The sequence below is a fragment of the Streptomyces sp. NBC_01498 genome (assembly GCF_036327775.1).
GTDB lineage: Bacteria > Actinomycetota > Actinomycetes > Streptomycetales > Streptomycetaceae > Streptomyces.
Genome location: NZ_CP109598.1, coordinates 4,540,242 through 4,595,000, shown reverse-complemented (window position 1 = coordinate 4,595,000; position 54,759 = coordinate 4,540,242). Strand labels below are relative to the sequence as shown.

General features: G+C 71.4%; 44 protein-coding genes (2 of these 44 running past the window's edge). 19 read left to right on the top strand and 25 right to left on the bottom strand.

The features are described from left to right. Positions 1-527, top strand: partial view of an RDD family protein gene (locus OG875_RS19705; protein ID WP_330175536.1) — the 3' portion only. Its footprint begins 451 nt before the window's first position; 527 of the gene's 978 nt are visible here — the last part of the coding sequence; the start codon falls outside the window, past its left edge; the stop codon is at positions 525-527. A 6-nt stretch (positions 528-533) separates the two neighbouring features. Here the strand turns inward: OG875_RS19705 and OG875_RS19700 are convergent, their stop codons facing one another. From OG875_RS19700 to OG875_RS19660, 9 genes are all read right to left on the bottom strand, one after another. Further along, entirely contained in the window at positions 534-1,148 is a 615-nt protein-coding gene (locus OG875_RS19700; RefSeq protein WP_330175535.1) for a hypothetical protein, read from the bottom strand. A 184-nt stretch (positions 1,149-1,332) separates the two neighbouring features. Further along, complete coding sequence (ahcY, locus tag OG875_RS19695; RefSeq protein ID WP_330175534.1) at positions 1,333-2,790, bottom strand: adenosylhomocysteinase; 1,458 nt, start codon at positions 2,788-2,790, stop codon at positions 1,333-1,335. A 342-nt stretch (positions 2,791-3,132) separates the two neighbouring features. Then, a complete protein-coding gene (locus tag OG875_RS19690) occupies positions 3,133-4,164 on the bottom strand; it encodes a cation diffusion facilitator family transporter (protein WP_330175533.1) in 1,032 nt (343 codons plus the stop codon). A gap of 98 nt (positions 4,165-4,262) precedes the next feature. Further along, positions 4,263-5,432 (bottom strand): mannose-6-phosphate isomerase, class I, encoded by a 1,170-nt coding sequence (manA, locus tag OG875_RS19685; RefSeq protein ID WP_330175532.1) that lies wholly within the window; start codon positions 5,430-5,432, stop codon positions 4,263-4,265. A gap of 280 nt (positions 5,433-5,712) precedes the next feature. After that, positions 5,713-6,849: an SIS domain-containing protein gene (locus OG875_RS19680; protein WP_330175531.1), complete on the bottom strand. Its 1,137-nt coding sequence runs from the start codon at positions 6,847-6,849 to the stop codon at positions 5,713-5,715. Positions 6,850-6,961: 112 nt separating this feature from the next. Then, positions 6,962-7,144, bottom strand: a complete 183-nt coding sequence (locus OG875_RS19675) for a Trm112 family protein (protein WP_330175530.1) — start codon at positions 7,142-7,144, stop codon at positions 6,962-6,964. A 1,066-nt stretch (positions 7,145-8,210) separates the two neighbouring features. Beyond that, positions 8,211-9,584: a phosphomannomutase/phosphoglucomutase gene (locus OG875_RS19670; protein ID WP_330175529.1), complete on the bottom strand. Its 1,374-nt coding sequence runs from the start codon at positions 9,582-9,584 to the stop codon at positions 8,211-8,213. 119 nt (positions 9,585-9,703) lie between these two features. After that, positions 9,704-11,320 (bottom strand): L-lactate permease, encoded by a 1,617-nt coding sequence (locus OG875_RS19665; RefSeq protein ID WP_330175528.1) that lies wholly within the window; start codon positions 11,318-11,320, stop codon positions 9,704-9,706. 273 nt (positions 11,321-11,593) lie between these two features. After that, positions 11,594-12,031 (bottom strand): DUF3499 domain-containing protein, encoded by a 438-nt coding sequence (locus tag OG875_RS19660; protein WP_330175527.1) that lies wholly within the window; start codon positions 12,029-12,031, stop codon positions 11,594-11,596. A 268-nt stretch (positions 12,032-12,299) separates the two neighbouring features. On the opposite strand from OG875_RS19660, the gene OG875_RS19655 reads away from it, so the two are divergent. Next, complete coding sequence (locus OG875_RS19655; protein ID WP_330177820.1) at positions 12,300-12,728, top strand: metallopeptidase family protein; 429 nt, start codon at positions 12,300-12,302, stop codon at positions 12,726-12,728. 100 nt (positions 12,729-12,828) lie between these two features. On the opposite strand, the gene OG875_RS19650 is transcribed toward OG875_RS19655, so the two are convergent. From OG875_RS19650 to OG875_RS19640, 3 genes are all read right to left on the bottom strand, one after another. Further along, positions 12,829-14,493, bottom strand: a complete 1,665-nt coding sequence (locus tag OG875_RS19650; protein ID WP_330175526.1) for a DUF5719 family protein — start codon at positions 14,491-14,493, stop codon at positions 12,829-12,831. Continuing rightward, positions 14,490-18,275, bottom strand: coding sequence for a glycosyltransferase family 2 protein (locus OG875_RS19645; RefSeq protein WP_330175525.1), 3,786 nt, complete (start codon positions 18,273-18,275; stop codon positions 14,490-14,492). The genes OG875_RS19650 and OG875_RS19645 overlap by 4 nt, the downstream gene beginning before the upstream one ends. A gap of 289 nt (positions 18,276-18,564) precedes the next feature. Then, positions 18,565-18,828 (bottom strand): WhiB family transcriptional regulator, encoded by a 264-nt coding sequence (locus OG875_RS19640; protein WP_023541320.1) that lies wholly within the window; start codon positions 18,826-18,828, stop codon positions 18,565-18,567. 726 nt (positions 18,829-19,554) lie between these two features. Between OG875_RS19640 and OG875_RS19635 the strand changes: the two genes are divergently transcribed. The 3 genes from OG875_RS19635 to OG875_RS19625 are packed head-to-tail and all read left to right on the top strand — an operon-like array spanning position 19,555 to position 22,374. After that, positions 19,555-20,055, top strand: a complete 501-nt coding sequence (locus OG875_RS19635) for a cysteine dioxygenase (protein WP_330175524.1) — start codon at positions 19,555-19,557, stop codon at positions 20,053-20,055. A gap of 13 nt (positions 20,056-20,068) precedes the next feature. Further along, on the top strand, positions 20,069-21,037 hold the full coding sequence (gene cofD, locus OG875_RS19630; RefSeq protein ID WP_330175523.1) for a 2-phospho-L-lactate transferase: 969 nt from the start codon (positions 20,069-20,071) through the stop codon (positions 21,035-21,037). Next, positions 21,034-22,374 (top strand): coenzyme F420-0:L-glutamate ligase, encoded by a 1,341-nt coding sequence (locus OG875_RS19625; RefSeq protein ID WP_330175522.1) that lies wholly within the window; start codon positions 21,034-21,036, stop codon positions 22,372-22,374. The genes cofD and OG875_RS19625 overlap by 4 nt, the downstream gene beginning before the upstream one ends. 37 nt (positions 22,375-22,411) lie before the next feature. Here OG875_RS19625 and OG875_RS19620 read toward each other — a convergent pair whose 3' ends face one another. The 3 genes from OG875_RS19620 to OG875_RS19610 all read right to left on the bottom strand — a co-directional run bounded on the left by OG875_RS19620 (position 22,412) and on the right by OG875_RS19610 (position 26,394). Further along, complete coding sequence (locus OG875_RS19620) at positions 22,412-23,407, bottom strand: DNA-3-methyladenine glycosylase family protein (RefSeq protein WP_330175521.1); 996 nt, start codon at positions 23,405-23,407, stop codon at positions 22,412-22,414. 472 nt (positions 23,408-23,879) lie between these two features. After that, positions 23,880-24,962: an NDP-sugar synthase gene (locus OG875_RS19615; RefSeq protein ID WP_330175520.1), complete on the bottom strand. Its 1,083-nt coding sequence runs from the start codon at positions 24,960-24,962 to the stop codon at positions 23,880-23,882. A 70-nt stretch (positions 24,963-25,032) separates the two neighbouring features. Then, a complete protein-coding gene (locus tag OG875_RS19610) occupies positions 25,033-26,394 on the bottom strand; it encodes a peptidoglycan recognition protein family protein (protein WP_330175519.1) in 1,362 nt (453 codons plus the stop codon). 137 nt (positions 26,395-26,531) lie between these two features. Here OG875_RS19610 and OG875_RS19605 point away from each other — a divergent pair, with 137 nt between their 5' ends. The 4 genes from OG875_RS19605 (at position 26,532) to OG875_RS19590 (ending at position 33,138) form a co-directional block, all read left to right on the top strand. Beyond that, the gene (locus OG875_RS19605; RefSeq protein ID WP_330175518.1) at positions 26,532-27,308 is read left to right on the top strand and encodes a TIGR03089 family protein; all 777 of its coding nucleotides are present in this window, start codon (positions 26,532-26,534) and stop codon (positions 27,306-27,308) included. A gap of 218 nt (positions 27,309-27,526) precedes the next feature. After that, the gene (locus tag OG875_RS19600; protein WP_443079144.1) at positions 27,527-29,113 is read left to right on the top strand and encodes an LCP family glycopolymer transferase; all 1,587 of its coding nucleotides are present in this window, start codon (positions 27,527-27,529) and stop codon (positions 29,111-29,113) included. Positions 29,114-29,336: 223 nt separating this feature from the next. Continuing rightward, positions 29,337-31,214 (top strand): LCP family protein, encoded by a 1,878-nt coding sequence (locus OG875_RS19595; protein WP_330175516.1) that lies wholly within the window; start codon positions 29,337-29,339, stop codon positions 31,212-31,214. Between the two features lie 79 nt (positions 31,215-31,293). Next, positions 31,294-33,138: an LCP family protein gene (locus tag OG875_RS19590; RefSeq protein ID WP_330175515.1), complete on the top strand. Its 1,845-nt coding sequence runs from the start codon at positions 31,294-31,296 to the stop codon at positions 33,136-33,138. A 349-nt stretch (positions 33,139-33,487) separates the two neighbouring features. Here OG875_RS19590 and OG875_RS19585 read toward each other — a convergent pair whose 3' ends face one another. Then, on the bottom strand, positions 33,488-34,525 hold the full coding sequence (locus tag OG875_RS19585) for a glycosyltransferase family 2 protein (protein ID WP_330175514.1): 1,038 nt from the start codon (positions 34,523-34,525) through the stop codon (positions 33,488-33,490). Positions 34,526-34,843: 318 nt separating this feature from the next. On the opposite strand from OG875_RS19585, the gene OG875_RS19580 reads away from it, so the two are divergent. Next, on the top strand, positions 34,844-36,379 hold the full coding sequence (locus tag OG875_RS19580; RefSeq protein WP_443079143.1) for an LCP family protein: 1,536 nt from the start codon (positions 34,844-34,846) through the stop codon (positions 36,377-36,379). Between the two features lie 148 nt (positions 36,380-36,527). Here the strand turns inward: OG875_RS19580 and OG875_RS19575 are convergent, their stop codons facing one another. Continuing rightward, entirely contained in the window at positions 36,528-37,076 is a 549-nt protein-coding gene (locus OG875_RS19575; protein WP_330175513.1) for an acyl-CoA thioesterase, read from the bottom strand. A gap of 119 nt (positions 37,077-37,195) precedes the next feature. On the opposite strand from OG875_RS19575, the gene OG875_RS19570 reads away from it, so the two are divergent. The 5 genes from OG875_RS19570 (at position 37,196) to OG875_RS19545 (ending at position 42,168) form a co-directional block, all read left to right on the top strand. Beyond that, positions 37,196-38,488 carry an LCP family protein gene (locus OG875_RS19570; protein ID WP_330175512.1) on the top strand — a complete coding sequence of 431 codons (1,293 nt, stop codon included), beginning with the start codon at positions 37,196-37,198 and terminating at the stop codon, positions 38,486-38,488. 792 nt (positions 38,489-39,280) lie between these two features. Further along, positions 39,281-39,949 carry a YdcF family protein gene (locus OG875_RS19565; protein WP_330175511.1) on the top strand — a complete coding sequence of 223 codons (669 nt, stop codon included), beginning with the start codon at positions 39,281-39,283 and terminating at the stop codon, positions 39,947-39,949. A gap of 95 nt (positions 39,950-40,044) precedes the next feature. Further along, complete coding sequence (locus OG875_RS19560; RefSeq protein WP_330177818.1) at positions 40,045-40,491, top strand: WbqC family protein; 447 nt, start codon at positions 40,045-40,047, stop codon at positions 40,489-40,491. Continuing rightward, positions 40,470-40,568 (top strand): hypothetical protein, encoded by a 99-nt coding sequence (locus OG875_RS19555; protein WP_330177817.1) that lies wholly within the window; start codon positions 40,470-40,472, stop codon positions 40,566-40,568. The genes OG875_RS19560 and OG875_RS19555 overlap by 22 nt, the downstream gene beginning before the upstream one ends. Positions 40,569-41,250: 682 nt before the next feature. Continuing rightward, positions 41,251-42,168: an ALF repeat-containing protein gene (locus tag OG875_RS19545; protein ID WP_330175510.1), complete on the top strand. Its 918-nt coding sequence runs from the start codon at positions 41,251-41,253 to the stop codon at positions 42,166-42,168. 135 nt (positions 42,169-42,303) lie between these two features. On the opposite strand, the gene OG875_RS19540 is transcribed toward OG875_RS19545, so the two are convergent. After that, entirely contained in the window at positions 42,304-43,476 is a 1,173-nt protein-coding gene (locus OG875_RS19540; protein ID WP_330175509.1) for an acyl-CoA dehydrogenase family protein, read from the bottom strand. A gap of 231 nt (positions 43,477-43,707) precedes the next feature. Between OG875_RS19540 and OG875_RS19535 the strand changes: the two genes are divergently transcribed. Next, positions 43,708-45,054 (top strand): UDP-glucose dehydrogenase family protein, encoded by a 1,347-nt coding sequence (locus OG875_RS19535; RefSeq protein ID WP_330175508.1) that lies wholly within the window; start codon positions 43,708-43,710, stop codon positions 45,052-45,054. A 116-nt stretch (positions 45,055-45,170) separates the two neighbouring features. Here OG875_RS19535 and OG875_RS19530 read toward each other — a convergent pair whose 3' ends face one another. Genes OG875_RS19530 through OG875_RS19520 form a run of 3 tightly spaced genes read right to left on the bottom strand, consistent with a single transcriptional unit; the run spans position 45,171 to position 48,030 of the window. After that, complete coding sequence (locus tag OG875_RS19530; RefSeq protein WP_330175507.1) at positions 45,171-46,361, bottom strand: dipeptidase; 1,191 nt, start codon at positions 46,359-46,361, stop codon at positions 45,171-45,173. Between the two features lie 8 nt (positions 46,362-46,369). Further along, a complete protein-coding gene (purE, locus tag OG875_RS19525; protein WP_330175506.1) occupies positions 46,370-46,894 on the bottom strand; it encodes a 5-(carboxyamino)imidazole ribonucleotide mutase in 525 nt (174 codons plus the stop codon). Continuing rightward, positions 46,891-48,030 carry a 5-(carboxyamino)imidazole ribonucleotide synthase gene (locus tag OG875_RS19520; RefSeq protein WP_330175505.1) on the bottom strand — a complete coding sequence of 380 codons (1,140 nt, stop codon included), beginning with the start codon at positions 48,028-48,030 and terminating at the stop codon, positions 46,891-46,893. The genes purE and OG875_RS19520 overlap by 4 nt, the downstream gene beginning before the upstream one ends. 248 nt (positions 48,031-48,278) lie before the next feature. Between OG875_RS19520 and OG875_RS19515 the strand changes: the two genes are divergently transcribed. Then, entirely contained in the window at positions 48,279-48,773 is a 495-nt protein-coding gene (locus OG875_RS19515; RefSeq protein ID WP_330175504.1) for a GtrA family protein, read from the top strand. On the opposite strand, the gene OG875_RS19510 is transcribed toward OG875_RS19515, so the two are convergent. Continuing rightward, positions 48,766-50,031 (bottom strand): ATP-binding protein, encoded by a 1,266-nt coding sequence (locus tag OG875_RS19510; protein ID WP_330175503.1) that lies wholly within the window; start codon positions 50,029-50,031, stop codon positions 48,766-48,768. The two genes, OG875_RS19515 and OG875_RS19510, sit on opposite strands and share 8 nt — an antisense overlap. A gap of 90 nt (positions 50,032-50,121) precedes the next feature. After that, positions 50,122-50,799, bottom strand: a complete 678-nt coding sequence (locus OG875_RS19505) for a response regulator transcription factor (RefSeq protein ID WP_330175502.1) — start codon at positions 50,797-50,799, stop codon at positions 50,122-50,124. 232 nt (positions 50,800-51,031) lie between these two features. On the opposite strand from OG875_RS19505, the gene OG875_RS19500 reads away from it, so the two are divergent. After that, positions 51,032-52,588 carry a peptide MFS transporter gene (locus OG875_RS19500; protein WP_330175501.1) on the top strand — a complete coding sequence of 519 codons (1,557 nt, stop codon included), beginning with the start codon at positions 51,032-51,034 and terminating at the stop codon, positions 52,586-52,588. A gap of 77 nt (positions 52,589-52,665) precedes the next feature. Here the strand turns inward: OG875_RS19500 and OG875_RS19495 are convergent, their stop codons facing one another. Together OG875_RS19495 and OG875_RS19490 are read right to left on the bottom strand one after the other, a co-directional pair. Beyond that, positions 52,666-53,157: an ATP-binding protein gene (locus OG875_RS19495; RefSeq protein ID WP_330175500.1), complete on the bottom strand. Its 492-nt coding sequence runs from the start codon at positions 53,155-53,157 to the stop codon at positions 52,666-52,668. Between the two features lie 191 nt (positions 53,158-53,348). After that, positions 53,349-53,717, bottom strand: a complete 369-nt coding sequence (locus OG875_RS19490) for an STAS domain-containing protein (RefSeq protein WP_330175499.1) — start codon at positions 53,715-53,717, stop codon at positions 53,349-53,351. 390 nt (positions 53,718-54,107) lie between these two features. Between OG875_RS19490 and OG875_RS19485 the strand changes: the two genes are divergently transcribed. Further along, positions 54,108-54,759 carry the 5' portion of an RNA polymerase sigma factor SigF gene (locus tag OG875_RS19485; RefSeq protein WP_330175498.1) on the top strand. Its footprint extends 308 nt past the window's final position, so the window shows 652 of its 960 coding nt (coding positions 1-652); its start codon is at positions 54,108-54,110; its stop codon lies beyond the right edge, outside the window.

Below are 54,759 nucleotides of genomic sequence, written 5' to 3'. Positions count from 1 at the left end.
GGGTGCCGGCCGATCGGGCGCAGGTCGTACCGCCTCCGCCGCCGTGGCTCGTCGGCCGCTTCTCCCAACTGGATTTCTCTTCGGTGCCCGACGAACTCTGGCTGGCCGTACGTCAGTACCTGACGCGGATGAGTCAACTCGACGCCAACGTCGGCTCGTCGATGGCGCAGCGCCTGGCCGACGATCTGGCCGCTCGTACGGGAGTGCCGCTGCCTCCGGACGTGCCACCGATGGCGTTTCTGGCGGCTGTGGTGAGCGAACGGCAGTCGCGGGACGCCCGGCGGGCCTTCGGCGCCGTACCGACCCCCGGAGGCACTCCTCCGGCCCGTGTCGGTGGGCCGTCGGCGCCGTCACCGCGAGTGGGCCGGCCAGAGAGGTCGGGGCCGCCGGTCGCACGGCCTGACGACATCGGGCCCGGCACCACGGGGACGGCGAAGTCTGCTTCCGCGCCGGCCGGTTCACCGGCCCCGGCGCCAGGCCCAGGTCGCGGTTCGGACTCCGGTTCGGGGTTCGCGCCGCCCGCCTAGGGAGCGTCAGGGCAGCGCCGACGGCGGGGTTTCGAGATCTTCGAGCTCGATGCCAGGCGCTGCCACGACCACGTCGCCGCTGATGTGAACAGTGTGCCGTTCGCCGGTGTCCAGGGCGCTGACCTGGTACTCGTCCACGTTCAGGGGGCCATTGTCAGTGGCATGCGCTTCACTTCTCACCAGTGCCCAGGACTGGTCGAGTGTGCGGGGGGCGAGGACAGGGTGCGTGAAGGCGACGAGACGGACTCGGGTCGGGGGTGAAGCGGCGGTGAGACGCAGCAGACGCGTGAGGGCGACAAGGAAGGCGGGGGACATACCGGTGAAGGCATGGGCGGGGGCGTTGCCTTCGATCGCCTCGGCGCCGGAGGGATCGGTGCGGACCCAGGTGACGCCGTCGAGGGCGGCGGCACGCACCCGCCAGCTCGCGGCGTGCAGTTCGAGCCGGATGGGGCGGCCGAGTTCGTCGAGAGTGAGGTCGACGGAGCCGGCGTGGTCTCCCGAGGGAGCGGTGGTCTGGGAGACGTATCGCCAGCCCGAGGGCCCCGGCGCGCAGTGGAAGTGTTCTTCGCCGAGGGGGGTGCGGTCGTGCGGGTCGTGGAGTGAGTAGCGGCCGCGGGGCATGTGCGTGATTCCTTCGGTGTCCTCGGGGCGGTGCGTGAGAACGCACGGGATGTTGCCCGCGTACACACGGGCCACCTGGGCCGGTAGCCGGTCGGGCCAGGAGCCGGAAAGCGGGGCAGGCCCCCCAACACGGGGGTGTGGGGGGCCTGTCCGTACCGCTGGTGTCAACGGTGCCGCTGAGTCATCAGTAGCGGTAGTGGTCCGGCTTGTACGGGCCTTCCACCGTCACGCCGATGTACGCGGCCTGCTCGGGGCGCAGTGTCGTGAGCTTCACGCCGAGCGCGTCGAGGTGGAGGCGGGCGACCTTCTCGTCCAGGTGCTTGGGCAGCACGTAGACGTTGGTCGGGTACTCCTCCGGCTTGGTGAAGAGCTCGATCTGGGCCAGCGTCTGGTCCGCGAACGAGTTGGACATCACGAAGGAGGGGTGCCCGGTCGCGTTGCCGAGGTTGAGCAGACGGCCCTCGGACAGCACGATCAGCACCTTGCCGTCGGGGAACGTCCAGGTGTGCACCTGCGGCTTGACCTCGTCCTTGACGATGCCGGGAGTCTTCGCGAGGCCGGCCATGTCGATCTCGTTGTCGAAGTGGCCGATGTTCCCGACGATCGCCTGGTGCTTCATCTTGGCCATGTCCGCGGCCATGATGATGTCCTTGTTGCCGGTCGTGGTGACGAAGATGTCGGCGATGCCGACCACGTCGTCCAGCGTCGAGACCTGGTAGCCGTCCATGGCCGCCTGGAGCGCGCAGATCGGGTCGATCTCCGTGATGATCACGCGGGCGCCCTGGCCGCGCAGCGACTCCGCGCAGCCCTTGCCCACGTCGCCGTAGCCGAAGACCACGGCGACCTTGCCGCCGATCAGGACGTCGGTGGCGCGGTTGATGCCGTCGATCAGGGAGTGGCGGCAGCCGTACTTGTTGTCGAACTTCGACTTGGTCACGGCGTCGTTGACGTTGATCGCCGGGAAGAGAAGGGTGCTGTCACGGTGCATCTCGTAGAGACGGTGGACACCGGTCGTGGTCTCCTCCGTGACGCCGCGGATCTCGGACGCCAGGAGCGTCCACTTCTGCGGGTTCTCGGTGAGGGTGCGGTTGAGGAGACGAAGGATGTAGCCGTACTCCTCGCTGTCCGCCGTGGCCGGGTCGGGGGCCGCGCCGGCCTTCTCGAACTCGACGCCCTTGTGGACGAGCAGCGTGGCGTCGCCACCGTCGTCCAGGATCATGTTGGGGCCGCCGGTGGACGAGTTGGGCCAGGTCAGGGCCTGCTCCGTGCACCACCAGTACTCTTCGAGCGTCTCGCCCTTCCAGGCGAAGACCGGGACACCCTGCGGGTTCTCGGGGGTGCCGTTCGGGCCGACGGCGATGGCGGCGGCCGCGTGGTCCTGGGTGGAGAAGATGTTGCAGGACGCCCAGCGGACGTCGGCGCCGAGCGCGACCAGCGTCTCGATGAGGACGGCCGTCTGCACGGTCATGTGCAGGGAGCCGGTGACGCGGGCGCCGGCGAGGGGCTGTGCCTCGGCGTATTCCCTGCGGATCGACATCAGGCCGGGCATCTCGTGCTCGGCGAGGGTGATCTCCTTGCGGCCGAACTCGGCAAGCGAGAGATCGGCGACCTTGAAGTCCTGCCGGTTGGCGACAGTCGTCATATCGAGCTGCTCCTCGTGAAGGGGTCGAGGGTGGGTACGGCTGACAGTGCGGCGGCGGGCATAGGAATGCCCGGACGTACGCAACGCAGTCCGTCGGAGGCCCTCTCTCCCTCGGCCGGTCCGCGCCGCAGACCGCCCGACCGCCATCAGCAGCGACGTCTGGCTCTGCTGACGAATCTACACCGATCGGCCCAGCGGCCCCACAGTGCACCGGAGGACGGACCCCTTGAGCGGCTGATTCGAGACGGAGACCAATTCGGACCTTCAGGACTTCGCGGCCCGTCCGTACGGAGGCCCCGACGCGGGGTGCGCCGGGGCCTCCGTACGGATACGAGCAGACGGTCAGTGGTCGTTGTCCGCCTGGGAGGTCGGCTCGGCGCCCGGCTCGGGTGTCGCCTCCGATGTCGGCTCGGAGTCCGTCGCGCCCGGCGACTTGGCCGGGTTGGTGCCCGCCGCCGCTGCCGCTTCGCTGTAGATGTCCGGCTCCAGGTAGATCACCCGGGCGATCGGGACCGCCTCGCGGATCCGGGTCTCGGCGGCGTTGATCGCGTGCGCGACCTCTGCCGCCGTGTCGTCGTGCCGGACCGCGATCTTGGCGGCGACCAGCAGTTCCTCGGGGCCGAGGTGGAGGGTGCGCATGTGGATGATGCCGGTGACGACGTCGCCGTCGACCATCGCGTCCTTGATCTTCGTCACGTCCTCCAGCCCGGCGGACTCGCCGAGCAGGAGGGACTTGGTCTCGGCCGCCAGGACCATCGCGATCACGATCAGCAGGATGCCGATGCAGAGGGTGCCGATGCCGTCCCACACTCCGTCGCCCGTGGCGAGGGCCAGACTCACGCCGACGAGCGCGAGGATCAGGCCCACCAGCGCGCCGAGGTCCTCCAGCAGGACGACCGGGAGTTCGGGAGCCTTGGAGTGCCGGATGAACTCCTTCCACGAACGCTTGCCCCGGGTGGCGTTGGACTCCTTGATGGCCGTACGGAACGAGAAGGTCTCGGCGATGATCGCGAAGACGAGGACGCCGACCGGCCAGTACCAGGCTTCGATCTCGTGCGGGTGCTTGATCTTCTCGTAGCCCTCGTAGATGGCGAACATGCCGCCGACCGAGAAGAGCACGATGGAGACGAGGAACGCGTAGATGTAACGCTCGCGGCCGTATCCGAAGGGATGCTCCGGGGTCGCCTCCCGCTTGGCCTTCTTGCCGCCCAGGAGCAGCAGCCCCTGATTGCCGGAGTCGGCGAGGGAGTGCACGCTCTCCGCGAGCATCGAGGACGAACCACTGAAGAGGAACGCCACGAACTTGGCTACTGCGATCGCTAGGTTGGCGGCGAGCGCCGCCACGATCGCCTTGGTTCCGCCTGACGCGCTCATGGGTGCGGTGGTTCCCTTCCTCGGTCTGCGGCCCTGGAACCGCGGTACGGCGGGTCATTGTTGCAGCCGCCGGGACGGGCCGTAAGCGGAGCGCGGGTTCAGGCGACGACGGTGGCGCGGTAGATCGTTCCCGAACCGGTCAGTTCGGTCTTTTCGCCCGCGGGGACGAAGACGGAACCCCCCGGCGCGAGGTCGATGTCGTTGGCGCGTGGTGTGCCCTCGGTGCAGAGCAGGATCTGGGGTGTGCCGACGGTGAGTTCGCGAGGCGTCGCACCGGGCGCGAGGACGTACCGGGAGAGGCGGAACTCGTCGATCGGGGTGTCGTACAGCTCCTCACCGGACGACGACGCCTCGGGGCGCAGCACGGCGGGGTCGGTGGCTTCGAAGCGCACGATGCGGAGCAGTTCCGGCACGTCGACGTGTTTGGGGGTGAGGCCGCAGCGGAGGACGTTGTCCGAGTTGGCCATGATCTCGACGCCGAGGCCGTTCAGATACGCGTGCGGGACGCCCGCGCCGAGGAAGAGAGCTTCTCCGGGCTGGAGTTGTACGTGGTTGAGCAGCATGGCCGCGATGACGCCCGGGTCGCCCGGGTAGTGCCGGGCAATCGATACATATGGCGAGTACTCGCCACCGAGGCGTGCTGCGGCTTCGGCGGAGGAATGAACCGTGTGGGACATCTCGTCGGGGTCGGCGGTCAGCACGGCGGTGAGGACTTCGCGCAGCGCGGCCTCCTCGGGGTGTGCGTGCAGGAGGTCCACGTACGGCTTGAGCGAGTCGACGTCGAGGCGGGCGAGGAGGTCGGCCGTCTCGGCGGGGGCGCGGAAGCCACAGAGTCCGTCGAAGGGGGTGAGGGCGCAGACGAGTTCGGGCTTGTGGTTGGTGTCCTTGTAGTTGCGGTAGGGCGCGTCGATGGGGACGCCCTGGGATTCCTCTGCCGCGTAACCCTCCCTCGCCTGGCCGGGGTTGGGGTGGACCTGAAGGGAGAGGGGGGCGCCGGCCGCGAGGAGTTTGAGCAGGAAGGGAAGACGTGGGCCGAATTTGCTGACGGTGGGGGCACCGAGTTCCGCCTCGGGGGCAGCCGCGATGACATCGGAGAGGGGGTGTTCGAGGGGGGTGGTGGATCGATTCACGCGGGACGGGGCCCCGGGGTGGGCGCCCATCCACATCTCGGCCTGGGGCTCGCCGGTGGGGGCGGTGCCGAGCAGTTCCGGGATGAGGGTCGTGGAACCCCAGGCGTAGGGGCGCACGGTGTTGGAGAGGCGGTCCATGGGTGCTTCCTTGTGGCGTGGCGTGGCGTGGCGTGGCGCGGGCGGAGTGCGGGGCGCGGGGCACGGGCGACGGGTGGGGCGAGGTGGTGACGGCGGAGTGTGGGGTGATGCGAGGTGTGGCGTGGTGACGGCGGAGGTGGTGGGTGCGCCGGGGTGCGGTGGGCGCGGCGTCGCGGGGCGGGCGGTGCCGGTGCCGGTGCCGGTGGAAGGTATCGCGGGCAGGTGAGGTGCGGTCAGCGTGGGGTTGAACGCTGAGGGCGGTCCCGGCAGCCGGTCGGGATCATGTGCGGCTGCCCGAGGCGAGAGCCAGATAGACGGCCGCGAAGTCGGTGACGGCTACGAGTTCCGCGAGGGATTCGAGTTCGCTGCCCTCCTGCGGTTCGAGTTCGCTGATGGCCGTCTCATGGCTGAGGGCGAGTTCGCGGGCGGCAGGGGCCGCCGTCAGTCCGCCGACGGGGCGGTCGCGGAGCAGGACCACACGGGCCCGCAGGGCTTGGGGCTCCTCGACGCGGTCGCGGAAGAAGTCGTCGGGGTCCGCGGCGCCGCCGGCGAAGTCTCCGCCGAGGAGAAGACCGTGGGCGGGCAGGGCGCCGGGGAGTTCGGCCGTGAGCGCGGGGCGGCCGGACAGCTCGGCCAGCACGGACGCGAAGCGGCGTCCTACGGGGGCTGCGGCCGTGCCTTCCGTCCAGATGAGAGGAAGGTTGTCGGCGAGTTCGGCGGCGAGGGTCTTGGCCGGGTTGCTGTACGTCGCGATGGCCGGGCCGCAGCGTTCCGCCGTGCTGTCGAGGCGGTCGGCGACCGACTGAAGTGTCTCGGCCGAGGCGCTGAGCAGTCCGAGACGGTCAAGAAGGGAGAGAAGGGGGGTGAAGAGGGCCCAGAGAGCACCCGGGCTCGCGGCCTGGATCTCCTCGTACTGCTCCTGCGGAGTGGGTGCCATGGGCACGGCGAGACCGTGCGTGCTGTCGACGGCGTCGCTGAGCGGGGAGTGGCGCGGGGTGACGGCGACGACGGTGCAGCCACGGCGGTACGCCTGCTCGGCGAGGAGGGCGAGGCCGGGTTCGCCGCCGTCGGTCGTGGCGATCAGGAGGAGGTCGACCGGGCCGGCCCAGCCGGGGAGCGCCCAGCGCAGGGCACCGGCGGCCGGGGCGACGCCGGTCGGACGAAGGAGAGTGACGGGTGCGGCGGCGCCGGCGAGCGCGCCGAGCAGGTCGGCCACACCGAGGGCGGCTGTGCCGGAGCCCGCGAACAGCACGGCTCGGGGGCGCCCCTCCGGGTTGAGCTGCCCGATGCCCGCTTCGGCCGCGTGCCGGACAGCGGTACGCACGCGGGCCCCGGCCTCCGCTGCGCCGAGCAGCAGCCCACGGTGGTCGACGCGGGCCAGCGCCTCGGGCGCGTCGAGCAAGGACTCGTCGAGCATGGCGGGGTGGGTCTCCGATCGCCGGGCGCCGTGGGTGGCGCGTGGAGCACGGGCGTTGGCGGGGCTGGTGCGTTGTGGCGTTTGTTTCGTCGAGCGATGGGGCGGAGGTGCTTCAGGCGGGGCGGCGGGCCTCGTCCACGAGGAGTACGGGGATGTCGTCCCGGACCGGGTAGGCAAGGCCGCAGTCCTCGCCGGTGCAGATCAGCTCGGGGTTCTCGGCGGTGGTGTGGTCGCTGAGCGGCGCGTGGCAGGCCGGGCAGGCGAGGATCTCCAGGAGGCCGGCTTCGAGCGGCATGTGGTGGGTGTCCCTTCGAGCGAGCTGAGGCGGTCGGGGTGGTGCGGATCGGGCCACGTCAGCCTACCGCCGGGGTGTGAGGTGCGGCCGACTCCGGGGTGCGCCGGGGAGCCGGGCCCAAGGTGCCGAACCGCACGCGCCGCGCCCGCCCCTTCCCGGGACCGGGGCACGCCCCGGCACTCCAAGGCCACCCCACCGTGCGCCGAGGGGGAGCGTGGGAAACGTCCATGCCGTGACCGGTCGTGTGCCGGGCCTCATGGGTGCGGCGGCGCAGGGGGAGGTGAGGGCGGGGGCCTGCGGTGCCGAGGCCGGTGACCGCGACTCCCGACCGTGAGTCTCACGTCACGGGCAGGATTCCTCGGTCTTGACCGTGCCGAAGTCGACGACGGTGTCCGTCGGGCGCGAGCCGGCGGCCGGGGTCCGGAAGCACACCTGCCAGTTCCGGTCGAGGAGTTGGGCGCGTCCGGCGCCGGTCGCGTCGGAGGACGTGAGGCCGTAGAACCCGGCCGCCTGCGCCGCGTCCTGGGCGGCCTGGAGTGTCCGGCCGGTCAGGGCAGGGTGTTGCGCGGTCCTGCGGGCTCCGCGTCGCCCGGGTCCTCGGCGGGGCCGGGGGCGCCGCCGGTGATGAGCGTGGCGGTCTTTCGGGCGGTCGGCGGACTCGGGATCGACCGGGGGCTCCTGCGAATTGCAGGCAGCAAGTCCCGTGAGCAGCGCAGCGCCGAGGACCCGGGCGACGCCGTTTCCTCACGTGCTCCCACTCGCAGCCGTGGCATGCTCAACCTGGCCCCGGACCACACGTGCGCCAGGCCCCTGGGATTCCGGTCTCGGGCCCGACCCGAGGCCAGAAGGACCCGGACCAAAGCCCCGGCCCCCGACGAGACCCCCGGCCTGTCCAGCCGGCGGAGCAACAAGCCGCACAGCGGACGCCGTGAACAAGTCACCACGGCGCGCGGCGACCCCGACGCCCCGCACCCCGCACCCCGCACCCGATTGCCCGACGCCCTGCGCCGCCCGCCACACGCCACACGCCCGCCCGTACGCGTACAGCACCCGCACCTACCCCGGATCAGGTGCGGATCAGGGTGAGGGCTTCGTCGCGGATCTTGGACATCGTCGGTTCGTCGCGGGCCTCGACGTTGAGGCGCAGCAGGGGCTCGGTGTTGGAGGCGCGGACGTTGAACCACCAGTCGGGGGTGGTCACCGTCAGGCCGTCCAGCTCGTCGATCGTGACGCCCTGTCGGTCGGTGAAGGCGTCGCGTACGGCGGCCACCCGGGCGGTCTGGTCGTCCACCGTGGAGTTAATCTCGCCGGAGCCGACGTACCGGTCGTAGGAGGCGAGGAGTTCCGACAGTGGACCGCTCTGGCCGCCGAGCGCGGCCAGGACATGGAGGGCGGCGAGCATGCCGGTGTCCGCGTTCCAGAACTCGCGGAAGTAGTAGTGGGCCGAGTGCTCGCCGCCGAAGATCGCGCCGGTGCGGGCCATCTCCGCCTTGATGAAGGAGTGGCCGACGCGTGTACGGACCGGCGTGCCGCCGTGCTCGCGGACGACCTCGGGGACCGACCAGGAGGTGATGAGGTTGTGGATCACCATTCCGCCGGGGTGCTTGGCGAGTTCGCGCTCCGCGACGAGTGCGGTGATCGCCGACGGGGACACGCCCCTCCCCCGCTCGTCGACGACGAAGCAGCGGTCCGCGTCACCGTCGAACGCCAGCCCCAGGTCCGCGCCTTCGGCGAGCACGCGGGCCTGGAGGTCCACGATGTTGGCCGGGTCCAGCGGGTTGGCCTCGTGATTGGGGAATGTGCCGTCCAGTTCGAAGTACATCGGGACGAGGTCGACCGGCAGTCCGGCGAAGACCGTGGGGACCGTGTGGCCCCCCATGCCGTTCCCGGCGTCGACGACGACCTTCAGCGGACGGTTCGCGGAGAGCTCGACCAGGGAGAGCAGATGGGCCGCGTAGTCCTTCAGCGTGTCCCGCCGCGTGATCGTCCCCGCCGCCCCCGGCTTTCCCGCCGTCTCCGGGGGCGGGGCGCCGTCGGCCAGCCAGGTCTCGGCCAGCGCGCGGATCTCCGCCAGGCCGGTGTCCTGCCCCACCGGCGCGGCGCCCGCGCGGCACATCTTGATGCCGTTGTACCGCGCTGGGTTGTGCGAGGCGGTGAACATCGCGCCCGGCAGATCCAGCGCCCCGCTCGCGTAGTAGAGCTGGTCGGTCGAGCAGAGCCCGATCAGCGTGGCGTCCGCGCCCCGCCGGACGGCGCCCTTCGCGAAACTCGCGGCCAGGTGGGGCGAGGAGGGCCGCATGTCGTGACCGACGACGATCGCCGCGGCGCCCGTGACCTCCACGAAGGCCGCCCCGAACAGCTCGGCGAGCCGGTCGTCCAGCTGGTCCGGGTACACGCCACGTACGTCGTACGCCTTCACGATCTGGCCCAAGTCGGCCACGGCCACCCCTCCTGAGGTCTCTCTGGTCCCTGCGGACAGTCCTCACAAACTACCCGCGTCCCCGGCGAGATCCGAAGGACCGTCCTACGGCAGCATCCAGCCCAGTACGAAGGACCGTCCTACGGCAGCATCCAGCCCAGTACGGAGGTGCTCTGCCCCACCACGATCAGACACATCACCAGCAGCAGCCCGAGGCTCCAGGGCAGGACCTTCCTGAGGAGGTCCCCCTCCTTGCCGGCCAGACCGACCGCGGCGCACGCGATCGTCAGATTCTGCGGGGAGATCATCTTGCCGAGGACGCCGCCGGAGCTGTTCGCCGCCGCCAACAGTTCGGGCGACAGACCGGATTCGCGTGCCGCCGTGACCTGGAGCGCGCCGAAGAGCGCGTTGGCCGAGGTGTCGGAGCCGGTGACCGCGACGCCGAACCACCCCAGCACGGGCGAGAGGAACGCCAGCCCGGCACCCGCCGCCGCGACGAAGTGGCCGATGGTGGCGGCCTGTCCGGAGAGGTTCATCACGTACGCGAGGGCCAGCACGGACACGACGGTGAGGATGGCGTACCGCAACTCGTGCACCGTGGCGGCCCATTCCCTCAGCGCCTCCTTCGCCTTGAGTCCGATCACCCCGGCCGTGATCAGGCCCGCGACGAGGACGAGCGTGCCGCCGGTCGAGATCAGCGGCAGGGAGAAGACGTTGGCGGCGACCGGTGTGCCGTCCGCGTCGGCCACATTGAGCAGGGGCCAGTCGAAGGACCGGGTCGCCTTGGCGAAGAGGTCCTTGACCGGCGGGATCTGAGCGAGGGAGAAGATCACCACGATCAGTGCGTACGGGGCGTAGGCGCGGAGGACTTCGCGACGGTCGTCCTCGACGTCCAGGTCCTCGCTGCGGGCGCCCTTCAGTACGGAGGTCCGTACGGCTTCGTCGGCCGGCCTGCGCGCGCTCGGTACGGCGAGCAGCGCGGCGGCGCCCACCAGCGCGGCCCCGATGTCGGCGAGTTGGGCGGAGACGTAGTTGGAGGCGACGAACTGCGCCGCGCCGAAGGCGAGTCCGCAGGCGAGGGCGGGTGCCCACGTCTCGCGCAGACCTCGTTTGCCGTCCACGAGCCCGACCAGCACCAGGGGGACGACGACGGCGAGCAGCGGGGTCTGCCGGCCGACGACCGAGGCGACGGTGTCCAGCGGCAGGCCGGTGACCTGCGCCAGGGTCACCACCGGCGTACCCATGGCGCCGAAGGCCACGGGCGCGGTGTTGGCCACGAGGGCGACGATGGCCGCCTTGACCGGGTCGAAGCCGAGCGCCACGAGCATCACCGCCGAGATGGCGACCGGGGCGCCGAACCCGGCCAGCGCTTCGAGGAGCGCGCCGAAGCAGAAGGCGACGACGAGTGCCTGGATGCGCGGATCGTCGGAGAACCGGCCGAACGAGCGCCGCAGGATGTCGAAGTGCTGGGTACGAACGGTCATCCGGTACACCCAGAGGGCGTTGACGACGATCCACATGATCGGGAACAGGCCGAAGACGACGCCCTGTGCGCCTGCGGAGAGGGTCTGGCCGATCGGCATTCCGAAGGCGAGCCAGCCGACGAGTACGGCGACGGCCAGCCCGATCAGTCCGGCGCGGTGCGCCTTCATGCGCACGGCGCCGAGCAGCACCAGAACGGTGACCAGGGGCAGGGCGGCGACCAGGGCGGACAGGCCGAGTGAATCGGCCACGGGTTCCAGCTGCTGTTCGAACACGACGGGTGCCTCCGTATTCCGCGATGCGGAAAGTGATCTCTCACGGCTGGGAGGCATGATCGTGTCCACGACAAAAGAGGTCAATGACCCGCGCAGCATCCGTCACGGAAACGCGGACGGCCCGCTGCACAGAACGCCCCTATGTGCGGAAACGCGTGGGCGCACCCCCGCGCGACCGAACTCGGCCGCAGACGCGGACGCGGAGGAGAGTCGCGAGTGGAAGATCAGGGTCGGGGAACCAGACGTACGACCCGGCCGACAAGCCGACCGACGTCAGGAGTCGGGGGAACGCAGCACCCGCAGATGCCCTCGGCGCCCGACCTCGCCCTGGTCCACCCCGCGCGGGCCGCTGCCACCGCCGGGACCGGGTCCGCCCGGCCGCTCCGGGGGCCGTGCCGCCTCGCGTACGGCGTTCGCCAGGGCCTCCAGGTCGTCACCGCTCGGCCGGGCCGGGGCCGAGCCGTCCGTGAGCCGGACGACCTCCCAGCCGCGCGGCGCGGTCAGCCGCTCGCTGTGTTCCGCGCACAGGTCATAGCAGTGGGGCTCGGCATACGTGGCGAGCGGGCCGAGGACCGCGGTCGAATCGGCATAGACGTACGTCAGTGTCGCGACAGCGGAACGGCCGCACGCGGTGCGCGAACAGCGACGTACAGGGCTCACGATGTTGGACGGTACCGCACTCTTGAGCGGGCCGCGACGACTCTCCCCCACGTCACCCGACCGTGTCGTGCGGGGGCGTTCGCCTCTCCGGGAGCGCCCGTAACTACCCTGACCTGCACGGGAAGAGGTGTGACCAAGGGGTCACCTTCGGTGACACGGTCATCACTTGGGGCAAATCCAGCCAACGACCGTGAGCGCCACGATCCGGTGGACCTAGCGAAACGAGCCCAAGCTTGGCCGGAATGCTCAATTTGCGACATGCCGTCCGGCGACCGGCGGCACCGTCCGGGCGACCCCGGAGAGCTACCCTGCCTCAGTGATGGACAGTCCCGTACCGCCGCAGCCCACCGAGCCGAGACCCCGCCGCCGTGACCGTCACGGCCGCGGTATGCGCGGGCCCGTCGCCCCGCCCCAGGTCCCGCTCGCGGCGAGCCGTTCGGACTCCTTCCGCGATCTCGTACGGGACTCCGTGGAGCGCCTGGAGCGGCGCTGGCCGCAACTGGCCGAGATCGACTTCCAGGTTCTCGACGTGCCCGGCGACGACGGCGACTCCGTCCCCCTCGGCCGGTCCGTCCCCGAGGCCAAGGGCAGGCCCGCCTCCATCGTCGTGTACCGGCGCCCCGTGGAGATCCGCACGAAGAACCGCGAGGAACGGGCCCTGCTCGTCCACGAGGTCGTGGTCGAGCAGGTCGCCGAACTGCTGGGGCTGGCACCGGAATCCGTCGATCCGCGATACGGCCAGGACTGACCGACCGACCGGGCCGCTCCCCGTGGCCGGGCGTTCCCCGTACGCACCCGGGCCCGTCGGCGTTCTCCGCCTCCCCTCCGTACGGAGGGGCCGTCCCCGGTCACTTCAGTACGGAGAGGTCTTCCTTCGTCGCCGGTACGGACACCATGCCCCGGTCGTTCGGCAGGGTCTGCACCGTGAACAGCGGTACGCCGTCCTGGGTGAGCGCCAGCGTGCGCGCCGCGTGCACCGGGCCGCCCGACTCGGGCTCGACCGTCAGCGCGTACGAGCCCTTGAGCCCGCCCGGGACCGGGGGCACCACCGCCTGCGTCGTACCGCCCTTGACCGTGTACGACTTCACGGCCGGCTCACCGCCCCCGCTGCCCGCCGAGGCCGTGACCTTGACCTTCCCGGTCTCGCCCGGCGCGGTCAGCGACAGGGTCGAGCCCTTGGCGCGGTTGTCGGCGACCGTCGCGCGCTCGGTCACGGCGCCCGTGGCCGGGATGAAGGCGATCTCCTGGTCGGTGCCCTTGCCGCGGACGACACGCAGCGCCGCGACCACGGGGGTCTGGTCGCCGCCCTCCGCCGGACTGACGAGCAGGGAGCCTGCCTCGCCCTTGGTGAGGTCACCGAGGTCGAGGGCGGCCGTCATGCCCGACTTCACGGTCAGCGGTGCGGCGGCGGAGGTCGGGACGATCGTGCCGGTCTCGCCCACCAGTTGCACCTTCAGTTCGGCGTCGTCCTCGCCGGGCGCGAAGGCCACCAGGTGTACGGAGGTGGCGTCGGCCGGGATGCCGGGGAGCACCGCGCGGGGCGCGGGGTCGGCGGCGGCTGCCAGCCAGTCGCCGCCGGCCTTGTCGTCGGAGGCGTTCACCACGGCGCCCACGCGGCCGGTGCGGGTGCTCACGTGGACGGTGACGTCGGGCTCGGCCTCTCCGGTGAGGGTCGCGAGCAGGACGGGGACGCTGGAGCGCGCGGGGACGGTGACGCCCTCTCCCCGGTCGGACTTGAGGTTGCCCTCCTTGCCGTAGAGGGCGATGTCGGCGACGGCGGCCGTGTCGTCCGGGTTGGTGAGGTGGACGTAGTCCTGGCGGGACTTGTCGGTGGACGCGCCCGGGAACCAGAAGTCGGTGTCGGGCGCGGTGCAGGCGGCGCCGAGCAGCGCGCGCGAGTCACCCGCCGTGATCGTGGTGGTCTGCTGGGCGGTCCAGCCGGGCGCGAGAGAGCCGGTGGCGGTGCCGACGAGCGCGGGGGCTTCGGCGGTCTTGTTGGAGCCGGAGACGGGCTTGCCGGGCTCTTTGAGGGCCAGGAACGGCTTGGGCTTCGGGTCGGCCGTGCCCGTGCCGTCCGCCGCGGGCTTCTTCTCCTCGTCGCCCGCCGCCTCGTCGCCCGCCGCGTCCTCGTCCGTGGCCGCGTCGCCGGCCGCCTCGTCGTCCGTGGCCCCGCTGTCCGACTCTTCGCCGTCCGGCTGTTCGTCGTCCGGCTTCTTCTCGTCGTCGGCGGGGGCCTCGTCGGCCAGGGCGGCGGCGGACGGCGCCAGTTCGGCCGCGCCGCCCGTTCCCGCGCCCGCCGTGCCGGCCGGGGTGAAGGACGTGTAGACCGTCTCGGCCAGCTCCGAGGTGCTGGGCGCGGGACAGAGCAGACTGCTGCGTTCCACCGGCAGCCGGGCGGCGGCCTTCGCCGACGCCGCCGGGTCGGTGGGGTCGGGCGCGGTGACCGCGGCGAATCCGGTGATCGCCGCGAGTGCCGTGGCGGCAGCGATGAGGGAGAGGGTCGTGCGGTTCACCGGTTGTTGCTCCCGTCGGGACGCTGCTCGTTCTCGCTGCCGTCGGTGTAGGGCTGCGGGATGTCGGTGTAGTACCCCTGCCCGTCCTCGTACGGCTGCTGGACCACGTATCCGTACTGGTCGTACTGGACGGGTGCCTGCTGCTGGTACTGGTCCGCCGGGTACTGCGAGTACTGCGGGTATCCGTCGGCGCCGTACTGCCCCGTGCCTTCGTACTGACCGGCACCGGCGCCTTCGTACGGAGGCGCGCCCTCGTACTGCCCCTGCTCCTCGTACGGCTGGGTGCCCTGCTGGTGCTGGTAGGGAGCGCCTTCGTACTGCCGCTGCTCGTTCGTGCCGTACGAGGCGTACTCCTCGGCGCCCTGCCGGTCCGTCCGGTCCGAGCGGTCGTCCCACTCTCCGTACGACTGCTGCCGGGGTACGGCCGCCGCGTACGCCGCCTCCGCCTGCTCCGGCACCGTGACCTCCTCGGCGGGCTCCGGCGTCTCCGTGCCCTCCGCCTGGGCGGCGGCCCGCAGCCTGCGGGCCCGGCGCCCCTCGCCCGAGACGGGCTGTGCGGGGATGTCGGCGCCCTCCTCGGGCAGGTCGTCGTCGTTCTCCTTGCGCCGCCCCGGCAGGGCCAGCACGACGAGCACGACGGCCAGTGCGGCCTGTGCCCAGCCCCACGCGGTGTGGGTGAAGGAGTCCTCGTACGTGAGGTCGAGCCTGCCGCCCTCGGAGGGAAGCGCGAAGCCCTGTGCCCAGCCGTCGACGGTCGTCTTCTCCAGGAGGCGGCCGTCGAGCGTGGCCTGCCAGCCCTCGGCGGCCCGGTCGGCGATCCGCAGCACCCGCCCGGCCTTGCCGGCCGGGATGTCGGTGTGGGCCTCGACGGTGGAGGAGCCGACGGGCAGTGGTTCGGCGCCGTCCTCGCCCTCGATGATCGTGGCCCGTGAGATCTGCCGGTCGACGCGCCACAGCGCGCTGCCGTCGAGCTGGCTGAGCCGGCTGAGGCCCGGGGTGGAGTCCAGTACGCGGGACATCTGCGCGGGGGCGCCGTCCCGTACCAGGACGTAGCGGATCGCGAAACCGCTGAGCTGCTCGGTCTGGTCGGCGCCGGAGCCCGCGACGAGGCGTCCGACGACCTTGTCGAGCCGGGGGTCGCTGCCGCCCGACGCGGTCAGCTCGGCGTCACCGAGCCGGCCGCCGGAGCCGCGTACGAGCGAGTACGCGACCTCCGCGGGCGACGTGCCGCCCAGGATCAGGGTGCGCGGCTGGTCGCGGGTGATGCTCTCCTCGGCGACGAACGCCGGTACCTGCACCGGGTCGCGCCGCTCCAGCGGGCCCGCCGCGCCGCTGATCATCCAGCCGCCCGCCGCGAGCAGCGGGGCCGCCGCGGCGGCGAGGGCGATGACCGCCGCCACGGGCTGGCGCCAGCCGAAGCTCTGGCTGGCGACCCGGTCCTTGGCGCCGTCGGCGCCGAGCACGGCCGCCGCGATGAGCGCGAGACCGTAGACGAGGGTGGCGGGTCCGGCCCAGCCGGAGTTGTTCGTCAGGACGGCGAAGACCAGGGCCACGAGGGCGGCGGCCCAGGCCGCGCGCACGGCGAACTGCCGCTCGCCGCGCAGCAGTGCGGCCAGCGCCGCCAGGACGACGCCGATCAGCAGCAGCCCGCCCGCGGTCTTGGGACCGCCGGGGCTGAGGCCGAGCAGATCGAGGGCGGTGGCCTGGCCCGTACCGAACTCCAGTCCCGCCTCGCGGAACAGCCCGGACGGCGCCGTCAGCAGCGACAGCGACCAGGGGGCCAGGACGAGCAGCGGGGTGCCGACGACGGCCAGCAGGCGCAGCCCGTACGCGACGAGGTCGTCGCGGCGCAGCACCAGCACGCCGAGGCCGAGGACGAGCGCCAGCGGCCAGACGACGGGGGTGAAGGCCATCGTGAAGGTGAGCAGCAGGGTGTACGCCCAGGTGGCGCGCCAGCTGCCGCGTGCCGTGCCGCCCGCCGTGGCACCCGGGCCGGTGTTTCCGGCGCGGAAGCCGTGCGCGGCGACGGCCGCGCGGGCGATGAGCGGGAGCAGGACGGCCAGCACGGCCGTGCCGAGCCGCCCGGTGGCCAGTGCGCCGGTCGCGGCGGGCAGGAAGGCGTACGCGACGCTCGCCCAGGCCCGCAGGAGCTTCGACTCGACCAGGGGCCGGGAGGCGAAGTACGCGGTGACTCCGGCGAGCGGTACGGAGCAGACGAGGAGTACGGTCAGCGCGAGGCCGGTCGAGCCGAGGAACAGCGTGGACAGGGCCGCGAGGAGCGCGAGGTACGGCGGCGCGGTCTGGGTGCCGCCCGTGCCTACGGGGTGCCAGCCGTCGGCGTACCGGGACCACAGGTCCGAGACGTCCGGCGGCGCGGGCAGCAGGGCGCCGCCCGCGAGTGAGCCGCCGGCCAGCAGCGCGCGGCAGGCGACGAGGGAGACGAGGAGCAGCACGGCGAAGAGGACCGGGCCGGGCCGGTGCGCGAGGCGCTTGAGCCGGGCGAACTGCTCGACCTCCAGGAAGTCCGCGTCGTCCCCGCCGGGGCCCGACTCCACCGCGCCGTGGCGTGAGCCGCCGGCCTCGGTCTCAGAGCCGCCACCGAGGCTTCCAGCTACGTGTTCGACCGTTGCCCGGACGGTGGCACCGGGTGGCGGGAAAAGCGGGCGGAGTTCGGCGGCCTCGACGACGCCTCTGCCTCGTCGTTTTCGGGCGCCGATGATGCGGCCGGGCCGCAGGAGCGTGCCGGACAGGCCCATGACCTCGTCCACGGCCTGTCCGGGGGCCTTGCCCACCAGATAGGCGACGGTGCGCAACAGGGTGCCGAGGACGAGCCGCAGGAGTACGTAGGGCAGCACGGCGGTGCGCGAGTTGACGAGCATCGTGTAGACGGCGCCGGCCTTGTCGACGCGGTGCGGGTTGACGACGGAGCGGCCGGCGCAGTCGACGGTGCGGCGCTCGCGCGCGGCGGCCTCGGCGTGCCGCAGGACGGCGTCGGGCGCGACGAGCACCCGGTGTCCGGCGGCGTGCGCGCGCCAGCACAGGTCGACGTCGTCGCGCATGAGGGGCAGTCTGCGGTCGAAGCCGCCGAGTTCCTCCCAGACGTCCCGGCGGATGAGCATGCCCGCGCTGGAGACGGAGAGCACGGTGCGCACCTGGTCGTGCTGGCCCTGGTCCTGTTCGCGCCGGTCGAGGCCGGTCCAGCGGCGACCGCTGTTGGCGATGGAGACGCCGACCTCCAACAGCTGCTTGCGGTCGTACCAGCCGCGCAGCTTGGGGCCGACGATGACGGCGTGCTCGTCGGACTCGACGACGCGCAGCAGTTCGGCGAGGGCGTCGGGGTCGGGGGCGCAGTCGTCGTGGAGCAGCCAGAGCCACTGCACGGGTTCGCCGTGCGGCAGTTCGGGCATGTCGTACGCGTCGTCCTGCCAGGTCCGGGTGACCGGGTCCCAGCCGCTCGGCCGTTTCAGATACGGCAGGTCGTCGGGGGTGAGCACGCCGGCGGTGCGGACGGCCTCCTCGACGGCCGCGCCGAAGCCGGTGCGGCGGGCGAGGTGGACGACGCGGTCCGGGCCGAGCGATTCGGTGAGCAGCGTGGCCGATTCGTCGGCGCTGCCGGTGTCGGCGGCGATGACGTTCTGTACGGGGCGTTCCTGGCCGATCAGCCCGGCGAGGGCGTCGGGGAGCCAGCGGGCGCCGTCGTGGGCGACGAGCACTGCGGTCACGACGTGCCGCGGGTACTCCGGTGCGGTGGCGGACGTGAACGCGGCTGTGGTGGCGGACATCGAGTTAGGGGCCCTCCGGCCGGGGGGTCGCCCCCACGGGGCGTTTGGCGTCTCGGACGGGGCCCCACACTAACGGTACGAACAGGCGCCGGATCCCCGAGCGCGGGAACAAACCGGACGATCCGGAGGACGGCGCCGGGCGGGGGCGTCCGCTCCGGTCACGTCGACGGTCCGCCGCCTGCGCCGGGGGCGCGGGTGGCGGACCGTCGGGAGAATGTCCGGTGAAGGGGTGTGCGGGGTCGTACGGGGGCTATCGCGCGGGGGGCGCTCCGAGAATGGCCGGAATTGTTCAAACCGCGGCCTTCTTGAGACGGCGGCGTTCGCGTTCGGACAGACCGCCCCAGATGCCGAATCTCTCGTCATTGGCGAGGGCATACTCCAGGCATTCGGAGCGGACCTCACAGGCGAGACAGACCTTCTTGGCCTCGCGGGTGGAGCCGCCCTTCTCGGGGAAGAAGGACTCGGGATCTGTCTGGGCGCACAACGCGCGCTCCTGCCAGCCGAGTTCCTCGTCCGCGTCCTCGACCAGCAGTTGTTCGAACAGCTCGGTCATGTGCGCCCCTCGTCTGTCTTTACGTCCCCGTGCTTGCGGCCGCTACCGTTTTCGGCCGAACGACACGAGTGAAATTACAAGTGTGCGGATACGAGCCAGTCAAGCCGAGTTCTGCTATTGGTCCCGGTATTCACTCTGCGGAACCAAGGCTATGTGGAAAGTGTTCAAATCACCAAAAACCTGACACATGCCACTGGCCTGCCCACGTCCGCCGTCCGCGCCGTCCCCTTCCGACCCCCGGATCTCCCCCGCTCTCTTTGAAAAGAGGGACATCCGGAGCCTCGTCGGCGATGCGTTCCAGCCACGGAAACAACCCGGATCACCGGCGAACGGTGAGGGGTGGACCGCGAACGGCGGACCGAGGACGGCGGACCGCGACGATCTTTCACAAGCACGACTGCTGCGCCATGTCTCCGCACGGGCGGATGGACAAACCTTTCTCCGGGCCGGACAACCGGATGAGGTGAAACAGTGGCGCCGAACGGGTCATTGAGTTGACAGGCGGGAACGGTTACCGCCACCTTTGATGTCATGCCGGTCCCCGCAGCGTCGTACGCCGTCCACACCCGTGGATTCCGCCGCGCTGTCCAGGCCCGCTGTTGCTGTTCCTGTTGTCCGTGCTGTTGAGCCACGACGCTCCGGCCGTACGACTCCCCCGCGCCCCGCGCGTCCTTCCGCGCAGCCCGCGCCCACCCGCTCGCCTTCCTTCGAGGAATCCCCACACCCATGAACAGCCACAGCGACCTCCAGATCGCCGGCGACCTCCTTGAGGTGCCGCACCTTCTCCAGCCCGTCCGGGAGCACCCCGCCACCGTGGCCGAGTTCGCCGGCCTGGCGCGGACCCTCGCCGCCGACCGCGCGCGCTGGGCCCCGCTCGTCGCGTACGACGCCGTCAGCCGCTGGTACCACCGGCTCGTCACCGGCCCCGGCTACGAGGTGTGGCTGCTCTCCTGGGTGCCCGGCCAGCTCAGCGGACCGCACGACCACGGCCGCTCGTCCGGCGTCCTGACCGTCCTCGAGGGCGAACTGACGGAGCGTACGGAGAAGGCGAGCCGCGCGCTCGGCAGCGGCGCACAGCGGGTGTTCGCGCCCGGATACGTCCACGAAGTGGTCAACGACTCGCTCGAACCGGCCGTCAGTCTGCACGTCTACTTCCCGGGTCTGACCGAGATGCCGATGCACGCCGCCCGCTGCGCCCCGGCGGCCCAGGATGTCGTACCCGCCTGACAAACTGCACAGCATGCGCATTGTGGTTCTGGCCGGCGGTATCGGCGGTGCCCGTTTCCTGCGCGGCCTCAAGCGGGCCGCGCCGGACGCGGACATCACGGTGATCGGCAACACCGGTGACGACATCCATCTGTTCGGGCTGAAGGTCTGCCCGGACCTCGACACGGTGATGTACACCCTCGGGGGCGGCATCAATGAGGAGCAGGGCTGGGGGCGCGAGGGCGAGACGTTCCAGGTCAAGGCGGAGCTCGCGGCGTACGGGGTGGGCCCCGGGTGGTTCGGTCTCGGCGACCGGGACTTCGCCACACACATCGTCCGCACACAGATGCTGGGCGCCGGCTACACGCTGAGCGCCGTCACCGAGGCGCTGTGCGCGCGCTGGGAGCCGGGTGTGCGGCTGCTGCCGATGTCCGACGACCGCGTCGAGACGCATGTCGCGGTCGACGTGCCGAACAGCCCCACCGGCGAGCGCAGAGCCGTGCACTTCCAGGAGTACTGGGTGAAGATGCGGGCCTCGGTGGAGGCCCGCGCGATCGTGCCCGTCGGCGCCGAGCAGGCCAAGCCGGCGCCCGGTGTGCTGGAGGCCGTCGCACAGGCCGACGTCGTCCTCTTCCCGCCGTCCAACCCCGTCGTCAGCATCGGCACGATCCTCGCCGTGCCGGGGATCCGCGAGGCGATCGCCGACGCCGGGGTGCCGGTCGTCGGGCTCTCGCCGATCGTCGGGGACGCGCCCGTGCGCGGGATGGCCGACAAGGTCCTCGCGGCGATCGGCGTCGAGTCGACGGCCGCCGCCGTGGCGCTGCACTACGGGTCCGGGCTGCTGGACGGATGGCTGGTGGACACGGTGGACGCGGACTCGGTCCCGGAGATCGAGAGCGCGGGCATCCGCAGCAGGGCCATACCACTGATGATGACCGATCTGGACACGACCGCCGCGATGGCGCGTGAGGCGCTGGCGCTGGCCGAGGAGGTGCGGACATGACCTCCTACGGAGGCGGGTCCGAAGGGCGGACCGAGAAGCCGGGTGTGCCGTCGTACAGCGTGCGCGCACTCGGCGGGCTGCCGGAGGTGCGCGCGGGCGACGACCTGGCGAAGCTGATCGTCACGGCGAGGCCGGGCCTGGTGGACGGCGACATCCTCCTGGTCACGTCGAAGATCGTGTCCAAGGCCGAGGGCAGGATCGTCGAGGCGCCGGACCGTGAGGCGGCGATCGACGCGGAGACCGTCCGTGTCGTCGCCAGGCGCGGGCCGCTGCGGATCGTGGAGAACCGGCAGGGCCTGGTGCTCGCCGCCGCCGGGGTCGACGCGTCCAACACCCCCGCCGGGACGGTGCTGTTGCTGCCCGAGGACCCCGACGCCTCCGCGCGCGCGATCCGCGACGGACTGCGTGACGCGCTGGGCGTCGAGGTCGGCGTGCTCGTCACGGACACCTTCGGCCGGCCCTGGCGCAACGGGCTGACGGACGTGGCGATCGGCGCGGCGGGCGTGCGGGTCCTGGACGATCTGCGCGGCGGCAGCGACACGGAGGGCAATCCGCTCCAGGCGACGATCGTCGCCCTCGCCGACGAACTGGCCGCCGCCGGCGACCTGGTGAAGGGCAAGACGGCCGGGCTGCCGGTGGCCGTGGTGAGCGGCCTGGCACGGCTCGTGGGCGAACAGGCCGACGGCGCGCGGTCGTTGGTGCGGACCGCCGCCGAGGACATGTTCCGGCTGGGGACGTCGGAGGCGGTACGGGAAGCAGTCACCCAGCGGCGTACGGTCCGGGAGTTCACCGGCGAGCCGGTCGATCCGGGGGCGGTGCGGCGCGCGGTCGCCGCGGCCGTGACGGCGCCCGCGCCGCACCACACCACGCCGTGGCGGTTCGTCCTGCTGGAGTCGGCGGAGTCGCGGACACGGCTCCTGGACGCGATGCGCGACGCGTGGATCGCGGACCTGCGCCGCGACGGCAAGCCGGAGGAGTCCGTGGCCAAGCGGGTGCGGCGCGGGGACGTGCTGCGCAAGGCGCCGTATCTGGTGGTGCCGTGCCTGGTCGCCGACGGGGCGCACACGTACGGGGACGCGCGGCGCGACACGGCGGAGCGCGAGATGTTCGTGGTCGCGACGGGCGCCGGGGTGCAGAACTTCCTGGTCGCGCTGGCCGGTGAGGGGCTGGGCTCCGCGTGGGTGTCCTCGACGATGTTCTGCCGGGACGTCGTACGGGACGTGCTCGGGCTGCCCGCCGAGTGGGACCCGATGGGCGCGGTGGCGGTGGGCCACGCGGCGACGGAGCCCAAGCGGCGGCCGGGGCGGGCGGCGGAGGACTTCATCGAGGTGCGCTGAGCCGCCGGTCCCGGTCGGTGGCGGTCCCGCCGCCTCCCTACAGATGGGCGATTCTGCCGACCGCCATCCGGGGGGCGCGGCGGGGCGGCGTGCGGCCGCTGAGCAGGATGAGTCGTACGGCGCGGTGGCGCTGGCCGGCGTACGGCTCCAGCAGTTCGAGCATCCCGGCGTCGTCCGTGTCGGCGCGGCCGGCGAGGGCGTAACCGACGATGCCGGGCAGATGGAGATCGCCGACGGTGACGGCGTCGGGGGCACCGTTCGACCGCTGAAGCGTCTCGGCGGCGGTCCAGGGGCCGATGCCGGGGATCAACCGGAGCCGGGCGGCGGCGGGTTCGGGCTCCATCGCGGCGGCCTCCTCCAGCCGGCGGGCGGCCCGGACCGCGCGCATCACGGTGTCGGAGCGCTTGGAGTCGACACCGGCCCGGTGCCACTCCCAGGACGGGATCATCGCCCAGGTCCGGGCGTCGGGCATGACGTACAGGCGGCTGCCGCGAGGGCCGTCGGGGGCGTCACCGTACGGGCCGGGGGCGGGCTCACCGTGCGTCCGTACGAGATGGCGCCAGGAGCGGTTCGCCTCGATCGTGGTGACCTTCTGCTCCAGGATCGTCGGGATCAGCGACTCCAGCACGAGACCGGTACGGCACAGACGCAGGCCGGGGCGGCGGCGCTGGGACAGGGCGAGCAGCCGGTGGCGCGGGACGAACGCGGCGGGATCGTCCGACGCGCCGAGCAGCTCCGGCAGCCGCTCCAGCAGCCAGTCGGCGCCGGGGCCCCACGCCTCGGCGCGTACGCCGCCGTCGCCCGGCCCGACCCGGAGAGTGCCGGGCCCGTCGGGCGTCCGGGTGGCCCGCACGGCGGAACCGTCGGCGCCGGTACGGAAGGTGGGATCGGCGGGCCCGCGCCGCAGCGGCCCGAGCACGAGCCCCAGATCGAAGGCACCGGTCGGCGGCACCCACACGCGCGTCCCGGCCCCTGCGCGGGGGGTGGCGGGGAGGGCGGGGGTACGGGGGCGTGGGACGAAGCGGCCTGCCACGGGGTGGGTCCTTGGGGTCGGGGTCAGTGACGAGGGTAGGCGCTGCGCGGCTGCTCCCCTGTCCCGCCCCTTCCCGAAACCGGGGGCTCCGCCCCGGCCCCCCGGACGCGCGAGGGCCCACGGGCGTGCGTGCGGAGCCGAAGACCGAGGGCTTGCGCGGGCACCGCCCGGCGAGGTGACCCGGCAGGGCCGTACCCGGGCCGGGGCCGCACCCCGGCCGCCCGGCACCGCCGCCTGACGGGCGGGGCGGGAACGCGCCCACCAGCCGTGACCCGTGCCGCCCCAACGTGCGTACGCCCCCGGGACCCCTCACGAACCGGGCAACCACAGCCGTGCCCGGCGAAGACCTGCACCGCCCCAGCAGGCCGACTTGAGACCCGAGGACTCCGCCTCCGCCCCCGCAGCAGCGCACCGGGGCACCGGGGCACCGGGGCACCCACGGTGGGGCGTACGCCGCCGCCCCGCCGCCCCCTCACTCGTCCGACGAGAAGCGGATCGCGCCCGGGGGGAGTGTGGTGTCGCACCAGACGCGGGCGCCCGCGTGGAGTTCGTTGTCCGGGCCCACCGTCGCGCCGTCGCCGATCACCGCGCCCGACAGTGCCGTACGGGCGCCCACCCGTGCGCCCGCGCCCACCAGGGAGTCGGTGATGACCGCGCCGGGGCCGATCACCGCGTTGTCCAGGATCGCGCTGCCCGAGATCCGGGCGCCCTCCGCGATCACCGCGCCCGCGCCGACCACCGTGCCCGCCGTGAGCTTCGCGTCCGGGGCGACCGTCGCCGTCGGGAGGATCAGGCGGTCGCCGCAGCGGCCGGGGACCGCCGGGGACGGGGCCACCCCCAGGACCAGGTCCGCCGAGCCCCGGACGAACGCCTGCGGGGTGCCCAGGTCCAGCCAGTACGTGGAGTCGACCATGCCGTGCAGATGCGCCCCGGCCGCCAGCAGACCGGGGAACGTCTCGCGCTCCACCGACACCGGGCGTCCCGCCGGGATCGCGTCGATCACCGAGCGGCGGAAGACGTACGCCCCCGCGTTGATCTGGTCGGTGACGATCTCCTCCGGGGTCTGCGGCTTCTCCAGGAACGCCGTGACCCGGCCGTCGTCGTCCGTCGGCACCAGCCCGAACGCCCTCGGGTCGTCGACCCGCGTCAGATGCAGCGAGACGTCCGCCCCGGACCGGGCGTGGGTGTCGACCAGCGCGCCGATGTCCAGGCCGGTCAGGATGTCGCCGTTGAAGATGAGCACCGGGTCGTCGGGGCCGGAGTCCAGCCGGGAGGCGACGTTGCGGATCGCGCCGCCGGTGCCGAGCGGCTCGCGTTCGGTGACGTACTCCAGTCGCAGGCCGAGCGCGGAGCCGTCGCCGAAGTACGGCTCGAAGACCTCGGCCAGGTACGACGTCGCGAGGACGATGTGCTCGACCCCGGCGGCCCGCGCCCGTCCCAACTGGTGTGCGAGGAAGGGGACTCCGGCCGCCGGGACCATGGGCTTGGGCGTGCGCACCGTGAGCGGGCGGAGCCGGGTGCCCTTGCCGCCGACCAGGAGGATCGCTTCTGTCACGTCGGGTTGTCTCTGCTTCCTGCTGGGGACGGCGGGTCCCCTGGACGAACCGGGGGGACGACACGTCAGTCTAGGAGCGTCCCTGGTACTTCGCGGCGGATACGCGCACCGTGCCGAGCTTGCCGTAGAGCCTGTTGCCCGGACAGTCGGTCACATAGCCGTCCCGGTGCCCGGAGACCGCGTTCATGCTGACCTTCCTGCCCTTCGCGTACTTGTTGCCCCCGGCCGACGTCAGCGTCACCTTCCCCTTCGGGTTGATCCCGTGCAGCCCGAGCTTCCAGGCGGTGAGCTTGGCGAGGGCCGTGGTGACGGCCGCCGGCGGAGTGGTCGTCGAGTACGACCCGAGGACGGCGATGCCCGTGCTGTTCGTGTTGAAACCGAGGGTGTGCGCGCCCATCACGGGCCTGGCGACACCACCGGCACGCCCCTCGTAGATGGTTCCGCACTTGTCGACGGCGAAGTTGTAGCCGATGTCCCGCCAGCCGCTGCTCGTCACGTGGTAGCGGTAGATACCGCGAATGACGGACGGGGCCTGCTTGCAGGTGTAGTTGTTGCCCGTCGCGCTGTGGTGGACGAAGGCCGCCTTGACCGTCTTGGTGTAGCCGAACTGCTTCTCGCGCAGCTTCTCGTTGGCGCCCCAGCCCTTGCGCGTGACGATCCTCGGGCGCGGGGCCTGGCCGACGGCCGCACCGGCACCGGCACCGGCACTTGCCCCGGCGCCAACTCCCGCGCCACCGGCCGAGACACGTGAGGGAGCGGCGCCCGGTACGGGCAGTTGCTCGGGCGCCTCGCCCGGGTTGATCAGTTCGAGGCTCAGCCCGTGCGGCAGGGGTCTGCGGGCCGGGCGGGTCTCCGGAGCGTGCGCGGCCGGGGAGCCGGCGACCGGGGCGTCGGACGCTGCTTCGCCCGGGGCTCGGGCCGGGTCCTCGGGCCAGGCGTCGTCCGGGTCGGCGTCGGCGTCGGCGTCCGGGTGGTCCTCGGCGCGGACCCGTACCTGCACGCCGTCCGACGCCCCGACCCACAGCGGAGCCGTCGAGCCGCGTACGGTCCCGGAGTCGCGTTCCGACGTGCCGAGGTCGGCGCCGTGCTCGGCGTTGTGCGTCTCCAGGTTCTGCCAGCCGGACCAGGCGCCGGTCTCCGCCGACCGGTTCCGGACCTGGACCGAGCCGTTGAGTTCGGCGTCCGCGTCGTCCCAGACGACACCGACGAGCGAGAAGGGCTGGACGTCCCGCCGGGTCAGCCCCTGCTCGGTGGCGGCGCCGGGGGAACGTTCCGACCCGAGCGGAGCCAGGGGCAGCGACTCCGTGGACCCCGGCACGTCCGAGGCCGTCCGGACGTCGCGGGGGGCCGCCGCCCCGGAGGGCGTGGAGAGCGGGAGGACGAGAGCCGCGGCGCACGCGACGCCGATGGAGGAAGCCAGGAGTACACGCATGATCAGATCGTGCGTCCGGCCGCCCGTGCCCGCCTTCCGGGAAACCCCGCCGAAACTGACGGGCCATCGGACCAACCGGTGGACGGCGTCACCGGTACGGCGGTGCGCGCCCGGCCGCCCCGCGTACCCTTGCCCGCGTGAACGCCAGCGACCGCACCCCCGCCGACCTGCTGCGATCCGCCCTCACCACGGATCCGGCCCGCCCCTTGGTCACCTTCTACGACGACGCCACCGGTGAACGCGTGGAATTGTCCGTCGCCACCTTCGCCAATTGGGTGTCCAAGACCGCCAATCTGCTCCAGGGCGATCTCGGCGCGGCGCCCGGCGACCGGCTCGCGCTGCTGCTGCCGGCGCACTGGCAGACCGCGGTCTGGCTGCTCGCCTGTTCGTCGGTCGGCGTGCACGTCGACATCGGCGGCGACCCGGCCGGCGCGGACCTCGTCGTCACCGGCCCCGGCACACTGGACGCCGCCCGCGCCTGCCGGGGCGAGCGGCTGGCGCTCGCGCTGCGCCCGCTCGGCGGCCGGTTCCCGAGCCCGCCGGACGGTTTCGCCGACTACGCGGTGGAGGTGCCCGGCCAGGGCGACCGCTTCGCCCCGTACGAGCCCGTGGACCCGGACGCGCCCGCGCTCACCGTCGGCGGTACGGAGCTGACGGCGGCCCGGATCGTCGAGCGGGCGCGCGCCGACGCGGCGGGTCTCGGACTGTCGGGTCCGGGCACGCGGCTGCTGTCCGGCAGGCCGTACGACAGCTGGGACGGGCTGTCCGCCGGGCTGTACGCGCCGCTGGCCGCAGGGGCGTCGGTGGTGCTGTGCCGCCATCTCGACCGGTTGCCGGCGGAGGAACTGGCCAGGCGGATCGAGAGCGAGCGGGTCACGGGCACGGCGGACGGCACACCCGGTGGGACGGCGTGACGCCGCGGCGAAAGAGTGACCCGGGGGACGTTTGCGGTGCCGTCCGGGCGGCGACACGGTGACCTGATGGCCGGACCGGTTCCGGCACGGAACGTCACCTCCGGTAGATGATCGTCGGTAGTTCCGACTCAGTGCACAACCAAGCGCGCGGTTCGGCCGTCTATCCCTGAAACCGGCGGAGCCGTGCGCCGCCGACGCCATGAAGGATGGACTCCCCCGTGACCGACAGTGCTGGCACGCCGCCCGAACCGGACCCCCGGGCAGACGACGAGCCGCCGGCCGTGTCGCACGGGTCCGGCGGCGACCACGAGGACGCCGACGGGGAGCGGGACGGGCGTACGGGCGAACCGGACACCGCGCCGACCTCGCCGGCCACGCCCACCGACGGTTCGGCGGACGAGCCGGCTGAGCTGAACGAGTCGGACGAACAGCCGGCGAACGCGTCGGCGGACGCGTCCTCGGACGGGACGGCCGACGAGCCGGCGGACCAACCCGCGAACGCCCCGGACGGTGACGCCGATCCCGGGTCCGAGCCCGCGCCGGTCCCCGGGGCCACCGTCGCCGCCACTTCGGCCGCCGCGACCCCGGCCGCCGCCGTCGCGGGCCCCGGCAGCCCTGACGGCCCCGACGACGCCGGGACCGCCGACGCCGCCGCCCCGCACAAGCGGCACTGGCTCCGCTGGACCGCCCTCGGCACCTCCGTCGTCGTGCTCGCCGCCGCCGGTGTCGGCTGGTGGTTCTACCAGAAGCTCGACAACAACATCACCACGGACAAGACCGCCGCGTCCGAACTGAAGACGTACGAGAAGGAACGCCCCAAGCCCATCGCCGTCGACGCGAAGAACATCCTCCTCATCGGCTCCGACACCCGCGCGGGCGCGGGCAACGGCAAGTACGGCCGTGACGACGGCGGCTCGCAGCGCTCCGACACCACGATCCTGCTGCACCTGGCCGCCGACCGGCGCAGCGCGACCGCCGTCTCCCTCCCGCGCGATCTCATGGTCGACGTCCCGGGCTGTCTCACCTCGGACGGCAGACGCACCGAGAAGCAGAAGGCGCAGTTCAACTGGGCGTTCCAGATCGGCGGCGCGGCCTGCTCGATCCGTACGGTGGAGAAGCTCACCGGCGTCCGCGTCGACCACCACATGGTGATCGACTTCAGCGGCTTCAAGGACATGGTCGACGCGGTCGACGGGGTCGAGGTCTGTCTGAAGAAGCCCGTGGACGACGTCGACGCGCATCTGAAGCTGCCCGCCGGCAAGCAGACCCTCGACGGCGAGGACGCCCTCGGTTTCGTACGGGCCCGCAAGACCATCGGCGACGGCAGTGACACCGAACGCATGGAGCGCCAGCAGCAGTTCCTCGGGTCGCTGGTCAAGAAGATGCAGAGCAACGGAGTGCTGCTCAATCCGACCCGGCTGTACCCGGTGCTGGACGCGGCGACCAAGTCGCTGACGACGGACCCCGGTCTGAACACCCTCCGGGATCTGTACGACCTGGCGCGCGGTCTGCGCAACGTACCGACAGAAAAGGTGCAGTTCCTCACCGTACCGCGCCAGCCGTATGTGAATGACCCCAATCGTGACGAACTCGTACAGCCGGACGCGGGGCGGCTGTTCGCACAGCTGCGCAAGGACGAGGCCGTGTCGGTGGTGCCCGCCGGGGAGAAGGAGAAGAAGGACAACACGCAGGGTGACGGGGGGAATTCGAAAACGGATGAAAAGCCGGACGACACCGGATCTTCGGATGCCTCTCCCACTCCGACTTTTCCGGGCACGAATGCCGCCGCGGGGCTGTGCGAGTAAAGGCGGCACCAAGGAGTCGTCGGCGGTCTACGACGATTGGGCAGATTGCCCCCTTGTAAGAGGAGTCGAATTTGTCACTCGCGTCGCTCCACGCTGAACTGGGCGGATAGTGTGACGCGGTCTGGTTCGTGAAGCGCGAGGTCGCGCACAACCGGATCGAGAGACCGAGCGTCTTTGGGGGAAGAGACGCTTCGCGTGGCACCGACGGAGGACTCAAGCAACCGTGGATGCGCATAGCCGTGGCCAGTCGGACGGGATCGACCCCGCCGACCAGTGGGTGCTCAACCCGCAGACCGGCAATTACGAATTGCGACTGAACCACTCCGAAGGGCAGCCGTCCGCCCCTTCCCGCGACACCGGAAACAGGCGCGGCGCTGCCCGGCGGTCGAGAAACGCGTCGCCCACGGACGGTCCGCCACAAGGCCGTTCCGAGGCACCGGGCCGCTCGGACCGGCAGGGCCGTTCCGACGGACCGCCCCGTTCCGACCGGGACCGCCGGACGTCGGCCCGCCCGGTGCCGGACGACGAGGCGGCCGACGGAGCACGTGTCCCCCGCGCCCGTAACGCCTCCGGCACCTCGCGCCGGGACGTCCCCGGCCAGCGCGGCCGGCGCGGCGCGAACAGCGCGGACGCCGCCGCGGGCCGGCGCAAGCGCAAGGCCGCGGCCGGTTCCCGCAAGAAGAAGGTCCTCGGCTGGACCGGCGGCGTCACCGCGTTCATCGTGCTCGGCGGCGCGGGCGCCGCGTACTACGCGTACCAGGAACTGAACAGCAACATCCACACGATCGACGTCGACGGCGGCAGCGGCGGCTTCAAGAAGGACCAGGCCGTCAACATCCTGGTGATCGGCACGGACAAGCGCACCGGGGCCGGCAACGAGAACTACGGCGACAAGGACAGCGTCGGTCACGCCGACACCACGATCCTCTTCCATGTCTCCAAGGACCGGACGAACGCCACGGCCCTCTCGATCCCCCGCGACCTGATCACCGACATCCCGGACTGCACGACGAAGTCGGAGACCGGCACGAAGGTCATCCCCGGTGAGCAGGGCGTCCGCTTCAACACCAGCCTCGGCCAGTCGGAGCGGGACCCGGGCTGCACGATGCGTACGGTCAAGGAGCTGACCGGGCTGACGGTCGACCACTTCATGATGGCCGACTTCAACGCGGTGAAGACGCTGACGACCGCGATCGGCGGTGTCGAGGTGTGTGTCGGCAAGGACGTCGACGACCCCGACTCGCATCTGAAGCTCACCAAGGGCAAGCACGTCATCGAGGGTGAGCAGGCGCTCGCCTTCGTCCGTACGCGGCACAGCTTCGGCAACGAGAGCGACCTGGACCGTATCCAGACCCAGCAGCAGTTCCTCGGCTCGATGGTCCGGAAGATGAAGTCCAGCGACACCCTGACCAGCCCGAAGAAGCTGTGGAGCCTGGCGACGGCGGCGACCGACGCGCTCACCGTCGACACCGGGATCGGCAGTATCGAGAAGCTGCGCGACCTCGGTACGGAGCTGGCCAAGGTGGACCCCAAGAACATCACCTTCACCACCCTCCCGGTGATCGACAACCCGGCGGAGGTCGTGAAGGCGACGGTCGTCGTGAACGAGGCGCAGGCCGGGCCGCTGTTCGCGATGATGCGCAGCGACACGTCGCTGACCGAGGTGAAGGAACAGGAGAAGGCCGCCAAGAGCCAGCAGGCGGCGCTCCTCAAGGGAACCAAGGCGGACCCCGCCGATGTCCGGGTCGATGTGTTCAACGGCGGCGGGCCGCAGGGTTCCGCGCAGGAGACGCTGACCTGGCTCCAGAACGATCAGGGCGTTCCGAAGTCCACCAACAAGGGCAACGCGCCCGCGGAACTGGACAAGACGACGCTGGAGTACGCGCCGAACCAGGCCGACCAGGCCCGCCGGCTCGCGGACATGATGGGTCTGCCGGCCGCGGCGATGAAGCCGGGCACGGAGGACGCCGAGGGGCTGGAGGCGATGACGCTCACCCTGGGCGAGGACTTCAAGGGCGCGGGCGTGCCCATCGTCGGTCCGGCGAAGGCGCCGGAAGGCGTGCAGAAGGTGGAAGCGGACAAGCAGGTGTGCGCCAAGTGAGGCCGGCCCGGGAACACCCGGATCTCCGGCCCGTGCGGCGCACGTGAGCACTGGGCAGGGGGCAGGGGTGGGGCAGGGCATGCGCAGAGAAGGGACGCGACGACGCGTCCCGCACGCCCGTGAGCTGGGCTGGGACGACAGTCTGTACGAGGACGGCCCGGACGGTACGGGCAGCGGCTCGGCCGGCACCGACGGCACGGACGGCACCACGGGCAGTGACGGCACGGGCAGCGGCGCGGACGGCTCCGGGCCGCAGGGAGCTTCCGGCACCGGGAGCGCCGGGAGCGCCGAGGGCGCGGAATCCGGCGGCGGCGAGGGAGCCGGCAAAGGCGGCAAGCGCACCGGCAAAGGAAAAGGCACGGTCACGGAGTCCGCCGGCGGTTCCGGTCCGGGAGGCACGAGAGATACGAGAGGACAGGGCGGCCCGCCCCGGCGCGGCAAACGCCGCATACTGCGCTGGGCGTCCTCGGTCCTCGCCCTGCTGATACTCGGCACGGCCGGCGCCGGATACCTCTACTACCGTCATCTCGACGGCAAGCTGAAGAAGGAAGAGCTGACGCTCGGCGACAAGCCGATGGCCGACCACAAGGCCAACGCCGCGGGCCAGACCCCGATCAACATCCTGCTGATCGGCTCCGACGCCCGTGACTCCAAGGAGAACCAGAAGCTCGGCGGCGCGAAGGCGAACTTCAACGGCCCCACTCTCGCCGACGTACAGATGCTGCTGCATGTCTCGGCCGACCGCAGCAACATCTCGGTCGTGAGCATGCCGCGCGACACCATCCTCGACATTCCCAAGTGCACGGACCCGGAAACCGGTGAGGTCTTCCCGGCGAAGTCCGGCACCCTGACCAACGAGAGTCTGGAGCGCGGGGGTCCAGGCTGCACGGTGGCCACCTGGTACGAGCTGACCGGCATTCCCATCGACCACTTCATGATGATCGACTTCGCGGGTGTCGTGTCGATGGCCGACGCGATCGGTGGCGTACCGGTCTGTGTCACGGACAACGTCCACTCGCGCAACGGCAAGGGCGAGGGCTCCGGACTGAAGCTGAAGGCGGGCAAGTCCACCATCCAGGGCGAGCAGGCCCTCCAGTGGCTGCGTACCCGCTACGGCTTCGAGGACGGCAGCGACCTGGCCCGGACGCACGCCCAGCACATGTACATGAACTCGATGGTCCGCGAGCTGCGCAAGGGGGCCAAGCTGACCGACCCGGCGAAGCTGATGAGCCTCGCCGAGGCGGCCACCGACGCGCTGACGGTCGACAAGGGACTCGGCGGCGTCACAAAGCTCTACGACCTGGCGGAGGAGCTGAAGAAGGCGCCCACCGAGCGGATCACGATGACGACGATGCCGAACGTGTACGGCACGGGCGCGAACGACCGCGGGCGCGTGTACCCGAAGCCGGGCGACGCCGACCAGTTGTTCACCATGGTCCGCGACGACGTGCCGCTCGACGGCAAGGCGTCCAAGCGCAAGCCCCCGGCCGCCTCCGAGGACCCGGTGGCGGCCCCGGCCGACACCGGGGTGCTCGTCCGCAACGGCACCGGCAGCGCCACCCGGGCGCCGACGTCGCAGCGGGCCACGGCCGTGGCGGGGCTGCTGACCGCCAAGGGCTACACGAAGGCCGTGTCGGACGCGACGCCCGACGCCACCGAGCGCACCGAGGTCCTGTTCCCCAGCGCCGACCTGGAGGGGGACGCGCAGGCGGTCGCCAAGTCCCTGGGGATTCCGGTGGCGTCGGTGAAGAAGTCGGCGGACGTGACGGGTGTGACGCTGATCGTGGGCGCCGACTGGCGTACGGGCGACACCTACCCGAAGTCGGCGGCGAAGGACAGCGACAAGACTCCGGAATCGGCGCGGGCGCTCAACGGCGCCAACGACAAGGAGTGCATGGAAGTCCAGGACGGCTTCACCTGGTAGCGCGCGGACACCGCGTACGTACGTGAGGAACTACGTGAGGAGCCCCCGGCCGATGCGGCCGGGGGCTCCTCACGTACGGGGAGGTACGGAGGTACGCGGAGGTACGCGGAGGTACGCCAGCGGATGTAGGGGGACGTACGCGGGTGTCGCCGTCGGGCGCATGCGGAGGTACTCGGGCGCACGCGGATGCCGACGCGCGCCGTGGTCAGGCGCCGCGCCGTGTACGCGGGTGTCGCTCGCCGTCGGGCGGATGCGGGCGCATGCCGGATCGTCGGCTGTCGTCGGACGACGCGGACCCACTCCGGCGCACGCGGATGCCGACGCGCGCCGTGGTCAGCGCGCCCCCTGGTCAGGCGGCGGTCTGCTCCTGGACCGCCGGGCGGCGGCTCGCGATGACCTTGCGGGCGAGCGAGCGCGGACTGGTCAGGAAGCCGAACCCCCACGACATGTGCATCGTGGCGAGAGCGAGCGGGATCTGGAGCCGCGCCTTGAGGGGCAGGCCCCGGCCCGCCGGTATCGAGCCCGCGACGATCGCCGCGAGATAGCCGCCGGGGACGATCAGCGCCCAGGGGCTGACGGCCAGACCGACGACAAGGCCCGCGACGTTGGCGCAGACCGCGACCGGCGGCGCGAGATAGCGCAGATTGATCGAGCCGGCGTGGAAGCGGGCGACGACATGGCGCCAGCGGCCGTAGTCCTTGTACTGCTTGGCGAGCGCACGCACGGAGGGCCGCGGCCGGTACTGGACGCGCAGCTCCGGCGAGAACCAGATCCGGCCGCCGGCCTCCCGGATGCGGAAGTTCAGCTCCCAGTCCTGGGCGCGGATGAACTCCTCGTTGTAGCCGCCCTGTTGCTCCAGCGCGGCACGCCGGAAGACGCCGAGGTACACGGTCTCGGCGGGCCCGGCCTCACCGCCGGTGTGGAACGCCGCGTTGCCGACGCCGATCCGGGAGGTCATCGCCGCCGCGACGGCGTGCTCCCAGTCGTTCTCGCCCTCGGCGTGCATGATGCCGCCGACGTTCTGCGCGCCGGTCTCCTCCAGGAGCCGTACGGCGGTCGCGATGTAGTTCGGCGAGAGCATGCCGTGGCCGTCGACCCGGACGACGACGGGGTGCCTGGACGCCTTGATGGCCGCGTTGAGCGCCGCAGGGGTACGGCCGGTGGGGTTCGGCACGGTCCGTACCCGGGCGCGGTCGCCGTCCGCCGTCTCCCGGACGAGTTCGGCGGCGATCTCGTCCGTACGGTCCGTGGACGGGCCCAGGGCGATGACCACCTCCGTCTCGCCGTCGTACTCCTGCTCCAGGATGTGCCGGACGGAGTTCCTCAGATGCCGTTCCTCGTTGAGCACCGGCATGATCACGGAGACGGCGGGCGGCTGGGCAGGCATGTGGTCCTTCGGGCGTCCGGGAAAGGGGTGTGTCGGGCGCTCCACGTTACCGCGAACGGGGGACCCCGGCGCGCGTCGGGCGGGCGCAGCGCAAGGCTGCTGATCGTATGGGCCTACGTTGCGTCCCCCGGCGCCCCCTGGGCCTCCCCCGGCCGGCCGTCGCCCCGCCGTTCCCGCCTCTCCCGTCGTCCCCCTTCCTTCCCGTCACCCCCTTCTCCTCCCCTTCTCCTCCCCTTCTCCTCCCCTTCTCCTCCTCCCGAGTTCATTCCTCTCTTCTTCTCGTTCCTCTCGTTCCTGTCACCCGCGGAGGTGTCCCCCGTGCCCCCACCACCCCGCTCCCCCCGTGCCCGTCCCCGTCCCGCCGGCCGGCCCGGTCCGGCGCAGACCGGCGTACGGAAGGGCCGGGCCGTACGCGGCGGAGGGCGGGCCGGGCGGCCGGGGCGCCCCCGCTGGGGGATGCGGGTGGCCACGGCGCTGTCCGTGCTGGTGCTCGGCGCGGGTGGCATCGGCCATGCCGTGGTGACGAGTCTCGACAGCGGGATCGGCCGGATCGATCCGTTCAAGGACATGAAGAACCGGCCCGACGGGGGCCATGGCATGAACATCCTCCTCGTCGGCACCGACGGCCGCGACAAGATCACCAAGGAGGAGCGGCGCAAGTACCGCCTGGGCGGCGCCCCCTGCCGCTGCACCGACACGATCATGCTGGTGCACATCTCGGAGGACCGGGAGCGGGCGAGCGTGGTGAGTCTGCCGCGCGACAGCTACGCCGAACTGCCCTCGCACACCGACATCACCACGGGCAAGCGGCACGGCGCGCACGCGGTGAAGCTCAACGCGGCGTACTCGGAGGGCGGTCCGCAATTGACGGTCCGGACCGTGGAGACCATGACGGGTGTGAAGATCGACCACTATCTGGAGGTCGACTTCACCAGCTTCATGAAGACCGTCGACGCGCTCGGCGGGGTGGAGGTCTGCACCGCGAAGCCGCTGAAGGACTCGCACACCGGTCTCGAACTGACCGCGGGCACGCATGAACTGGACGGCGGGCAGGCGCTCCAGTACGTACGGTCGCGCTATCTCGACGGCTCCTCCGACCTCGGCCGGATGCAGCGCCAGCAGCGCTTCATGGCCGCGCTGATCAAGCAGGCGACCAGCAGCGGAGTCCTGCTGAACCCGGTGAAGTTCCGCGAGGTGACCTCGGCGATGCTCGGCTCGGTGCGGGCGGACAAGGGTTTCGGTACGCGGGAGATGCTGGCGCTGGGCGAGGCGATGCGCGGCTTCGGCCCGTCGTCGTCGGAGTTCACGTCGGTCCCGGTGAACGAGCGGAACCTGGCGGTCCAGGGCATCGGCGCGACGCTGACGTGGGACCCGGTGAAGTCGAAGAACCTCTTCCGGGCGCTGCGGGAGGACCGGCCGCTGACGCCCCCGGCGCCCGGGGGCCGGGGCGGACCACCGGCGCCGGCGCCGAAGCAGCAGCGCGCCGCCATGGTCGAGGTGGCCCCCCGGCAGATCCGGGTGCAGGTCTACAACGCGACCCGGCAGGACGGTCTGGGCCGACGCGTCGACGGCGCCCTGCGCGGGACCGGCTTCAACACCACGCGGGCGCCGCTGAACCACATGGGCCCGGAGGTGGCCCGTACGCGGGTGCTGTTCGATCCGCGCTGGGACCGGTCGGCCAAGTCCCTGGCGGCGGCGCTGCCGGGCTGTGAACTGCGGCCGGTGCCACGGCAGGGGGCGACGCTGAGGGTGATGGCGGGCACGGACTACACGTCGGTGCGGCCGGTGCGGGCGGAGGATGTGCGGCGGGGCGAGTTCGGGGCGGTGACGGGCGACCAGGTGGTCTGCCCGTAGGGCCGGGTGCCGGGCGGGGTCCGGTACGGCCGGGTCAGCCGTGCCGTACGGCGAGGTCAGCCACCCGGTGTCCGGCAGGTCCGGGGGCCGACGTCCCGCAGGTCCCGCGTCCGCCGGTTCAGTCGCTGAGCCGTGCAGTCGTCAGTCGTCAGTCGTTGATGCCCTCGGCGGCGCGCTTCTCGCGCAGGTCCTTGATGGCGCGGCGCCGGGCGAGCCGGTGCGTACGCCGGATCTGCGCCTCCTGGTGGCGCCGCTGGTCGCGCTCGGTCTCCGGGACCACCGGCGGTACGGGACGGGGCCGGCCCTCCGCGTCGACGGCGGCGAAGACGAGATAGGCGCTGCCGACCTGCTGGGCCGGGGTGGACTCGTTCCAGCGCTCGGCGAGCACGCGGACGCCGACCTCCATGGAGGACCGGCCGGTCCAGTTGACCTGGGCCTTCACATGGACCAGGTCCCCGACGCGTACCGGCTCAAGGAAGACCATCTCGTCCATGGACGCCGTGACGGCGGGCCCTTCCGAGTGCCGGCCCGCGACGGCGCCGGCCGCGTCGTCGACAAGCTTCATGATCACGCCGCCGTGCACCGTGCCGAGGAGGTTGGTGTCGCTGCCGGTCATGATGTGGCTGAGCGTGGTGCGGGACGCCGAGGTGGGCTTACCCGGAATATCTGTCTCGGGCCGGACGGCCTGGTCTGTCATGTCCTCCACCCTATGCGGGGGTCCGGAACGGTCCGCAATGCATCAGCTTGGCAACAGGGACGCTGTGATTTTTCTCCACCCCTGTGTGCGCGGCACGTCGGAGCCGCACACTGGTCCGCATGAGCGAATGGCCTGATGGATGGAACGGCGACCGCGCCGACCGCGGCGGCGACCGCGGCGGTGAGCGCTACGGACGCGGCAGCGCGAGCGCGCAGCCCGAGGGTGCGCGCGCGATGCCGCACGTGCAGCGGCGCGCCGTCCCCCAGCAGCAGTCGCCGGGGCACGACGGGGCGTACGGCCCTCCCCCGTACAACAGCGACTACAACACCGGACAGGTCTACGGCTCCCCGGCGGGCCAGGGACCGGGCGGACCGCCGCGGGTGCCCCGGCAGGGGTCGTACGACGACGGTTACGGCGGTACTCCCTCCTACGCACCGGACTGGCGGCGCCGTATCAAGATCACCGCGACCTCCCTGGTCGTCGTCGTACTGGCGGTCTCCATAGGCACGTACTTCTGGGCGGACTCCAAGCTCAAGCGCGAGGTCGACCTGTCGAAGGTGATCGAGCGGCCCGAGGCGGGCGAAGGCACGAACTATCTGATCGTCGGCTCGGACAGCCGCGAGGGGATGTCCGCCCAGGACAAGAAGGATCTCCACACGGGCAGCGCGGAGGGCAAGCGCACCGACTCGATGATGATCCTGCACGACGGCTCGAACGGCCCGACGCTGATCTCGCTGCCGCGTGACTCGAACGTGGTGATCCCCTCCTTCAAGGGCTCGGAGTCCGGGAAGATGTTCCCGAACACGGGCCGCCAGGTGAAGCTCAACGCGGCGTACGCGGAGGACGGGCCCGAACTGCTGGTCCGTACGGTCGAGTTCAACACCGGGCTGCACATCGACCACTACGTCGAGATCGGCTTCGCGGGCTTCGCCAACATCGTGGACGCGATCGGCGGCGTCGAGCTGGACATCCCGAAGGCGTTCAAGGACAAGAAGTCGGGCGCGGACTTCCAGGCGGGCAAGCAGACGCTGGACGGCGAACAGTCCCTGGCGTTCGTCCGCACCCGGTACGCGTTCGCGGGCAGCGACCTGGACCGTACGAAGAACCAGCAGAAGTTCCTGGCGGCCCTGGCCTCCCAGACGGCCACCCCCGGCACGATCCTGAACCCCTTCAAGCTCTACCCGACGATGGGCGCGGGCCTGGACACCCTGATCGTGGACAAGGACATGTCCCTGTGGTCACTGGGCCAGATGTTCTTCGCGATGAAGGGCGTCACGGGCGGCGACGGCACGTCGATGAACATCCCGATCTCGGGCAGCACGGGCGGAAACCTGGTCTGGGACAAGGCGAAGGTCAAGCAGCTGGTGGAGCAGCTGAACAACGACGAGAAGGTGACGGTCAAGTCGAACTGACGGGCCACGCCCGCGCGGGCTGACCACCTACGGATATCCGTAGGTGGTCAGCCCGCCGCCTTGAAGTGCATCCGATGCTCGTGCAGCTCATGGGCGCGACAGCGTTACATGTTGCTGCTGAGCGGGGGGCTTGTCGGCACGGTTGGCGAAGGAGTTCCCGAGTGGCTGCGTCAGTTCGACCTTGCCGGATGATGATGCGGGCTCAGTGAGCTGATCCCCGCCTCGCGTCGCGGAGAGCTGGCGTCGCCGCCGCGTTCTCGTCTCTCAGAGAAGGACGCGTGCGACTCGCCTCCTGAGACGTTCATCAGCCAGGCTCTCCACTCGGCGCCATGCGTAATCCGCGACCTCTTCGGTCTGCGGTTCGCCGATGTCGGCGGTGGTACGGAAGAGGAACCGGAAGTCGAAGTGCTGGTGGTGGCCCCACTGCTGCGGGCGATATCGATGAAGTGCAGGGCCTGAGTGAGGCCGCCGGCACCACGGCGGGGTACCCGCACCCGACCGCGAGTCCATCGCGGCAACCTGGCTCTCCTACTTCAACAGGTGATCATCATGCCCATCACGGCCCAGCACATCCGCTCCACGCTCGCCGCGTACCTCGACGAGCGCCCCGAGGACGGGCGCGAGACCAACGTCGTCCAGGGCGACCCGCGATGATGGAATCCTCGTCCTCGATCGGGCCACCCGCACAGCCGCGCAGTACGGACTCGTGCACCAACTACGCAGCATCGAGGGCATCAGGGCCATGAACGCGGGGCCGACTTGCCCCCGGCTGCGGTGACCAGGGAGAGACGCGTGAGCGACAACCAGCAGGCCGTCACCGAGGACCAGTGGCACCGGGCCGTGCTGATCTGGGACCACCACCAGATGCACCACCAACTGCGGCCTGTCGATGCGGCGATCGGTCTTGGCAGCCATGACCTCGGCGTCGCCACTCGCTCCGTCGAGCTCTACCGCGCCGGTCTGTTCCCGACTTTGGTTTTCACCGGCGGCAACAGCCCCACCACCGCCCAGGTCTTCCCGCGCGGCGAGGCCGTCCACTTCCGTGAACACGCCATCGACCTGGGCGTCCCCGCCGAAGCGATCCTGCTGGAACCGGACGCCGGAAACACCGGGCAGAACATCACCCTCTCCCGTGCGGTCCTCGCCACCGCCGGCATCACCCCGAGCACGGTGCTGCTGGTCTCCAAGCCCTACATGGAACGGCGGTCGTTCGCGACCGCCCGCAAGCTGTGGCCCGATGTCGAGATCCTCTGCGCGTCGGAACCGCTGGAGTTCGACGACTACGTGAAGTCCATCGGGGACGAGAAGCTCGTCCTGGACATGCTCGTCGGCGACCTTCAGCGGGTCATCGAGTATCCGAAGCTCGGATTCGCCATCGAGCAGGAGGTCCCGGAGGACGTGCACGCCGCGTACGAATCCCTCATCCGCGACGGCTTCACCAGCCGTCTCATCACTTCCTGACCTGCCGGGGCCCGGTGGGTTGTGCGCCATCCACCAGCCCAACCGCTTCCCGAGACTGACCACGCCGACCAAGCTGTTCGCGGGCGGACTACTGGATTGTCCTGAACGACGCGCAGTTCACCCCCCGCGACTTCCAACACCGAGCCCGGCTCCGGACCCTTGACGAACCGGGTCGTCGACAGTGGCTGACCATCCCCACCCACCTCCCTCACAGGCGGCCGACACTCATTCGGGACGCGCTGATCGACGATCCCGGCCGGGCCCGCCGGAAGACCGCGGGGACGCTGCGGCAGTACTACGGAGCCAGCCCTTACTGGCCTGCGCTCGCGCGATCCCTGGCCCCGGTACCGGACGCCCACGGCACGGGCAGGATCGCCACGGTTGCCGACGTCTCCACCCGCGCGCTGCTCGGCCGGCTCGGCTGGCAGGGCAAGATCCATACAGCAGCGGCCTCCCGGCCGGACTGGGCCGCTACCAGCGGCTCGCCGATCTCTGCGCCTTCACGGGTGCCCGCGCGTACCTGTGCGGAACCGGCGGCATGACGTACCTCGACTCGGCTCCATTCGCCGCCGAGGGCATCGCCGTACTGCCGTTCCAGCCGCCGACGATCGGCATCTGATCCTCCGGTCGAAGCCTCAGTTCGCTGTGGGCGCTGGCAGCACTCGGCCCGCGGGAGGTGGCTGCCCGCATGCGGCAGCTCGCCTGCGGACCGGTTCGTCGAAGTGGCGGGCGAGCCGGGTGAGGGTGGCGTGCTCGTCGCGGCCGGGGGCGGGGGCGGGAGCGGGCATGCCGAGCATGGCGTATCCGGTGACGAGGTGGGGGTCGAGGTGCTCGTGGTGGCGGCCGGGCCGTGGAGGTAGGCGGTCAGCCCCGTAGGTACCGGTGCGTGGTCACCCGTCGCGCCGGCGGTCGCTTAGCGCACGATCTCCATGGGCCCGCGTGCCGCGCCGTCTCAGCGGCAACAGGTGGGCCCGTAGGGCGTCGTGAGGGAGTGCGGGGTCTCGTCGTACGGCCTGTCGAGCTTCCACGCGACGACGTCCCGGGGCGTTGTCAGTGGCCGTTGATAGCTTCTCTGCATGATCAGAACCGAGCCCCGCACCGGCGGTGGGAAGGGAAGCCCGCGCGTGGTGCCCGATCGGCATCCCGGCTTTTCGGCCACCGAGACGGTGGGCGGCAATGACCGGTCGGCGAAGACTGCCGTATCCGGGCATCGGTTTCCGTGGCCCGCCGCGGCGAAGCTTTCCGCACCGGCCACTCGATTATTCGACCAGTTGACGACTCGACCACGGAGGCACTCACCCATGAGACCGATCCGCGCCGTTCTCCTCGTCGCCGCCACCGCCCTGGTGCCCGCCCTCGTCCTGACGAGCCCGGCTTCCGCCGCCGGTTCCCCGGCCGCGTCGGCGATCGTGGCGGACGCCGCCGGGACACCGGCGGACGACGTGCCGGTGGACGACATGTCGGAGGACGACCTCCGTATCGCGATCCTGCGCATTCTCGCGGACGAGAACAGTGGCCGAGGAGTCGCCCGGGAGGCCACCAAGGCCCTGAACGACGGCAGCCCGGAGGCGATGCGCGCCTTCATCGAAACCGGCTACCGGCTCGCGCAGGCCGAGGACGACCGCGTCGCCACCGCCCGCATCCTCCACAAGGCCACCCAGAACGGCGACCGAGCCGTCATCCGCGAAGCCAACCGAACCCTCGACACCAACACCCCCGAAGCCCTCCGCGCCTTCATCGAAACCGGCTACCGCCTCGCGCAGGCCGAGGACGACCGCGTCGCCACCGCCCGCATCCTCCACAAGGCCACCCAGAACGGCGACCGAGCCGTCATCCGCGAAGCCAACCGAACCCTCGACACCAACACCCCCGAAGCCCTCCGCGCCTTCATCGAAACCGGGTACCGGCTCGCGCAGGCCGAGGACGACCGCGTCGCCACCGCCCGCATCCTCCACAAGGCCACCCAGAACGGCGACCGAGCCGTCATCCGCGAAGCCAACCGAACCCTCGACACCAACACCCCGGAAGCCCTGCGCGCCTTCATCGAAACCGGGTACCGGCTCGCGCAGGCCGAGGACGACCGCGTCGCCGTCGCGCGGATTCTCGCGGACCCGACCATCAGCGACGCTCTCCGCGCCGCCGCCGAGGTGGTCATCGACGGTACGCCGGACGAGCTGCGGTACTTCGTGGTGACCGGGCAGTACGAGATAGACGGCTGACCGACAGCTGATCAACTGGTGATCGACGTCTGATCGACAACTGACCCACGGCTGACCCACGGGGGCCCGAGGCCGAGGATCGTCCCCGCCACAAGGCGGGGAGGCGGGGACGATCCTCCTACGAGGCCCTGGGAGCTACGGCAGGTTCCTGGCCATCACGATCCGCTGCACCTGGTTGGTGCCTTCGTAGATCTGGGTGATCTTGGCGTCGCGCATCATCCGTTCCACCGGGTAGTCGCGCGTGTAGCCGTAGCCGCCGAGGAGCTGGACCGCGTCCGTCGTGACGTCCATCGCCACGTCCGAGGCGAAGCACTTGGCCGCCGCGCCGAAGAACGTGAGCTGCTCCTTGTCGCCGCCGTCGCTGACGCGCTGGGAGCGGGCCGCCGCCGAGTAGGTGAGCTGGCGGGCCGCCTCCAGCTTCATCGCCATGTCCGCGAGCATGAACTGGACGCCCTGGAAGTCACCGATCGGCTTGCCGAACTGCTTGCGCTCCTGGACGTAGCCCGTCGCGTAGTCCAGCGCGCCCTGGGCGATGCCGAGGGCCTGGGCCGCGATCGTGATGCGGGTGTGGTCCAGGGTCTTCATCGCCGTGGCGAAGCCCGTGCCCTCCTCGCCGATCAGGCGGTCCGCCGGGATACGGACGTTGTCCAGGTAGACCTCGCGCGTCGGGGAGCCCTTGATGCCGAGCTTCTTCTCCGGGGCGCCGAACGAGACACCCTCGTCGCCCTTCTCGACGACGAACGCCGAGATGCCCTTCGTACGGCGGTCGGGGTCGGTGACCGCCATGACCGTGTAGTACTCGGAGACACCGGCGTTGGTGATCCACCGCTTCACGCCGTTGAGGACGTAACCGTCGCCGTTCCGTACGGCCTTGGTCTTCATGCCGCCCGCGTCCGAGCCGGCGTCCGGCTCGGAGAGGCAGTACGAGAACATCGCGTCGCCCTTGGCCAGCGGGCCCAGGTACTTCTTCTTCAGGTCCTCGCCACCGGCCAGGATCACCGGCAGCGAGCCGAGCTTGTTCACCGCCGGGATCAGGGAGGACGACGCGCAGACGCGGGCCACCTCCTCGATGACGATCACCGTGGCCAGGGCGTCCGCCCCGGCGCCGCCGTACTCCTCGGGCACATGGACGGCGTGCAGATCGGCGGCGACCAGCGCGTCCAGCGCCTCCTGGGGGAAGCGCGCCTCCTCGTCCACGGCGGCGGCGAACGGCGCGATCTTCGCCTCGGAGAGCGAACGCACGGCGTCGCGGAGCATGTCGTGCTCCTCGGACGGGCGGTACAGGTCGAAATCAGCCGATCCGGCCACGGTCTTCCACTCCCCTGCATGCTAACTACCGTTAAGTAACTCCGATTTTAGAGGCCCGGCCCCCATCGGCGTACGTGAGTTTCCCGACAGCTCCCGCACCTTGCCGCACGGGCGCCCGAGGGGGTGCGGGCGGGGCGCGGATATGCTCGGGCCGCGTGCTCCGGTGCGATCGCAGTCGCGTTCGCACCCAGGGGCCGCACCGCATACCGACCGCACTACCAGGAGCACCCCATGGCCCTCAAGATCACCGTGATCGGTACCGGCTACCTCGGCGCCACCCACGCCGCGGCCATGGCGGAACTGGGCTTCGAGGTGCTCGGGCTCGACGTCGTCCCCGAGAAGATCGAGATGCTGTCGGCCGGCAAGGTGCCGATGTACGAGCCCGGCCTCGAAGAGCTGCTGCGCAAGCACGTCGCCGGTATCGAGGGATCGACCGGGCGGCTGCGCTTCACCACCTCCTGGGAGGACGTCGGCGCTTTCGGAGACGTCCACTTCGTCTGCGTGAACACCCCGCAGAAGCACGGCGACAACGCGTGCGACATGAGCTACGTCGAGAGCGCCTTCGACTCCCTCGCGCCCCTGCTCGACCGCGCCGCGCTGGTCGTCGGCAAGTCGACCGTGCCGGTCGGCAGCGCGGAGCGGCTGGCCCGGCGGCTGACCGAACTGGCCCCGGCGGGCCCGGACGTGGAGCTGGCCTGGAACCCGGAGTTCCTGCGCGAGGGCTTCGCCGTCCAGGACACCCTCCACCCGGACCGGATCGTCGTGGGCACCGGCAGCGAGCGCGCCGAGAAGCTGCTGCGCGAGGTGTACGCGACGCCGCTCGCGGAGGGGTCGCCGTTCGTCCTGACCGACTTCCCGACCGCCGAGCTGGTGAAGACCGCCGCCAACTCCTTCCTCGCGACGAAGATCTCCTTCATCAACGCGATGGCCGAGGTCTGCGAGGCGGCCGGCGGCGACGTGGTGAAGCTGGCGGAGGCCATCGGGTACGACGACCGGATCGGGAAGAAGTTCCTGCGCGCCGGGATCGGCTTCGGCGGCGGCTGTCTGCCCAAGGACATCCGCGCGTTCATGGCGCGGGCGGGCGAACTGGGCGCGGACCAGGCGCTGACGTTCCTGCGCGAGGTCGACTCGATCAACATGCGGCGCCGGGGTCACATGGTGGAGCTGGCGCGCGAGGCCGTCGGCGGCGACTCGTCGTTCCTGGGCAAGCGGGTCGCGGTGCTGGGCGCGACGTTCAAGCCGGACTCGGACGACGTACGGGACTCCCCCGCGCTGAACGTCGCCGGTCAGATCCACCTCCAGGGCGGCCAGGTGACCGTGTACGACCCGAAGGGCATGGACAACGCGCGCAGAGTCTTCCCGACCCTGGGGTACGCGGATTCCGCGCTGGAGGCGGTGCGCGGCGCGGACGTGGTGCTGCACCTGACGGAGTGGCGCGAGTTCCGTGAGCTGGACCCGGCGGCGCTGGGCGAGGCCACGTCGCGTCGGCTGATCCTGGACGGCCGCAACGCGCTGGACCCGGCGGTCTGGCGCGCGGCGGGCTGGACGTACCGGGCGATGGGGCGGCCGAGGGCCTGAGCGCCGGGCGGGCGCCGGCCCGGGAGCCGGACGACCCCCAGGGCCCGACCCCGGTGTACGGGACCCGGGTCCCGGCTCCCGTACACCGGGCCCCCGCCCCTCGGCCTTACCCGGCCCTACCCGTCCAGTTCCTCGATCGTCGCCGTCGACGGCCCCCGCTCCGCCCGCAGCCCCCGCGCCACGTCCTCCGCCCCGCGCAGTGCCCGTACCGCGTTGTGCCAGGTGAGCTTGGACAGGTCCTCCGGCGACCAGCGGCGGGCGAAGAGTTCCGCGATCAGGTTCGGGTAGCCCGCCACGTCGTCCAGACCCTCCGGCGTGAACGCCGTGCCGTCGAAGTCGCCGCCGATGCCGATGTGGTCGATGCCCGCGACCTCGCGCATGTGGTCCAGGTGGTCGGCGACCGTCGCCGCCGTGGCCACCGGGCGCGGGCTGACCTCCTCGTACGCACGCTGGACGCGCATCCCCGCCTCCGTCGTGTCCAGCGGGTGCAGCCCCTGCGCGCGCATGTTCTCGTCGGCGGCCTCCGTCCAGGTGATCGCCTCGGGCAGGATGAACTTCGGTACGAAGGTGGCCATCGCCACCCCGCCGTTCGCGGGCAGCAGTTCCAGCACGTCGTCCGGGACGTTGCGCGGGTGGTCGCAGACCGCTCGCGAGGAGGAGTGCGAGAAGATCACCGGCGCGGCGCTCGTGGCGAGCGCGTCCCGCATGGTCGTCGCGGCCACGTGCGAGAGGTCGACCAGCATGCCGGCGCGGTTCATCTCGCGTACGACCTCGTGGCCGAAGGGCGACAGTCCGCCCACGCCCGGCTTGTCGGTCGCCGAGTCGGCCCACGGCAGGTTGTCGTTGTGCGTGAGCGTCATGTAGCGCACGCCCAGGGTGTGCAGGGCGCGCAGCGTGGCGAGGGAGTTGTTGATGGAGTGCCCGCCCTCGGCGCCCATCAGGGACGCGATCCGGCCGGCCCGGCGGGCGTTCTCCATGTCGTCGGCGGTGCGCGCGGCGACGAGGTCGGCGTAGCGGGTGATCAGGCGCCCGACGACGTCGATCTGTTCGAGGGTCGCGCTGACCGCCGAGTCGCCGGCCAGGTCGGACCGTACGTACACCGACCAGAACTGTGCCCCCACCCCGCCCGCCCGCAGGCGCGGGATGTCGGTGTGCAGATGCGCCGACTGGTCCTCGGCGATGTCACGGCGGTCGAGGTCGTAGCGGACCTGTTCGCGCAGCGCCCACGGCAGGTCGTTGTGCCCGTCGACCACGGGAAAGTCCTCAAGCAGCTCGCGCGCCTGCTCCAGATAGTCCTCGGTGCCCATCGCGGACCTCACTTCCCGAAGCCGAAGGAGTCGTGGCCGCTCACCTTGGCGCGCAGCCGCTTGCCCTTGTCGGTCGCCTGTTCGTTGAGCTGCCGCTGGAAGTCCGTCATACGGGACCGCAGTTCCGGGTCGTGGGCCGCGAGGATGCGCGCGGCCAGCAGCCCGGCGTTACGGGCTCCTCCTACGGAGACCGTCGCGACCGGCACGCCCGCCGGCATCTGCACGATCGACAGCAGCGAGTCCATGCCGTCCAGGTACTTCAGCGGTACGGGGACCCCGATCACCGGCAGCGGTGTGACCGAGGCCAGCATGCCCGGCAGATGGGCGGCGCCGCCCGCGCCCGCGACGATCGCCCGGAGCCCGCGTCCGGCGGCCTCCTCGCCGTACGCGATCATCTCGTGCGGCATCCGGTGCGCGGAGACGACGTCGACCTCGTACGGGATCTCGAACTCGTCGAGCGCCTGGGCGGCGGCCTCCATGACGGGCCAGTCGGAGTCCGACCCCATGACGACGCCGATGAGGGGAGAGCTCATGTGGTGATCGTTCCTCGGAGGTATCCGGCGGCGTGGCGGGCGCGCTCCAGCACGTCGGCCAGGTCGTCACCGTAGGTGTTGACGTGGCCGACCTTACGGCCGGGCTTCACGTCCTTGCCGTACATGTGGATCTTGAGCTGCGGGTCGTGGGCCATGCAGTGCAGATACGCCGCGTACATGTCGGGGTAGTCCCCGCCCAGCACGTTGCACATCACCGTCCAGGGCGCGCGCGGGCGCGGGTCGCCGAGGGGCAGGTCGAGCACGGCCCGTACGTGGTTGGCGAACTGCGAGGTGATCGCGCCGTCCTGGGTCCAGTGGCCCGAGTTGTGAGGGCGCATGGCCAATTCGTTGACGAGGATGCGGCCGTCGGCCGTCTCGAACAGCTCGACCGCCAGATGACCGACGACGCCCAGTTCGGCGGCGATCCGCAGCGCGAGCTGCTGCGCCTCGCCGGACAGCTCCTCGGAGAGGCCGGGCGCGGGCGCGATGACGGTGTCGCACACGCCGTCGACCTGGCGGGACTCCACGACGGGGTACGCGACGGCCTGGCCGTGCGGCGAACGCACGATGTTCGCGGCCAGCTCCCGGACGAAGTCGACCTTCTCCTCGGCGAGGACGGGGACCCCGGCCCGGAAGGGCTGCTCGGCGTCGTCCGCCGACCGGGCGACCCACACGCCCTTGCCGTCGTAGCCGCCGCGCACCGTCTTGAGGATCACGGGGAAGCCGCCGACCTCGTCGGCGAAGGCCGCGACGTCGGCGGCGTCGGTGACGACGCGATGGCGCGGGCAGGGCGCGCCCAGCTCGCTTAGCCGGGCGCGCATCACGCCCTTGTCCTGCGCGTGCACGAGGGCGTCGGGGCCGGGGCGTACGGCGACACCGTCCGCCTCCAGGGCGCGCAGGTGCTCGATCGGCACGTGCTCGTGGTCGAAGGTGATCACGTCGCAGCCGCGCGCGAAGGCGCGCAGGGTCTCCAGGTCGCGGTAGTCACCGACGACCACGTCGGCGACCACCTGCGCCGCGGAGTCCTGCGGGGTGTCGCTGAGAAGCTTGAATCTGAGGCCGAGGGGGATGCCCGCCTCGTGGGTCATACGGGCGAGCTGACCGCCGCCGACCATGCCGACTACCGGGAATGTCACGCATCCAGGGTATCCGCCGCCCGGACGGGGCCACACGAGCCGGGCCGGGCACCGTGGGAGACGGCCCGAGGCCGGGCCGGTGGTTAGAGTGGGCCGGTCGGCGCCGTGCCGGACTCTTCGTCCGCATTGGTCCGCCGACGCCGCCGCCACGCACCTGACGCACACATCTGACACACGCGCCCGACGCACGTACCTGACACACCCACCTGACGCACCCACACACCGACCGGACGGGGCTGAGCGAGACCATGACTGCCGCGCCTGCGCAGCGAGGGGCCCTGCGGGAACGGCTGTCCCTGCTCGCCCGCGAGATCGCCAAGTTCGGCACGGTCGGGGGCGTGGGGCTCCTGGTCAATCTGGCCGTCTTCAACCTCGTACGGCACACCACCGACCTCCAGGTGGTGCGGGCGAGCGTCCTGGCCACCGTCGTCGCGATCGCCTGCAACTACGTGGGCTTCCGCCACTTCGCGTACCGGGACCGGGACAAGAGCCGCCGTACCAAGGAACTGACGCTGTTCCTGCTGTTCAGCGCGGTCGGGCTGGTCATCGAGAACGGGGTGCTCTACACCGCGACGTACGGGTTCGGCTGGGACGGGCCGCTGCGGAGCAACGTGTTCAAGTTCCTCGGCATCGGCGTGGCGACGCTGTTCCGCTTCTGGTCGTACCGCACCTGGGTGTTCCGCAGGCTTCAGCCGGAACCGGACCGGGAGCCCGAGCCGACCGCCGCCGGCCGGGTCATCTGACGGTCCGCCTCGGCTCCTCGCGCTCCCGCACCTCACGGCTGAGGAACAGCGCGAAGACCGGCGGCTGCTGCTGGAGCAGTTCCAGCCGCCCGCCGTCCGCCTCCGCGAGGTCGCGGGCGACGGCGAGTCCGATGCCCGTGGAGTTGTGCCCGCTGATGGCGCGCTCGAAGATCCGCGCCCCGAGGTCCGGCGGCACGCCGGGCCCCTCGTCCGTCACCTCGATCACCGCCTGGTTGCCGGTGATCCGGTTGCGCAGGGCGACCGTGCCGCCGCCGTGCATGAGCGAGTTCTCGATGAGCGCGGCGAGGACCTGGGCGACCGCGCCGGGGGTGCCCACCGCCCGCATGTGCTGGGTACCGGAGCAGACGATCGCCCGCCCGGCGCTGCGGTAGGCGGGGCGCCACTCCTCGATCTGCTGCCGTACGACGTCGTCCAGGTCGAAGACGATGGCCGAGCCGGTGCGTACGTCGCGCGAGTTGGTGAGCAGCCGCTCCACGACGTCGGTGAGCCGCTCGACCTGGGTGAGCGCGATCGTCGCCTCGTCCTTGACCGTGTCGGGGTCGTCGGTGGTGGAGATCTCCTCCAGCCGCATGGAGAGCGCGGTCAGCGGCGTACGGAGCTGGTGGGAGGCGTCGGCGGCGAGCCGGCGCTCGGCGGTGAGCATCCGGGCGATCCGCTCGGCGCTGGCGTCGAGGACGTCCGCGACCCGGTCGAGTTCGGGCACGCCGTACCGCTTGTGGCGGGGGCGCGGGTCGCCGGAGCCGAGGCGTTCGGCGGTCTCGGCGAGGTCGGTGAGCGGGGAGGCGAGCTTGTTGGCCTGGCGTACGGCGAGCAGGACGGCGGCGATGACGGCGAGCAGCGCGACGGCGCCGATGATCAGGAGGGTGCGGCCGAGTTCGTCGGTGACGGCGGCGCTGGACTCCTCGACGGTGACGGTCTCGTTCTGTTCACCGTCCGCGCTGCCCCGGATGACGTCGCCCTCGGGGCGCTCGCCGATCTCGACGGTCGGGCGGCCGGGGATCTCGACCCTGGCGTACCGTCCGCCGTCGATCTGCTCCCGCAGGATCGCCTCGGTGACGCGCTCGCCGCCGATCAGCCGGCTGTCCACGATGCTGACCAGCCGTACGGCCTCCAGGTCCACGCTCTCCTGGGCGCTGGCGCTGATGGTGCGGCTCTCCACGATGACGAGCGAGAACCCGAAGACCCCGATGACGACGAGGACCACGGCGAGTGTGGAGTTGATCAGACGACGGCGCACTGTGCCCTACTTCTGTCCGGCCGGGGCGGGCCCGTACCTGGCGTGGCTGTTCTGCCGGAGCTCCGCCCGTACCGGCGTACGGCTTCCGCCTCAGCTCTTCTCGAAGCGGAACCCGACGCCCCGGACGGTCGCGATGTACCGGGGATTCGCGGCGTCGTCGCCGAGTTTCTTGCGCAGCCAGGAGATGTGCATGTCCAGGGTCTTCGTGGACGACCACCAGGTGGTGTCCCAGACCTCCCGCATCAGCTGGTCGCGGGTGACGACCCGGCCCGCGTCCCGGACGAGGACCCGCAGCAGGTCGAACTCCTTGGCGGTGAGCTGGAGTTCCTCCTCGCCCATCCAGGCCCGGTGCGACTCGACGTCGATACGGACGCCGTGCGTGGTGGGCGAGGCGGCCGGTTCGCTCGCGCCGCGCCGGAGCAGCGCCCGTACGCGGGCGAGCAGTTCCGCCAGCCGGAAGGGCTTGGTGACGTAGTCGTCGGCGCCGGCGTCGAGGCCGACCACCGTGTCCACCTCGTCGGCGCGGGCCGTCAGCACCAGCAGGGGCACGGAGTGGCCTTCGGCGCGGAGCCTGCGGGCCACTTCGAGGCCGTCCATGCCGGGCAGTCCGAGGTCGAGCACGACCAGGTCCACTCCGCCCTGGAGTCCGGCTTCGAGCGCGGAGGGACCGTCTTCGCGTACCTCCACCTCGTACCCCTCCCTGCGCAGGGCGCGGGCCAGGGGCTCCGAGATGGACGCGTCGTCCTCGGCGAGCAGTACACGGGTCATGAGGTGATGGTAGTCGGCGTGGCGCGGCGGCCGGGCAGCGATCGCCGATGGCCGGTGTAGTACCGATTGAGGGCCTTTGGCGTCTTGTGCGCCGAAGGCCCTCTTTCGCGTACCGGACTCACGCACCGACCGACGCACCCGACACAGGCACCCACACCGCGTGCCCGCCCCGCACCCCCGGCCATCCGACCCGCACCCCCGACCCACGCACCGAGCGAGCAAGGATCCACCCATGGCGTCCAGCCTGACCAAGGACTCCCCCGACCTGCCCGAGCGTCCCCCCGGCTCCGGCACCGGCCCCGGCACCACCCCCGAGAAGACCTTCTTCGGGCATCCGCGCGGACTGGCCACGCTCTTCATGACGGAGATGTGGGAACGCTTCAGCTTCTACGGCATGCGGGCGCTGCTCACCCTCTATCTGCTCTCCGGCGGCCCCGACGCGTCGACGGGCCTCCAGGGAGGCGGGCTGGGGCTGACCCTGGCCACCACCACGGCGGTCTACTCGATCTATCTGTCGATGGTGTATCTGCTGGCCATGCCCGGCGGCTGGCTCGGCGACCGGGTCTGGGGCCCGCGCCGTACGGTCACCGTCGCGGCCTGCACGATCATGGCGGGCCATCTGACGCTCGCGCTGCCGGGCGCCGGGACCTTCTTCGCCGGTCTCGCGCTGGTGGCGGTCGGCTCGGGGCTGCTGAAGGCCAACATCTCCACGATGGTCGGCCAGCTCTACGACGGCCCGGACGACCCGCGCCGCGACGGCGGCTTCACCCTCTTCTACATGGGCATCAACATCGGTGCCTTCTTCGCGCCGCTGGTCATCGGCACCGTCGGTGAGACGTACAGCTGGCACCTCGGTTTCGCGCTCGCGGCCCTCGGCATGGGGCTCGGTCTGCTCCAGTTCCTGCTCGGTACGAAGCATCTGTCCCCCGAGAGCGGCCGGGTCCCGACCCCGCTGTCGCGCGAGGAGCGGGCGCGCTGGCTGACGAGGGGCCTGAGCTGGCTGCTGGCCGTCTCGGTCTTCTACGGGGTCGTCGTCTTCACCGGCGCGTTCACCCTGAACTGGGCGATGGTCCCCCTGACCCTCGCGGGAGTGGCCATCCCGGCGGGGGTGCTGATCCGGATGAAGCGCGACCCGGACCTGTCACCGGCCGAGCGGGCGAGGATGTCCGCGTACATCTGGTTCTTCGTGGCCGCGGCGGTCTTCTGGATGATCTACGACCAGGGCGGCTCGACGGTCCAGGCGTTCGGTACGACGAAGACGGCGCACCAGGTCTTCGGGATCGGTTTCCCGACGTCCTGGTACCAGTCGCTGAACCCGGTGTTCATCATGGCGCTGGCCCCGGTGGCCGCCTGGTGCTGGCTGTGGCTGAACCGGCGGGGCAGGGAGCCGGGCACGGCCGTGAAGTTCGCGGCGGGGCTGGCGCTCGTCGGCGTCTCGTTCTTCTTCTTCCTGATCCCGCTGGTCCTGGCGGCGGACGGGGTCGCGGTCAGCCCGGTCTGGCTGGTCGGCGTCTATCTGATCCAGACCGTGGGCGAGCTGTGCGTCTCACCGGTCGGCCTGTCCGTGACCACGAAGATGGCTCCGGCCAAGTACGCCGGCCGGATGATGGGCGTGTGGTTCCTCGCGGTGACGGCGGGCGGCTCGGTGACGGGGATGCTCGCGATCGCCGGGGTCGGACTGAGCCGTACGGGGGTGGTCGCCGTGGAGGCGGCGCTGGCCACACTCGCGGGCTTCGCGATGTTCATGTACCGGGGGAAGGTGCGGGCGCTGATGGGTGAGGTGCGCTGACCTGCGGGGACGGGCGCGACGACGTACGCGTACGGCCGGGCCGCGGCGGGCCCGGTGCCGCGCCCTGCGGCACCCGGCTACTGCTCGGGAGCCGCCAGGACCGCCCAGACCGTCTTGCCGGGAGCTCCCGGCGTACGGGACACCCCCCAGTCCAGACAGAGCCGCTGCACGATGAACATCCCGTGCCCGCCGGGCCGCCCGGAGCGGTGCGGGGTACGGGGCGCGGGCTGGCCGCCGCCCCGGTCGGTGACTTCGAGGCGCAGGACCTTGGTGTCGGAGGAGACCCGCAGCGCCTCGGGGCCCTCGGCGTGCAGACAGGCGTTGGTGACCAGCTCGGAGACGACGAGCAGGACGTCCTCGGCGGCGGCGCGGCGGTCGGCGGTCTCGGCCGGCAGCCAGCCCCAGTCGTAGAGCGCCTGGCGGGTGAAGTCGCGAGCCATCGGGACGATGCCACTGGCGCTGCCCAACGCCAGGGTGCGTACCCGGCTTTCGGACCCGGCGGAGGGGGTACTCGCGCCGTCCGGCTCGGAGCCGAAGTCGCCCGGCGGAAACTGCCGGGTGGTGCTCATCAGCGCTTCACCTCACCGATTCACCAGATCGCGTATGAGTGGTTACATCCGTACCGAGAGTGCTCTGTCTGTCCCGACCGGCCCAGGGACTCTTCTGCCCGGCGTAATCGTGACAACACCCACAAGACCTACGTGGATGACGTGACACTTGCAACATGTGGTTCCCCCGGGGCGCTCGGGCGCCCCCGGGGTCACTCGGCAAGAGCTGCTTCCAGCGACTCGTGCACGGTGAAGACGGCGTCGGCCCCGGTGATCTCGAAGACGCGCGCGACCACCGGCTGCATCCCGGCCAGATGCACGGCCCCGTCGGCCGCCTCGGCCTTCAGACGGGCCCCGAGCAGGACGTTCAGCCCGGTCGAGTCACAGAATTCGAGCTGCGCGCAGTCGACCACGAGGCGGGTACGCCCCCGGTCGATCGCTTCTTCCAGGGGTACGCGCAACAGTTCGGCGGTGTGGTGATCAAGCTCACCCGCCGCTGTCACGACCTCGCTCCGGCCCTCGGTGCGAACCTCGACCTGAAGCCGGCCCCGGTTCGTGCTGCCGACCGTCTGGCGGTCCATGCCCGTCCGTCCCTCTTCTGCCATGTCGTGCGCCGTCGTCGGATGTCTCGGAAGTGTCGGATGTGGTCGCCCGCGACGTCGTGACCGTCCCGGCGATGGCGTCCCCCGGTGTGTCACGTGCCGCTGACGTTCGCCGAAACATTACGCCTTTCACACCTTCTCCGGTAGCCAATCCCCGACGCAATGGGGACATATGTGCGAAATGACACTTGCATGCGTCCGTACGGACCCGATAGGGCTAGTGGGGAACCACCGAACCGCCCGAGTACGACCCAGAAGTACGACCCCCACGAGTACGACCCCGACACGACCGGCCATGGAGGCGCCGCACACCGCAGCAGCGCGTATCGGCATCGGCAGCCATATGCCGAGAACGTATGGAGGAGACCCATGTCACCCCGGCTCGACGACTCGCGTACCCATGACGCGCCGTCGGCAATCCCGTCCCCCACCGCCGAGGCCGGTGCCACACCCGCCCCCCGACCCGGACCCGGACCCGGACCCGCACCCGCACCCGCACCCGCACCCGCACCCGCACTCCCGGCGCTCGACGACCTGCGGGAGTTCCCGCCCTTCGACGAGATGGGCGCGGTGGACGCCCGCGCCCTGTCCAGAACGCTGTTCGGACGCCTCGAAGACCTGGAAGAGGGCGGCCACGCACACGCGTATGTACGGAACACCCTGGTCGAGCTGAACCTCGCCCTGGTCAAGTTCGCCGCCTCCCGGTTCCGTTCGCGCAGCGAGCCCATGGAGGACATCGTCCAGGTCGGCACGATCGGCCTGATCAAGGCGATCGACCGGTTCGAGCTCAGCAGGGGCGTCGAGTTCCCCACCTTCGCGATGCCGACGATCATCGGCGAGATCAAGCGCTTCTTCCGCGACACGTCGTGGTCGGTGCGGGTACCGCGACGGCTCCAGGAACTCCGCCTCGAACTGGCCAGGGCGGGCGACGAGTTGTCCCAGTCGCTGGACCGCGCCCCGACGGTCGCCGAACTGGCCGACAGGCTCGGCATCACCCACGACGAGGTCGTGGAGGGGATGG

What these genes read in the sequence shown, in the direction of transcription:
- OG875_RS19700 (WP_330175535.1), bottom strand. Translation starts at nt 1,148, where the DNA reads ATGCCCCGCGGCCGCTACTCACTCCACGACCCGCACGACCGCACCCCC.
- ahcY (WP_330175534.1), bottom strand. Translation starts at nt 2,790, where the DNA reads ATGACGACTGTCGCCAACCGGCAGGACTTCAAGGTCGCCGATCTCTCG.
- OG875_RS19690 (WP_330175533.1), bottom strand. Translation starts at nt 4,164, where the DNA reads ATGAGCGCGTCAGGCGGAACCAAGGCGATCGTGGCGGCGCTCGCCGCC.
- manA (WP_330175532.1), bottom strand. Translation starts at nt 5,432, where the DNA reads ATGGACCGCCTCTCCAACACCGTGCGCCCCTACGCCTGGGGTTCCACG.
- OG875_RS19680 (WP_330175531.1), bottom strand. Translation starts at nt 6,849, where the DNA reads ATGCTCGACGAGTCCTTGCTCGACGCGCCCGAGGCGCTGGCCCGCGTC.
- OG875_RS19675 (WP_330175530.1), bottom strand. Translation starts at nt 7,144, where the DNA reads ATGCCGCTCGAAGCCGGCCTCCTGGAGATCCTCGCCTGCCCGGCCTGC.
- OG875_RS19655 (WP_330177820.1), top strand. Translation starts at nt 12,300, where the DNA reads ATGGACAGTCCCGTACCGCCGCAGCCCACCGAGCCGAGACCCCGCCGC.
- OG875_RS19645 (WP_330175525.1), bottom strand. Translation starts at nt 18,275, where the DNA reads ATGTCCGCCACCACAGCCGCGTTCACGTCCGCCACCGCACCGGAGTAC.
- OG875_RS19640 (WP_023541320.1), bottom strand. Translation starts at nt 18,828, where the DNA reads ATGACCGAGCTGTTCGAACAACTGCTGGTCGAGGACGCGGACGAGGAA.
- OG875_RS19635 (WP_330175524.1), top strand. Translation starts at nt 19,555, where the DNA reads ATGAACAGCCACAGCGACCTCCAGATCGCCGGCGACCTCCTTGAGGTG.
- cofD (WP_330175523.1), top strand. Translation starts at nt 20,069, where the DNA reads ATGCGCATTGTGGTTCTGGCCGGCGGTATCGGCGGTGCCCGTTTCCTG.
- OG875_RS19625 (WP_330175522.1), top strand. Translation starts at nt 21,034, where the DNA reads ATGACCTCCTACGGAGGCGGGTCCGAAGGGCGGACCGAGAAGCCGGGT.
- OG875_RS19610 (WP_330175519.1), bottom strand. Translation starts at nt 26,394, where the DNA reads ATGCGTGTACTCCTGGCTTCCTCCATCGGCGTCGCGTGCGCCGCGGCT.
- OG875_RS19590 (WP_330175515.1), top strand. Translation starts at nt 31,294, where the DNA reads ATGCGCAGAGAAGGGACGCGACGACGCGTCCCGCACGCCCGTGAGCTG.
- OG875_RS19585 (WP_330175514.1), bottom strand. Translation starts at nt 34,525, where the DNA reads ATGCCTGCCCAGCCGCCCGCCGTCTCCGTGATCATGCCGGTGCTCAAC.
- OG875_RS19575 (WP_330175513.1), bottom strand. Translation starts at nt 37,076, where the DNA reads ATGACAGACCAGGCCGTCCGGCCCGAGACAGATATTCCGGGTAAGCCC.
- OG875_RS19570 (WP_330175512.1), top strand. Translation starts at nt 37,196, where the DNA reads ATGAGCGAATGGCCTGATGGATGGAACGGCGACCGCGCCGACCGCGGC.
- OG875_RS19545 (WP_330175510.1), top strand. Translation starts at nt 41,251, where the DNA reads ATGAGACCGATCCGCGCCGTTCTCCTCGTCGCCGCCACCGCCCTGGTG.
- OG875_RS19535 (WP_330175508.1), top strand. Translation starts at nt 43,708, where the DNA reads ATGGCCCTCAAGATCACCGTGATCGGTACCGGCTACCTCGGCGCCACC.
- OG875_RS19530 (WP_330175507.1), bottom strand. Translation starts at nt 46,361, where the DNA reads ATGGGCACCGAGGACTATCTGGAGCAGGCGCGCGAGCTGCTTGAGGAC.
- purE (WP_330175506.1), bottom strand. Translation starts at nt 46,894, where the DNA reads ATGAGCTCTCCCCTCATCGGCGTCGTCATGGGGTCGGACTCCGACTGG.
- OG875_RS19515 (WP_330175504.1), top strand. Translation starts at nt 48,279, where the DNA reads ATGACTGCCGCGCCTGCGCAGCGAGGGGCCCTGCGGGAACGGCTGTCC.
- OG875_RS19505 (WP_330175502.1), bottom strand. Translation starts at nt 50,799, where the DNA reads ATGACCCGTGTACTGCTCGCCGAGGACGACGCGTCCATCTCGGAGCCC.
- OG875_RS19500 (WP_330175501.1), top strand. Translation starts at nt 51,032, where the DNA reads ATGGCGTCCAGCCTGACCAAGGACTCCCCCGACCTGCCCGAGCGTCCC.
- OG875_RS19495 (WP_330175500.1), bottom strand. Translation starts at nt 53,157, where the DNA reads ATGAGCACCACCCGGCAGTTTCCGCCGGGCGACTTCGGCTCCGAGCCG.
- OG875_RS19490 (WP_330175499.1), bottom strand. Translation starts at nt 53,717, where the DNA reads ATGGACCGCCAGACGGTCGGCAGCACGAACCGGGGCCGGCTTCAGGTC.